The following is a 47,473-nucleotide window of genomic DNA, read 5'->3' on the forward strand; positions in this document are numbered from 1 at the left end:
GTGTACTTCGGATTCGTCGCCGACGGCGAGATCTGGACGATACCGGCATCGCTGTAGATCTGCGAAGCGGGAATCGACGTGCCCGACGTTTCGTGACCTACGACGGCAACGACCTTGTCGTCCACCAGCTTCTGCGCAACCTGCGTCGCCTGACGCGGATCGCCTGCGTCGTCTTGCGGGTCGAGCTGGAGCGTGACCTTCTGGCCGCCGATCACGAGGCCCTTCTTGTTGATCTCCTCGATTGCGAGGCGAGCCCCGTTTTCGTTGTCCTTGCCTTGGTGGGCCGAGCCGCCCGTGAGCGGTGCGACGTGACCGATCTTGACGATCGTGTCGGCCGATGCGGAATTGCACAGTGCGAAAGAAAGCGCGGCGGCGGCGGCCAGGCTGGTAAGAGGCAACTTGTACACTTCGTGAGTCCCTTATATTGGTTTAGGTGCGCAATGATACTACCGATACTGCCTGGGGCCGTGACGGCTGAATGACGGCGCCAGTACGCGAAGGACGACCGTTGCTTGCCCGGATGCGCGATCCAGACCGCTGGATCGTCGAGCATCCGCTTCGCGTCGTCCGACATCATGACCACGCCGGCGTTCGTCGCATAGGTGCGCTTGGCCGCATGCCGCACGACGCGGGTTCAGCCTGTGGGGACAAACCTTTTCGTACGCGCATGCGCGCAGTATCGGGACAGCGCCGGAAGTATGGGGGTAAACCGGGCGGAAATAATTTCTATTATTTCGGTTGCACGAGGAGAAACTTGGAATAAATATCCTCGTTAAAGAACATATAATTTTGCGTTCAGGAAACAGAAGCAGCAGAAGCACGACTATGGACGCACAAGTACTGATTCAGTGGTTAAGAAAAGAGGTGTCGCCGGCGCTCGGATGCACGGAGCCGGTCGCGATTGCATTTGCAGCAGCGGTCGCCGCGCAGCACCTGGGTGAACCTGTCATCGGGATTACGGGCACGGTGTCCGAGAATCTGTACAAGAACGCGATGGGGGTCACGATCCCGGGCACGGGTTCGAGCGGTGTGGCACTGGCGGCAGCCATCGGCTCGATCGGAGGCGATCCGGACGCGGGGCTGGAAGTTTTTCGCAAGGTCACGCTTGAGCATGTCGCTCAGGCCAATCTGATGGTGAGTGACGGCCGGATCACCATCGAACAGAAAGCAACCCACGAATTTCTCCACGTCGATCTCACGCTGAAAGGCGAGAACAATCAGTGCAGGGTGATTGTGAATGGCGGGCACACCAACGTCACGTACCTGGCGGTCGATCATCATGTCAGGATCGATCGTCCCGCCCGCTCCACGGGACGCGCCGACGATGCCCTTCCGGCGTTCACCCTTCGCGATGCTTTTGATTTCGTCAATTCGGTCGACTTCGACGACATCGCTTTCATTCTTGAGGCGGCGAAAATGAACAGTGCACTCTCTGCCGAAGGGCGGCGGGCGCGCTATGGCCTCAATGTAGGCGGAACACTGCGGGATGCCATCTCGCAGGGGCTCATGCAGGACGATCTGCTCAACAGGATCGTGATCAATGCGACCAGTGCGTCGGATGCACGGATGGGCGGCGCCACTTTACCTGCGATGACGAATTTTGGCTCCGGCAATCAGGGCATTGCCGCCACGATGCCTGTCGTCACCGTTGCGGAGCATCTGCAAGCCGGCGACGAAGCGTTGGCGCGCGCCCTTGCGCTCTCGCATCTGGTTGCGATCTCCATTCATGCCCGCTATACGCGCCTTTCGGCACTGTGCGCCGTGACGACTGCGGCCATGGGCGCAGCAGCGGGAATGAGCTGGCTGTTCTCAAAGGATTTCGGCGTGCTGGAATGCGCGGTGTCCAATATGGTTGGCGACATCAGCGGGATCATTTGCGATGGTGCGTCCAATACCTGCGCGATGAAGGTTTCGACGTCCGTCAACAGCGCCTTCCGTTCCGTCTTGCTGGCCGGGCAGAATATTCGCGCGAGTTCGGCGGACGGGATTGTCTGCGAGAACGTTGAGGACACAATCGATAACCTGTGCAGACTGGTGACGCAGCCGATGAAGCATACCGATCAGGCCATCATCCGGATCATGTCCGATAAGTCGTTGCGCGTGGCCTGAACCGGATTCATGGATGCCATTTCGCACGCGCGGATTACGCGTGCGAAATGGAAGGGCGCGTAATGAACGTGCCACCGCGTTGCGGCTGCGAATTCAGATACCCATTGAGCGTGGCGGCACACCGTGCCGCCGCCATGCTCACAGGGGATTGAATCCTTGCTTGCCTGCGAACATCACTGAACTGGCGAGGTCCTTTTGGGCCTGCAGTTCGGCGAGGCTGCGCGCATAGCTCGCTTCCAGCAACGCGTAGGCGTCTGCGCCGAGAACGGTACGCAACGGCGGCTCCTGCATTTGACTGACCGTATAAATAACGCCGGCCATTTTCACCGGATCGCCCGAAGCATATTCATCGCCGACTTCCTTGATCTGCTGGCGCAGTTTGCCGACGACGCCGTCTTTATAGGCGTCGATTTCCTGGGCCCAGCGAATATTGGCCACGAAGTCCGTTTTGATGGAACCCGGCTCGATGATGACGGTTTTGATGCCGAATTCGGCGATTTCCTGGCTTACCGCTTCGGCAAAACCTTCGAGACCGAACTTTGCGGCGTGGTACATCGAGCCGCTCGGAAAACCAGCGCGTCCGCCGACGCTGGTCACATGAATGAACGTGCCTTGTTTTCTCGCGCGCATTGCGCCGAGGAAAGCGCGCGTGACATGGATGGGTCCCAACAGATTCAGCGCGATCTGGTGCTGGATGTCCGCTTCGCTCAATTCCTCCATCGCGCCGATGACGGCGCCGCCCGCGTTGTTGACGACCACATCGACATCGGAATGGCGCGCCGCGACGGCCTGCACCTGCTCGGTACGGGTCACGTCCAGCGACTCCACTTCGAGCCGATCCGGCCAGGCTTGCTTGAGCGACTGCAACGCTTCGACGCGGCGCACGGCTGCGACCACATGATGCCCTTCGGCCAGCACTTTCTCGGTAAGCGCGAGCCCGAGACCGCCGGATGCGCCGGTAATAAACCATTTCTGGGTGGACATAATGACTTCTCCTTCAAGGTGAGCGCGTACGCACTCAATTAACAGACAAAATTTTATGGCGTGATTGCCCGCCATGCAGCGTGAAATCCCAACTGTCGGTAACGTTCGGCATCGGCGGGTTGCCTGTCGACGTATTCGATCGTGCTATCGGCAATGCGCTCGATAATCGAATAAAGAAACGCGATCGGTGCGTTCACCAGGACGCCGCTTTGCACGGCATCCTCGATCATCCCCGACACGGCCTGGAACGGCTCCATGCCTTGTGCCCGGGTTCCATCCAGCAACTGCGCCGAAGCCGAGAGTCTCGCGACGGCGAGTCGCGCGGCCGAATTGCTCAGACCCCAGCTCACATAACGCTGGAAGACATGCTCCAACCGATGCCGGTAGTTCGCCTGATGAGGATAGTCGGGCATGACGGCGTCGGCCAGTTCGTGCTTGAGGTGCAGATACAGTTCCTGGAACAGCAGCTCTTTGTTCTCGAAGTAGGTGAACAGCGTTCCTTCGGCGACGCCCGCGCGCCGGGCAATGCTTGCCGTGGTGGCCAGTACGCCCTGTTCGGCGACAGCATGCGTCGCGGCGAGCAATAAGGCATTGCGCTTTTCCGGGCTGAGGGGGCGGGCCATCGCGTCCTGAATCGATATAGAGTGAGTAAGCGCTCAATTATAGGCGCCAACCGGGTGATGTCAACCATCCGGCCTTTCACGGGGGCTGCGATATTTCTCCGTGAACCGGAGGGAAGTTACAGGTGGCGCAGCCCGGGCTGCGGGCTGCGCTGTGCGGCTGCGGTGTTCAGTAACCGCCGCTGGAGGAACTGCCTGACGTGCTTGACGCGCTGTCGCTGCCGCTTTTCATATCGCTGCTCGCGGCCGATGCGGAGCCGGTTACCGCGGCGATGGCCAGACAGACGAGACATGCAAGAACAACCCGAAACGGCTTCATGGTGATCTCCTGTTGGGGAAACTCGCCGGCAGTCCCGGGAATGAATGCCTGGCGAGATTGACCGCACAACCACCGACGATGCCGAACCGCCGGCGCATTGCGGACGCATCGCGCGCCACATCGCGAACGCAGGCGTCGACATAGTCCTAAACGCCGCGCACCGATGACTTATTCCTCGTGCGCAACGACCGTGCCGGTTTTGCTGAAAGTAAAGATAGCGCTGGAAATGCCGATATGCAGTGGAAAAACTCGCGTCAGGAGCACGGCGAATGGATCGGATCATCCAGATCACGCCAGATGTTGTTTTTGCGGCCGATGTGCTGAGGCCGGAATGGGCTGGAGAATTTCAATCGGGGCGCGCCGTGGCACAAACCGGGCATCGCGTCCCGGAGGCAGCGCACGAGGTGACAGTCGCGGGCTTTGACAGCGATAACGAGGTGCGTATAACGGATTCCGGCCAGATGACTTTATTGTAGAAACAAGGAAAACAGGCGCTGGATCGTTAGTTATCCAAGCGGATAACCGTGAATGGATTCGCAGGCCGATTCGATGCGGTCGACTGGCGCGACGCGCTCGACAGTCGATGATTCCGTCAAACGATATCCGGACGTCGACACAAAAATCCGACAGGCATATTGGCCTCAATCCCTGCCCGAATCTCCGCCTGAATCGCACGTTAAAAGAGTCGCCTATACGCTCATGGGAGCGTGTGGTACGCTTCGCGACTATTGCGCGCGGTCGACCAGCCGGGATGGACCGGACACCCGCCCGCCGCGATGCCTCAATTGGCAAAATAATCGTGCCGCCAACGGCGGCAACGATGAGCATGTTCCGGTGATTTATCCACGTGACTGCAAATACGTAGTCGTCAACACCAAGAAATAATGCGCTATTCCCAACCCGCGCTTCGGCGCCTTTTTAAGTCGCTCATATTCTCAGGTGTACTGACAGTCTGTACGGCAAACGCACAGGTCAATCTCAATTTCGCAAACGCGGATATCGATCTGGTCGCCAAGGCAATCGGCGCGGCAACGGGCAATACGATCCTGGTCGACCCGCGTGTGAAAGGGCAGATCAACCTGACGTCCGAAAACTCCGTGCCGATCGACCAGGCGCTCAAGACGCTGCAAGCGGCGCTGCGCATGCAAGGCTTCGCGCTGGTTCAAGACCACGGCGTATTGAAGGTCGTTCCGGAGGCGGATGCCAAGTTGCAGGGCGTGCCAACCTACGTCGGCGATACACCGACTGCGAAGGGTGATCAGGTCATCACGCAGGTATTCACGCTACGCAACGAATCGGCCAACGGCCTCTTGCCGGTCCTTCGCCCGCTGATCTCCCCGAACAACACCATCACGGCCTACCCGGCCAACAACACGCTCGTTGTCACGGACTATGCCGACAACGTGCGGCGCATCGCGTCGATCATCGCGGGCGTGGACACGGCCGCCGGGCAGCAACTGGAGATCGTGCCGTTGCACAACGCCAACGCACTGGACATCGCTGCGCAGCTTTCGAAGATGCTCGACCCGGGCGCGATCGGCGGCTCGGATCCGACGCTGAAAGTGTCGCTCAGCGCCGACGCGCGCACCAATTCGCTGATCTTGCGCGCCTCGACCCCGCAACGGCTTGCGACGGCGAGAAAACTGGCGAAACAGCTCGATGCGCCGACGGCTCAGCCGGGCAACATGCACGTCGTGCGGCTGCACAATGCCGACGCCGTGAAGCTCGCCAAAACCCTTCGCGGCATGTTGGGCAAGGGCGGCGGAGATTCGGGTTCGTCGGGCGGCTCTGCAAATTTCTTCAATGAGAACGCGGGCAACGATTCGTCGACCGGCACGTCCGGCCTGCCGCCGTTGCCCGGTTCCTTTGGCGGCGGCAACGGGAAGTCGAGCAATCCGATGTCGGGCGGCGGCTCGTCAGGCGGCGGCGCCGCTTCGTTTTCCGGAGGCAGCGAGGACAACGGCGGTGGCATGATCCAGGCCGACTCGGCGACCAACTCGCTCATCGTCACCGCACCGGAACCCGTCTATCGCAACCTGCGAAGCGTCATCGACCAGCTCGACGTGCGCCGTCCGCAGGTCTACATCGAGGCGCTGGTCGTCGAGCTATCCGCGAACTCGGGCGCCAACCTCGGCATCCAGTGGCAGGGCGCGCTGATGGGGGACAACGGGAATAACGGCGTCTACGGCGGCTCGAATTTCGGCTCGGGCAGTTCGAGCATTGTCGACCTGACCGCGCGCGGCGCGCTCATTGCCGCCAACCCGGAGGCGGCCCTCGCTGCAGGCGGGCAGGGTCTGTTGCCAAATGGATTGAACATCGGCCTGCTGCACCGCTTCGGCAATGTGTTCGGCCTTGGCGGCCTGCTTCAGGCGCTCTCGACGTCGTCCGACGCGAACGTGCTTTCCACGCCTAACCTCATTACGCTCGACAACCAGGAAGCGAAGATCGTGGTGGGCCAGAATGTGCCGGTCGTGACGGGCTCGTATGCAACGCCGACGGCCAACACGGCAACCTCGGTAACGGCGTTCAACACGTTCGAGCGCATCGACGTGGGCGTGACGCTGCACGTGCGGCCGCAAATCACCGAAGACGGAATCCTGAAGCTGCAGATCTACCAGGAAGCCTCGACCGTCGACAAAACGACCGTCAACCATCCCGGCGGCGTGACGATCAACAAGCGCTCGATCCAGTCGACGGTGCTCGCCGACGACGGCGAGATCATCGTGCTCGGCGGGCTGATGCAGGACCAGTATGCGGGCGGCACCAGCAAGGTGCCGTTGCTTGGCGACATTCCGTTGCTCGGTCAGTTGTTCCGGACGGAGAACAAGACGCGTTCGAAGAGCAATCTGATGGTGTTCCTGCGGCCTGTGATCGTGCGCGACGAGGCGACGAGCCGGGCGCTTTCGATGGGCCGCTACGACTACATGCGCGGACTGCAGAACGGTTATCAGACCGACAACCGTCTCATCCGGGACAAAGACGTGCCGATTTTGCCGCCGGCGCCGCCGGGTCCGAGCCTGGGCGCTGAGCCCGCGCAGAATCTCTTTGACCTGAGCCAGACGACGCGCCAGCCCGGCGAGCCCGATGACGGCCAGGGAGCGCAGCAGTGAACGCCCCTCAAGCGGCGGAATCGACCACGCACACGCGCGAGGCGCCGTCGCCGCTCGCCGCGCGCCTCGTGCCCTACGGCTTCGCGAAGAGCGGGCAGATCCTCATCGCCCAGCAACACGCGGACGGCCTCGAAGTGTGGATCGGCGAGCGCACGGCCAGTGCCGCAATCGCCGAGGTCGCGCGCAATTTCGGCGCGCTTCGCTTCGTGCGTCTGCCCGCCGACGACCTCACTCATGCGATCAATCAGGCCTACGCGCGCCAGGACGGCAGCGCGGCGCAGGTGGTCGGCGAGGTGGAAGGCGAAGTCGATCTGTCGCGTCTGATGCAGGACATTCCCGAGGTGGAGGATCTGCTGGAGTCGGAAGACGATGCGCCGATCATCCGCATGATCAACGCGCTGCTCACGCAGGCCGCGCGCGAGCAGGCGTCCGATATCCACATCGAACCATTCGAGCATGCGTGTGTGGTGCGCTTTCGCGTCGACGGCACGCTGCGCGACGTCGTACGCCCGAAGAAGGCACTGCATGGCGCGCTGATCTCGCGCATCAAGATCATGGCGCAACTCGATATTGCGGAAAAACGTCTGCCGCAGGACGGCCGCATTACGCTGCGTGTGGGCGGTCGGCCCGTGGACGTGCGTGTCTCGACGCTGCCAACCGGTCACGGCGAGCGTGCCGTGTTGCGTCTGCTCGAAAAAGACGCGCAACGGCTGAATCTCGAAACGCTCGGCATGGCAGGGGACACACTGAAGCAGTTCGACGAATTGATCGCGAAGCCGCACGGCATCGTGCTCGTTACGGGGCCGACCGGCTCGGGCAAAACGACCACGCTTTATGCGTCGATGTCGCGGCTCGAGACGGCGACCACGAACATCATGACCGTCGAGGATCCGATCGAGTACGACCTCGCGGGCATCGGCCAGACCCAGGTGAACGAGCGCATCGGCATGACGTTCGCGCGCGCGCTGCGCTCGATCCTCCGCCAGGATCCGGACATCATCATGATCGGCGAAATACGCGATCTGGAAACCGCGCAGATCGCCGTGCAGGCGTCGTTGACCGGCCACCTCGTGCTCGCGACGCTGCACACGAACGACGCCGCTTCCGCCGTTACGCGTCTCACCGACATGGGGGTCGAGCCGTATCTGCTCGCTTCGTCGCTGCTCGGCGTGCTGGCGCAGCGGCTCGTGCGGCAGCTCTGCCCCGCGTGCCGGCAAATGCGCGCCGAAGCGGATGATGGCGAGCGCTGGCATCCGGTGGGGTGCGAGCGTTGTCGTCAGTCGGGCTACGCGGGGCGGCGCGGCGTGTACGAACTGCTGCCCATCGATGAGCCGATCCGCGCGCTCATCCATCGCCAGGCCGCCGACTCGGAGATTCTCACAGCCGCTCGCGCACAAGGCATGCGCACGTTGCGCGAGGACGCTGGGCGCTTTCTCGACGCGGGCACGACTTCGCTCGAAGAAGTGCTGCGCGTCACGGGCGGTGCGTAGCCAAGGGCGCCAACCACGATGCCAGCATTCCGTTTTGAAGCAATCGACGCGGCGGGCAAGCCGCAAAAGGGCGTTCTCGAAGCCGACAGCGCACGCGGCGCACGCAGCCAATTGCGCGGCCAGGGTCTCACGCCGCTCGTCGTCGAACCGGCCGCAAGCCGCACGCGCGGCGCGCGTGAGGCGCGGCTCGCGCTCGGGCGGCGTCTGTCCCAGCGGGAACAGGCGATCCTCACGCGCCAGCTTGCGAGCCTGCTCGTTGCGGGTTTGCCGCTGGGCGAGGCGCTCGCGGTGCTGACCGAACAGGCGGAGCGCGACTACATTCGCGAGCTGATGGCGGCGATCCGCGCCGAGGTGCTCGGCGGTCATTCGTTTGCGAACGCGCTCGCGCAACATCCGCGCGATTTTCCGGACATCTATCGCGCGCTCGTCGCCGCAGGCGAGCACACCGGCAAGCTCGGCATCGTGCTCTCGCGACTTGCCGACTACATCGAGCAGCGCAACGCGCTCAAGCAGAAGATCGTGCTGGCGTTCACGTACCCGGCGATTGTCACGATCATCGCGTTCGCCATCGTCACATTCCTGCTGAGCTACGTGGTGCCGCAGGTCGTCAACGTGTTCGCGAGCACGAAGCAGGCGTTGCCGCTGCTCACCGTCGCGATGATGGCGCTCTCGGGGTTCGTGCGGCACTGGTGGTGGGTCGTGCTCATCGCTGTGGCGCTTGCCGCGTGGATCGTACAGGCGATCCTGCGGCAGCCGGCCGCGCGCCTCGCGTTCGACGGCTGGCTCCTTGGCGCGCCGCTCGCGGGCAAGCTCGTGCGTGGCTACAACACGGTGCGCTTCGCGAGCACGCTCGGCATTCTGAGCGCGGCGGGCGTGCCGATCCTGCGTGCATTGCAGGCGGCGGGGGAGACGCTGTCGAACAAGGCGATGCGCGCCAACGTCGACGAGGCGATCATGCGCGTGCGCGAAGGCACGTCGCTCTCGCGCGCATTGGGTAATACGAAGACGTTTCCGCCGGTGCTCGTCCACCTGATCCGTTCGGGCGAGGCAACCGGCGACGTGACGACGATGCTGGACCGCGCGGCCGAAGGCGAAGCGCGGGAGCTCGAGCGCCGCACGATGTTTCTCACGAGCCTGCTTGAACCCCTGTTGATTCTGGCGATGGGCGGCGTGGTGCTCGTGATCGTGCTGGCTGTGATGCTGCCGATCATCGAGTTGAACAACCTCGTGCGGTAGTGGTTGCGTTATCGGTAGCGGCGCGCGAGGAGTTAGCGCACGTAGATGGTGGGGCCAGCGCTGTTGGCGGGCAGAAAAATTTCGGAGTTCGTGCCGTCGCGGTCGATGACGATCGAGCGCGGGCGCACTTCGGCGAGCGTGGCGTCTTGACCGAGCGCGCCGCCCAGTGAGACGGCTTTCGCCGGTTCGCCGTCGGTGCTGACGATGGCGGCGGCGCCTTGCTCAAGTGCGAGGATGCCGAAGAGGTGGATGTTCTGCGCGACGCGCTTCTGTGGCGTGCCGCCGAACAGCCTGGCGGCTTCGTTGAGCGAAACCGGGGTCTCGGCGGCGGCAGCTTCGACCGGTCGGGCACGCGTGGTGGCGAGTGTGATGGCCCAGTGAGTCGAGGTGGCGCACAGGGCAGCGAAGGCGGCGAGTGTGAGCAGGTGGCGTGATGTCGGGGCCATAGGTCGATCGATAGTTAGCATGACCTGGAGTATAGCGCCGTAAATTGAGTCGCAATAACCGCAATGAAACAGTAAACATCAGTAGCTTTAGGAGTCCGATTCGATGAACGTTTTACATTCTGCACGTTTGCGTACAGCATCGCCGCGAGGTCGCAAGCGCCGCAGTCGAGGATTCACGCTGATCGAAATCATGGTCGTGATTACGATCCTGGGCATTCTTGCTGCGCTGATCGTGCCCAGGATCATGAGCCGGCCCGACGACGCGCGACGCGTCGCCGCGCGCCAGGACATCGGCACGATCATGCAGGCGCTCAAGCTCTACCGGCTCGACAACGGCCGCTATCCAACCGGGGAGCAGGGCCTTCAGGCGCTCGTGAAGAAGCCGTCCACCGACCCGGTGCCCAGCAACTGGAAAGACGGCGGTTATGTCGAACGCCTGCCGAACGATCCGTGGGGCAACGCGTACGCGTACCTCAATCCAGGCCTGCACAGCGAGGTTGACGTCTTCAGCTATGGCGCCGACGGCAAGCCCGGAGGCGAAGGCAACAACGCCGACGTCGGGTCCTGGCAATAAGGGCGATCCATGCGCACGCGTTCGACACGGCTCAGGCGCCCGGCGGGTTTTACGCTGCTCGAGATGCTGGTGGTGCTGTTCATTGCGGGTTTGCTGATATCGGTCGCGTCGCTGACGGTCTCGCGCAATCCGCGCAGCGAACTGCGTGAGGAGGCCGAACGCGTTGCGCTGCTGTTCGAATCGGCGGGCGACGAGGCCCAGGTGCGCGCAAGACCCATCGCGTGGCAGCCCGTTACGGGCGGATTTCGTTTCGACGTGCGCACGGAGGATGGCTGGCGTGCGCTGCGCGACGATCTTCTCGGCCCGCGTCAATGGGAAGGCGGCGTGAAGGGGGCTGCAATTGCGTATTCCGGCAGCGGTGACGCTACGCACGCGAGTCGCCTTGTATTCGGTACCGAAGCCGTGGATGCGCCTGTCGAAGTGACGCTCTTTTCCGCCGCCGGGCGCGTGACGATCGTCGGCACGGGCAGTGGCCGCTTCGAGGTGCGCTGAACATGTCGACCTCCCAACGTTCCTTCCGCGCAGCGCGCATTCAAAGCCACATTCAAGGCCACATGCAGGGCTTCACGTTGATCGAAATGCTCGTCGCGCTGTCGATCATCGCGATCGCGCTGGTCGCGTCGCTGCGCGCCGTGGGCAGTCTTGCCGCGAGCGAGGCGGATCTGCACGAGCGCCTGCTCGCGGGCTGGAGCGCCGACAACGCACTTGCCCAGTTGCGTCTCGATCACGCGTGGCCCGCGCTCGGCGAGCGGAGCTTCGACTGCTCCCAGGCCGCGCTGCCGCTCATTTGCACGCAAACGGTGAGCGAATCGCCCAATCCGGTATTTCGTCGCGTGGAGGTGTCGGTCACGACGCCCGGCCGAACAGGAAATCTTGCGCAACTCGTTACGGTGCTCGGCAATGAGACGAACCGTTCCCTGTAAGCGCGCACGCGTCGCACGCGTCACGCCTGGTAAGCGGGTGTGCGGCTTCACGCTCATCGAGCTGCTCGTTGCAATCGCCATTCTCGCCGTGGTGGCGATCCTCTCGTGGCGCGGGCTCGACCAGATCATCCGGGGGCGCGAGACGATCACGCGTTCGATGGCCGACGAACGCGTGTTCGCGCAGATGTTCGACCAGATGCAGATCGATTGCCGTCGCGCTGCCGACGACGATCAAGCGGGCGTGAGCGCGATCTCGCTCAACGAGGGTGCGTTGCAGATCGTGCGCACGTTTGCCGTGCCGCCCGGTGCGGCCCCGCGGCTCCAGGTGGTGCGTTATCGCCTGAACGAAGGGCGTGTGGTGCGCTATGCGTCGCCGCCGCTTGCGAATCGCGGAGAACTGGGGCGCGCGCTTCGCGGCGGCGAGAGCGACGCGTGGAGCGCGTTGCCCATGATGGGCGGCGTCGACTCGATTAACGCGCGGTTCTACGTGCCGAAGGTCGGCTGGATCTCGGACATGCAGGACGTGGGCGCGCAACTCGCCGCCAATATCGGCAATCTCAAGGTGCCGTCGCCAGCCCATGCGCCCCTGCCGCGCGCCGTGACGGGGCTGGAGGTGCGCGTGAGCGCCCAGTCGCTTCAGTGGCCCGTTACGCGTGTGTTTCTGGTGGGAGGATGACGATGCGTGCGCCGAATCTTCACGTCACGTGTCCCCCGCGGCGTCCCCTGCGGCGGCCCCGCCGTGCCTCGCAGCGCGGCGCCGGGATCATCACGGCCATGCTGGTCGTCTCCCTTTCGGCCATCCTCGTTGCGGGCCTGCTGTGGCGCCAGCAAGTGCAACTGCGCCGCATCGAGAATCAGCGGCTCATCGCACAGGCCCAGTGGATCTCGCGCGGCGCGCTCGATTGGACGCGGCTCGTGCTGCGCTCGCAAGCCGACACGGCGGCGGGCATCACCTGGCTAGGCGGCGCGTGGGCCGTGCCGGTCGCGAGAACGCGCTTGTCCGATCTGCTTGGCCAGATCGGCGACGTGCGTGCACAGCAAGGCGCTGCCACGTATCTCGCCGGTTCGGTTGAGGATGCCCAGGCGCGCCTGAACTTGCGCAACCTCGTGTCGAGTCCCGCGCCCGGTCTGCTCCAGCTCAATCTCACACAGATCGAGGCGTTCGCGCGCTTGCTGCAACTGCTCGGCATCAACGGGCAACTGGCGAAGAACACGGCCGTGCATGTGCGCTCGGGGCTCATGCATTCGGCGACACGCTTTCAGACGGACGTGACCTCCACCGCGCAGCCGCTTCAAGGCGGCGCGGGTGGTGCCGGTGGTGCCGGTGGTGCGGCGGGCGCCTCGACGTTTACCCGCAACCCGGGCCTCGACGATGCCGACAGCAACAGCGCGGTCGCGCCGCTCATGATGACGAGCGTCGATGCATTGCTCGACGTGCCGGGCTTCACGCCGGACGCCGTCGCGAAACTGCGTCCGTTCGTGACGATCCTGCCGTCCACAACGGCAGTGAACATGAACACGGCGAGCGCGGAAGTGATCGCGGCGACTGTGCCCGGCATGAACCTGTCGAGCGCGCAGGCGTTTGTCGCGCGACGCCAGCACGTGTTTTTCCGCAACGTGGCCGACGTGCAACTGGCGCTACAGGGCGCGGGCATACCGCAAACGTCGATTGACACGAAACAGTGGGACGTCAACACGAGCTATTTTCTCGTTCACTCGCGCGTGGACCACGAGCGCGCCGAGGTGGTCCGCACGACGCTCGTCTGGCGCGACCCGCTAACCCATATGACGCGCATCGTGCGCGTGGGCGACGAACCATGAATCCGACGCAATCCAATATCGAAGAGAGGTGCGTTTGAGCACGCTGATGATTTTGATGCCGCCGCGAGATCCGGCGGTGCACTCGCAGGAATGGCAGTTGCCGGAGCTGCCGTTCGTGCTGCTCGACAAGGCGGGCAACACGCAGCGCTCGGGCCGTGCGGCGCTTGCTCTGCTGCCGCGCGCGTCGTCGACTGTGCTGCTGATCGCCGCGCGCGACCTGCTGATGGTGCAGGTCGCCGTGCCGCCGCTTAAGGGACCGCGGCTGCGCCAGGCGCTGCCGAACGTCGTCGAGGATCAACTGATCCAGGATCCGCAGACTTGCCATCTGGCGCTCGATCCGCAGTCGATGGCCGATGGCCGGCACACGGTCGCGGCGATCGATCGCGGCTGGTTGCGCTTTCTGGTCGAGGGTTTTTCGGCGGCTGGACATCGCGCAGTGCGCGCCGTGCCCGTCGCGCGCTGTCTGCCACCGCCCGAAGCGCACGCGCCGGAAGCGGCCGTCGAGCCCGCAGTCGAGCCCGCAGTCGAGCCCGCCGTTGAGCCCGCAGTCGAGCCGGTGATCGCCTGCGTGTTCGGCCGGGTCATGTCCACCGCGCCCGCGCTGCTTGCGGGCGATGCGCCCGAACAGGCGCAGTCCGCGCCGGACGCGGCGCTCGAACTCGCGGTCGTGCGCGGCGCCTCGGAGCAAGGTTTTGCTGTACCGGCCGAGGGTGCGGTCGCCACCATCGCCGCGCTGGCCGGCGACGCGCCCGTCACGCTCTATTCGTTATCGGATCTGCCGGGCGAATCGTCTGCGACGGTACTGCCCGGCGCGCAACCGCTCACGCTCGAAGCGATCGCGCAGCGTGCGCTGGCATGCCGTTTCGATCTATGCCAGTTCGAATTCGCCGCGCAGCCGTGGCGTCTCGACCGCGCGACGCTGCGCCGTCTGCGCGTGCCGATTGCGCTCGTGGCGGCGTCGCTCGCGGTGGCGATCGTCGGCGCCAATCTTCAATGGCTGATGCTCGCGCGCCAGCGCGACGCCATCGAGGCGCAGATGACCGAAACGCTCCTCAACGCATTTCCGGACACCACCGTCGTTCTCGATGCGGCAGGGCAGATGACGCGCGGGTTGCAGCAGTTGCGCACGGCCGCGGGCGAGCCGTCGCCCGATGACTTCCTCGCGCTCGCCGACGGTCTCGCACGCTCGCTCGGTCCCGTACCCGCGAACGCGATTGCTGCACTCGATTATCGCGAGCGCCGCCTCGACGTGACGTTCCAGCCCGGCGTCGATGTCGATACCGGCCTCGCCGGACGGCTTGCGCGCAACGGCCTCGCGGGCACGGCGGACAGCAGCAGCGACAAATGGACGATCAGGAACGCATCGTGAAGACAACGGCGTTGAGCGGCGCGTGGGCCGGATTCTGGGAATCGCGCACGGCGCGCGAAAAGGTGGCGCTGACATGGGGCGGCGCGGTGCTCGCGGTGGCGATTGGCTGGTCGGTGCTGTGGGCGCCTGCCGCTGACGGCCGCACGCAGTTGCGCGAGCGTATGCCGCGCTTGCAGCGCGAGCTTGCGCAGATGGCTGCGCAGGCCAAAGAAGCACGCTCGCTCGCGGGCCAGACGGCGGGCGTAGCGCCGACGGGTGCGGCGCTCAAGAATGCGATGACCGCGTCGCTGGACGAGCACGGCCTCCAGGGCGCGCAGGTGCAACTGATCGGCACGACGGCGCAGGTGCAGCTTGAGAATGCGGCGTTTGCGGCCGTTTCGGCCTGGCTCAACGACGTACGCAAGCAATTCAAGGTGGAGGTGATCGAGGCGCACGTCATGGCGCAGAAGCCGGATGGCCAGGTCGACCTCAGCGTGTTACTGCAACCGGCGAACGTGCAGTGAGCGCGATAGTGCTCTGCATGGGACCAGAGTAAGCGCTAAAGCGCTAACTCTGGTCGACAGGAGATATCAACTATGACGTACTGGATGCAACGCGCGCGCGCGGCATTGCCGTGGCTGCTGGTGGGCGTGGTGTCGAGCGCCGCCGTGCTGCTCGCGCGCCTGCCCGCTGCCTGGATTGCACCGCGGTTCGCGCACATGAGCCACGGCCACGTGAACCTGGTCGATTCGGCAGGCTCGCTGTGGAACGGATCGGCGACGCTGATGCTCGCGGCGGGCGCGCAAGCGAATGGTTCGACGCTGCTGCCGGGCCGCGTCGAATGGCGGACCGCTTTCTGGCCGCTTTTCGCGGGGCGCGTGCGCATGCAGATGCACCAGACCGAAGCGATGCCCGAACCGGTGATCGTCGAGGCGACGCCGCGCGGCGCCACCTTGACGGCGGGCTCGATTGCCGTACCCGCTTCGTTGCTCGCGGGGCTCGGCGCGCCGTTCAATACGCTCGATTTCGATGGCAGGGTGCGGCTCGCGTGGGGCCCGTGGCGCACGTTCGGCACGGATGCATTCGGACGGCTCACCATCTCGCTAGCCGACATGAGCTCGCGCGTATCGCTTGTGAAGCCGCTCGGATCGTATGAGGTCGTGGTGCAGGCGAAGGGCGCGTCGTCGTCGCTCGATCTGTCGACTCAGAAGGGGGCGCTGGTGCTGAACGGGCACGGCACCCTATCGCGCACTTCGACGTCGTTCGAGGGAACCGCAAGCGCAACGCCCGATCAGCGTGAAAATCTGGCGGGTTTGCTGAATCTGCTGGGCCGCCCGGCCGGACCGGACACCGTTGCGCTGACCTTCATCCGCTGAGTGGAAACAGTTGCTATCACGGTGCTGGTTGCAACCACACGGCGCTCGCTCCGTAACGCTGCGTCTCAAAAGCCGCGAATGAGGAATTTGGCCAGCCGCCGGGCGGCGCGTAATGAATGCCTGTGTCAACATCACACGAGTTTCATGTTCAGGCCATAACCTCGACTTCCCAATTTCAAAGAAGTGAGGAAGTGCGTTGTGATCAATCACCGTTATTGTTCAATTCGTGTCGCAGTCCTGATCGTAGCCGGGTCGATGTTTCTCGGCGGATGCGGCAGCGATAGCGCAGTCAATACGATATCGTCGCCAGGACAAACTGCGCCCGAAACCTGGACGATGCCGTCTACGGAAGCACCGCTTGGCCCTGCGGGGACCCGGCAATCGATTACAAGCCGGCCAGTGACCGCTGGCGTCACTCACTACCAGATCCAGCGCGGCACGCTGAGTCCGAACGACTTCTGGACCGTCAATATCGGTTTCTATCCGACGCAAGCTGCGGCACAAAACGATGCCGAGGCGTTGAAGGCGTTGGGATTCGACACGCGCTTCGATCGGTCTGCCGGAACGGACATCAAGGGCGATGTGCTCGGGTATTACCTGTCGGTCGACAAGTTCGGCACCCGAGCCGAAGCGGCCACGTTCGCCAACCAGATCGCAAAAGCGACAGCCAACAAGTACGAGCCCGGCGTGCGGAACACCGCGTTGGCCCGCAACGGCGCCACCGGCCCATGGATCATTAATGTGCTGGCGATCAAGCCATCGCAGACCACCGCGCGGCTTTCGTTTGCATTGCCCGGGGGAGACAATCTGGGCGGCGCGGGCGAAACCGTGACGGCCGCGGTGTCACGGCTCGGTGCCGTGGCCGGCATCAACGCCGGATTCTTCTCGAATATCAAACCCCTTCAGCATGCCGCAGCGCCGCGATCGCCAGTGGGCACAACGGTAGTTGACGGAAAGCTGGTCGGCACGGCGGCGGGCGGTCGTCCCGGCGTCATGATCACAACAACTGGCGCAGGTCATCCGAAGGTGACGGTGCTGCCGAAGCTGACGTCGTCGATAACGGTGACCGACGCTCAGAATTCGGCCATCGACGTGAAAAGTGTCGACCGTCCCATACTCGGCACGGTCGTCAATTGCGGCACGCCCGCACAAGCGCCGCTCAAGACGCCGCAGCAGGATTACGTCTGCACCAACTTCGACGATCTCGTGATGTACGACGCGCTCTACCTGCAAGGCGAGTCTTCGAACACGCTCGTCAACGCGGATTACAAAGGGTCGACCTACGAGCTGGTGGTTGACGCAGCCGGTACGGTCGTCGCGAGTCATGCGACGCTCGGTTCGCCCGCGCCGAAGGGCGGATACGTACTACAAGGCCTGGGCAAGAGCGCGGCATGGCTCGAGCGTCACGCGGCGGTCGGCACGAAGCTCACCCGGGCGGAGCACGTCTATTCGAACGGTAACGAGATCGCGCTCGCACCGGGCATGGCGATCGTCGAGGCAGGACCGACCCTTTCGGGGGAGAATCCGCTGCAGAACGCCTGGACCGAGGGTTTCTCGCCGACCCTGAGCGGAATCGTCAGTAGTGACTCGGTAGACCCATCCAACATTCGCTGGTACGAAGGCTGGGTTGTGGCGCGCAACGGGCGCACGGCAATTGGTGTCAGCGGAGACGGCACGATCCTGCTGGTCGAAATCGACGGGCGGCAACCGATGGTCAGCCTGGGAACCTCGATTCAGGAAACGTCGGACGTGATGACATGGCTTGGTGCGACCTCGGCCATCAATCTCGATGGCGGCGGGTCGAGCAACATGGTTGTGAACGGAGCGACTGTGGGCCATCCGTCCGATGGCAGTGGCGAACGCGCAGTAGGCGGCACGTTGCTGATTGGCGCGAAGCAGTAAATCCGGACAGGCCTCGGCCATCTTCGTGAGGCCGAGGCTGATCGTGCAAGCGGCGCTTCGGAAATCGCCGCTTGCCGCACGTGGGCGAGGAGCGAACGTCCGTGCGGTGCGACAAAATGCTTGCGCCGACCCGTGGGCATTGTGCTTATCTCATAAAAGATGTATCGTTCGTAGATGTTAAGCGCAGGCCGGGCCAATTCCGGTACTACCTGACACGTTGGCGCGCCGATAACAAGGCGGCAGACGTGTAGCGATACGAGTACAAAATGACTTCTGATAGCCGCCTGTTCAAGCCAGCGCCCACTTTTGACGAACCCATCGAAATGCTGAAGGCGTGCCACGAGCGAATTGCCGCTCAGTGCGCGACGCTCGACAAGCTCACGGCGTACCTCCCCGAGCATGGTTCAGACGCGCAGGCGCAGCAGGCAGCCCGAAACATCATGCGCTATTTCGATGTGGCGGGCGCGCATCACCATGCTGACGAGGAACAGGATCTCTTTCCGATGCTGGTCGAAGTCGGCCGACGCCAGGGCCAGGCAGTGGACGAACTGATTGCATCCTTGCTTGGCGAGCATCGATCCATGGAGGCTGCGTGGGCGCAATTGCGCGCGGTGCTTGCCGACATTGCCGAAGGAAAAGCGCAATTGCTCGAGCGTGCCGGGGTGGATGACTTTATCAGCGCTTACGCCAGCCACATCGCCAGGGAAGAGCGCGACGTTCTGGCATTCGCCGAAGCGAATCTGGATCGGGAGCAACTGGCCAGCCTCAGCGCCGTCATGGTGGCGCGTCGCAGCGCTGCGCACCCGTGACGCGGTTTTACGCGTGTCGTACCAGGCCGAGTGCGTGACGTCGGTCGTATCACGCATTTTTGCCGCGTCTTTCCGATACGACACGCTTGCCGACAGCTATTTCGTCTTTGCCTCGCTTGCCTGTGCGCTTGGCCTGCTGGTGAGAATACGGGCAACGGTTGACGCCTCACTTGGGCTGCTGCAAGATGCTCGACATGAACTTCATTGCGCTCACCACCACTACCACCACGACCGCTTATGGCGGGTCGTGAGGTCGGTACGTGAGCTAGAGATATCGTATTCACCCCAAGGCCCCGCCAGTAATGGACGGGGCCTTGAAGTTTCTCCGTCCATCATTGGCATGACAGGAGAAACACCATGCACCGCGCTCGTCCGGGACGCCGCGCCCTCTTGATCGTCGACATGCAGCAGGGATTGTTTAACGGCCCCGCGAAACCGTATGAAGGGGACCGAGTCCTTGCGAATATCAACCAGCTCATCCATAGAGCCCGCGAGGCAGGTGCACCAATATTCGCTGCACGACATACTGGCCCTCACGGCTCGCCTATAGAACCGGGCAGCCCGCTTTCGCAGCTTTTGCCCGGCATCGCCGTAGATACGAAGATCGACACAGTGTTCGATAAAACCCGACCCAACTGCTTTTTCGGCACCGGATTGGCAGAATGGCTCGCCGATGCTGAGGTCGGCCAGTTGGTCATTGTCGGGATGAAGACGGAGTACTGCATCGATACGACCTGTCGTGCGGCTACAGATTTGGGCTTTCAACCCATACTGATTGCAGACGCTCATACCTGCACGGACACACCGGCGTTGCCAGCACAGGCAATCATCGAGCATCACAATCTGACCTTGAATGGCCCTTTCGTGCGGCTCATGAGCACGGCGAGCTGTCACTTCTAGCCAACACAGGGCGACCCGTCAATTCGGCTCGCCCGATAGCACCTTAGGTGCGTCGCGGGCGTTTAGAAAGCGTTCATGTTTTTGTACATCCTCTCACGCGGTGAAGATAATTTTCATCGCTGAGCAATACCGATCAATGGATCGGCCATAGATAAAGGATGTTTTAAACATGTCTTCCGCTACGCAGGCAAGTGCATGGACCCGATCGTCGAACGTCGACAGGTATGACCGGTTTTCCCGCGCACTGCACTGGGTATTCGCGGCCATCATTCTCTACACGATGGTTGCAGGCATCTCGCTTCATTTCATCACGAACCAGAAAATCTGGGCTGTTGTGTCGACGCTCAACATGTCGCTCGCGACGTGCCTGATCGCCCTGTTTCCGATGCGATATTTGTGGTCGTTCTTCCGCACGACGCCGCCGGAGATCGATTCGATTCCGGAAAAGCAGCGTGCAATTGCGCATCTGGTTCATTCGCTCATTTACACGCTTATCGCCGTGGTGCTTCTGAGCGGATTCATGATGGTGCCTGACGGGTACTGGCTGTTCTGGACGGTATTCGTCAAAACGCCGTTCTCCGCCGGTCCGGTCACGGAGCAGTGGTTTGCGGTGCACAAGGTTGCGTGCTACACGCTGGCCGCTCTGGTGGCGGTACATGCCGGCGCCGCACTGAAGCATCACTTCGTCGCGAAGAACAATGTTCTGAAGCGCATGCTTTGATGCTTGCCGATGCACACCCAGGCGGCGCGCGATGACTTCATCGCGCGTCGAGTAGCGACTTCCCATCGCTCACTTCTGCGAGTTGCACAGCTTGAGCGCAACGTCGAGCCTCGCAATCCAGCCGGATTCGTCCAGTTGCGCGCCGAGAATGCTCTCGATGCGCTCCAGTCTGTGGTTAAGCGTATTGGGATGTATGCCCAGTACGCTTGCCGTCACCTTTCGCCGCTGCAATTGATCGAAGTAGGTTCGGAGCGTTTCGAGCAAATCAGGCTCGCCAGCGAGTTGTTCGACGAGCGAAACCAGGTAGCTCAGTGCGCGATCCGTGCCGCGCACGCTTTCCTCGACTGCAATATCCGAATACAGGCGCACGCGATCCTTGTCGTCGCGGCCACGGCCGAAACGCAGTGCCTTGCTTGCTTCGTCGGCAGACATGGCCCATCCCGGTGCGCCTTCGCCGGGGAGGCCGATACCAATCGCATTGATATGCGCAAACGTGTCGGTGATTCTGGCGATTTGTGCGGCAAGCTGATGAACACTCGTTCCCATCAGATCGCCGACCCGGGCGGGAATCCACATGACGAGTTGGCCGCGAAACCAGATATCGAAGATCTCGTTCACGGACAGTTTGAGGCGCCGGGCAGCGGCTGCCACGACCTGATCAATTTCGCTCTTGAAGGTAGGCGATTCGCTATTGATCGAGTCGAGATCGAAGGCCAGTGCTACGCGCGGGGTCTTCGCGTCGAGATTGAGTGCCGTTGCAGTTCTGGAAAATTTCTCGGCGTCTTCCGGAAAATTAAAAATAATACTGTGCAGTTCATATCGAAGCGACTCTCGCCAGCGAGCGTGCTTGTATTGTTCTTCGAGGTAAATCTGGGCAATGACTTGTGCCAGCGTATCGAAGAACTCCATCAAATACGGCGAAACCTTGAATAAAAGCTCGTCGCGCAGATTTTCGTTCTTCCTGTCGAGTTCGATGTAGTGGCACCACAGATCGCGAGAGCCGAGTCGAAACGCGCGCAGCAGCGATTCGAGCGGAACACCCTGGTAGACGCGCCGGCGTCCAAAATCCCGGAATGCTTCAAGCGCGTCCTCCGTGGGCGGGCTCCCTGACAAAAGCGTATCGAGCCACAGCCGCAAGGACAAACCGATCGAATGGCGAATATCCAGCCTGGTAGGCGCATCGAGATCCGCGTAGGGCTTGATCGTGGATAGCGTCTTGTAGATCCGATCGATGATATCCGTATGATCTCCGGCGACCTTCTCGGTCCATTTGTGCAAGGCCGGAGATATTTCGGGGACTGGGCTAGTCACGCTTCTTTGCTCCTCGAGGAGTTTTCGCTCGATCCGAAGATGTTCTGTGGTTTATAGATGAGGCGTACGCGGTGGCCACGGCTGAAACAAATGCGGCCCGTTTCGTAAGACTTTAGTTACATCGATAGTTACATCGATTTGGGGCAACCGCGCGCAACCGGAAATGTTTCCGATTGTAGCGTGGCCGCGCGGGCCGGAAGCGGCGGCCAGCGCCGATCAGGCAGGCCATTTCTCATGCGCCCGGATCGCGAGGCGCATTCCGGTGATGTATGAATTCGTGCCGTCCGTTGTGACTATCCACATCCGGATTGTGCATTTGTACAATTTTCTCGCCCGCCATACGCGCTTAATATCGTGTCGCACAACGCGCATTCTTCGATCGTGTCTCCAGCACGGAGACAGTAAAGCCGTTCGACTGCTGCGGCAAGCATGCGGCAACCAGATCGGGCCTTCTTCCGCAGTGCTCGGTCAATTGTCGATTCAACTCGGCGGCATTCGGTCTTGCCGCATTTATTCCGCTGTGGTCACTTTGCAGATTCGCTCATCTACCGCTCTGAATCTTCTGTCGCTGGCGGCAAGCCTGTTGCTCGGAGGCTGTGCGCCAGCACCATCGATCGCCGTGTTCGGCGCCGCATTTCCGGATTGGTTCTTCTGCATCGTTTTTGGCGTGCTGGCTACCGTAGTCGTTCATGTGGTGCTGGGCAAGCGCGGCAAGCGTGCGTGTCTCGCGCCGGCGGCTCTCAGCTACCCAGCCCTGTGTGCGCTGCTGGCAATGGCTTTCTGGTTGCTGGTCTTTTCCCACTGATCTTGATTACCGTTCATGTCCGACGCTTCTGGCGCCTCGCGCAAAAAGTCCCTTCCCGCGTTAGTCATCGTTGTCGCCGCGCTCGTGCTGCTGGGTGTCGTGCTGTGGCGTGTCGATCACGCACCCAGTACCGATGACGCCTATGTCTATGCCGATACGATCAACGTGGTGCCGGAGGTGAGCGGACGCATCGTCGAGATGCCGGTACGCGACAACCAGGCGGTCAAGCGGGGCGATCTGCTGTTCCGCATCGATCCGCGACCGTACCAGGAAGCGCTCAATCAGGCGCGCGCACGACTCGCGACGCTCGACAGACAGATCGCGCTCACGCAGCGTACGGTGAATGCGCAGCAATATAACGCGCAATCCGTGAAGGCCGCGGTAGGGCGCTCGCGCGCGATGGCCAATCAGGCAACGGATACGCTGCATCGTATGGAGCCGCTTCTGGCGCAGGGCTACACCTCGGCGGAAGAGGTCGATCGCGCCCGCACCGCGCAACGATCGGCACAAGCCGAACTGAACGCGGCGATGCTGCAGGCTCAGCAGGCTGCAGCAGCCGTGAGCGGCGTGGATGCGCTGGTTGCACAACGCGCCGAAATCGAGGCGGCCATTTCTATCGCGGAGTTGAATCTCGAGTTCACCGAAGTGCGTGCGCCATTCGATGGACGGGTTGCGGCGTTGCGCACGACGGTCGGCCAGTTCGCTTCGGCACTCAAGCCCATTTTCACGCTGATCGATACGCGCCATTGGTACGTGATGGCGAATTTCCGCGAGACGGATCTGAAGAATATTCGTGCGGGGACGCCTGCTACCGTTTATCTGATGAGCGACACCGGAAAGCGCTTCGAAGGCACGGTCGATTCAATCAGCTACGGTGTGCTGCCCGACGATGGCGGCGTGGTACTGGAGGGTTTGCCACGCGTACAGCGCAGCATCAACTGGGTGCACGTTTCGCAGCGTTTCCCGGTGAAGATCGCAGTGCTGAGCCCGGACCCCGAATTGTTCCGGGTCGGCACGTCGGCCGTCGCGACGCTGCGTCGAGACGATTCCGCGCACGACGCGTCACGGTGAGAAGGGCATGAACGCCGGGGATTCCTCGTTGAATAGCTTCAAACGCTTCGTTCAGTTCGTTGGTGGCGAACTCCGTCCGTACCCGGGACGAATGAACGTGACGCTGCGCTGCGTTCTGGCCAGCGCGCTCGTCATCGTTATATCGATGTCGCTCGGTGTGCCGCTTCTGGCGCTGTCGCTGATTGTCGTGTTTTATGTCACGCAGTCGAATGTCGTGCTGACCCGCCTGGTCGGCATTCTGTTTGTTGTCGGATCGACGGTCGCGGTTGGCTCGGCAATTCTGGTGTTCAAGCTCACCTACGACTATCCACTGGCGAGAATTCTGCTGGCGGGGACACTGTTCTTTTTCAGCGTCTACATGATGCGCGTGGCGAAGATCGGCATCGTGTTCTTCATCATCGGCATTGTCGTCATCTATACGCAAACCTTCGTCGATCAGACCGACCAGGCCGAGCTGCTGGTGCGTGCGGTGTTGTGGGTATGGGTTGCGGTCAACTATGCGATCGCGCTGACACTCGTGATTAACACGCTGTTCCTGCCCGCCGAGCCGGTCCACCAACTCGAAGCCGCCATGTCCGCGCAGCTGGGCGCAGTCGATGAGAGATTGGCGAGCGTCGAACAACGCACAACGGCTGCACGTGGGCGCGGCGCGCGCGAAATTCAGGCGGGCGTACTGACACTCCAGAAACTGCTTCGTTTCGCGACGATGCGAGATGCGGCGTATCGCGCGAACCAGACGCTCCATCTGGCGAGAATCGCGACGGTTTCGCGCCTGTACGCCGCGAGCAGCAACCTGCCGGACCCGGGCGCGGGGATGGCTGACGATGCAGTGCTCGCGATGCGTGAAGCCTGCCGCAGGTTGAGCGAGTCGATCAAGACGGGAATGCCATTTGTTGCGCCTGGCTCGCTCGTCAATTCGACGGCAGACGGATTGCCTGGTGCGCTGGCGGAAATGCGTGACGCACTGCTGGAATTCTCGGATCGATCGGCTGCTCCGTCCGCGGTTGAATCGCCTGCAGAGAAGGAAAAACTGCTGGTGCCCGATGCTCTCACCAACCCGGTCTATATGCAGTTCGCGCTGAAGACACTGATGGCGGCCCTGTTCAGCTATGTCTTCTATATCGCAACCGATTGGCAGGGCATTCACACGATGATGCTGAGCTGTCTTATCGTCGCTCAACCAAGCCTTGGCGCGACGATGCAGCGTGCGGTGCTCCGGATCGGTGGCGCCGCAGTCGGCAGCGCACTGGCGCTCGCGACGGTCGTGTGGGTGGTGCCGCATCTCGACGGAATAGTCGGGCTGTTATTGATGGCATTGCCGGTCATCGCACTGGGCGCTTGGGTGTCCGCTGGCTCGGAGCGCATCAGCTACGCGGGCATCCAGATCATGTTCACGTTTGCGCTGGCACTGCTGGAGCAATTCGGCCCGACCACGAATCTCACCGAGATCCGCGACCGGATGCTAGGCATCTTGCTCGGCGTTGCCGTATCGACGGTCGTGCACGCGTGTTTGTAGCCCGAGGCTGAGGGCGAGGCGTTGCGTCAGCGTGCGGCGCGGTTGCTGCGCCGGATCGGCGAGCAACTTCGCTCGGGCATGAGTGGACCGGTGCCTGCCGGTTTCTGGAGCGAACTCGGCGATTCCGAGTCGATGGCCGCGCGCGTGGCGCTGGAACCGGGCTGGCAGATGGCCGAAGGCCAGCCGGAGGGATTTACCTTGCGTATGCAGGCGCTGCTTGCACGGATCCGCGAAATCCTGCTGGCAACCGATGCGTTCGGCGCACAGCGACGGTCGCTGAAATTGCCGGCCGGGACTGAAGCAGAAGTCACGACGTTTCAGACCGGGCTTGCTGCGTTGCTCGACGGTTACGCGCGCGAGTTGTCCGAGCACCCGCTGGCTGTCCGTGCGCCGCCGAACGTTTTGGCACAACGCTGCTGGTCCGACCTGAAGAGGCAGACCGCCGACGCACAGCAAACCACCTACGAGCCCTTGCTGGCCACGGCCCGGAATCTGGCCGATCAAATCTCCGGCCTGCCGGCCTGGAAGCCTGAGCAAGCCAACGCTGCATTCACCTCGCGAGCTTCTCAAGCATGACGGTTTTGTCGACTAGATTCTCACATTCGGCGCTGCGCGTAGCCGCCGTAGCTGTACTGCTGAGCGGTATGTCCGCATGTGCGTTGATTCGCCACGACAGCAAACCGCTCCCGACGCTGGATTCCGAACATCTCCGGGTGGCGGACGACATCCATCTGGCGCACGAAGACTGGCCGTCGGCTCGCTGGTGGACCCGTTATGACGATCCGCAGCTCGACGCGCTTGTCGAGCGTGCGCTCTCCGATTCGCCGACCATGGCGATTGCGCGAACGCGCGTATCGCAGGCCAGATCCGGTGTCGACCTTGCGAGAGCGGGAAGCAGTTTGCAGGTGAGCGCGCTTGCGGCGGTGGACCGCGAACGCGTGTCGAGTAACGGCTTCCTGGGTGCGTATTCCGGCAACCAGCCGGTATTGGGGGCGACGGGGCCCTGGTACACGGAAGGCATCGTCGGTCTCGGTGCGAGTCTTGATGTCGATATCTGGGGCAAGCAGCGCGCGCAGGTAGCGGCAGCGCTGGGAGTGCAGAATGCCCGGCGGGTCGAGACGTCGGCGGTCGAACTGGAAATCTCATCGGACGTCGCGCAGCTTTACTATGGCATTCAGACCACCTGGGCGCTCATCGCCTTGCTGGAGCAGTTGCAGGATGTGGCGGACTTCTCCCTGAATGCGCACACTGCGCGTGCGGCTCGCGGGCTCGAGCCGCAAACGGCAGCCGAGATTGCACGCGCACACAAGCTCGCGACGCAGCGACAAATCGTGGCTGCCCAAGGGCGCATCAGGCAAATGCGCGAATCGTTGCGTGCGCTGATTGGGGCAAGCTCCGATAATCTGGGCGAAATCAGGCCCGTGCCGCTACCGACGCCGCCGTCCGCATTACCGACGACGCTCTCATACGAGCTGCTGGCGAGACGCCCCGATCTGCAGGCGATGCGCTGGTATGTCGAGGCGTCGTTTGACAAGATCGATGCTGCAAAGGCCGCGTTCTATCCAGCTTTCGACATCAAGGCATTCTTCGGTGTCAATGCGCTGCATCTGAGCGATCTGTTCACACATGCAAGCCAGCAAATCAATCTGGTTCCTGGCCTGTATCTGCCGATTTTCGACGGTGGCCGGCTCAACGCCAATCTCAGTGGCGCGCGCACGGCGAGCAACCTGCTGATACTGCAATACAACCAGGCGGTGTTGAATGCCGTGCGCGACGTTGCGATGAGCGGCAGCCGACTGCAGGATCTCGATACTGAAGCGGAGCTGCAAACGCAGAAGATTCAGGCGGTGACGTTTGCGCAGCAAAGCGCCGATGCTCATTACCGGCGCGGGCTGGGGAGCCAGCTGTCTTCAGTCGAAGCGCAGCAGGCGGTGATTACCGAGCGGATTGCTTTGCTCGACATCGATGGACAACGAATCGGCCAGGATATTGCGCTAACCAAGGCATTGGGCGGCGGCTATCGGGAAGATGTTCCGGTTTCCCTGAATCCACGCTAGAGCAGCGCTGCGATGATTGCCGTGATTTGCGCTCGCCGTACGCGGCCCAATCACGCACAGCGAAGCTGAATGCAACCGGGACAAAGCACTCGATCTACTTTCTTCTAAAGTCCGTCGGGTTTCTTTTAGTCCAGCGCTTGAAGGCGTGCCGGAAACTCACTGCATCGCTGAATCCCAACGCGGAAGCGATGTCGTCGATGCCGAGTGTCGTCGTCGTCAGGTAGTCGATTGCGAGTGCCCTGCGCACGCTCGTCAGCAATTCGCTGTAGGCCGTTCCTGCGGCTTCCAGTTTGCGACGCAGCGTACGCGTGGTCATGCACAACGCTTCGGCAAGCGTATCGAGTTCCGGAAATCGTCCCGGCGTACGCGTAAGTTCGTGATAGACGCGCTCCGTAATCTCTGACCGGCTACGAAGATCTTCGAGAAGTTGTGCACATTGCCGCGAGACCTGCGCGGCAGTAATCGGATGGGCAAGTTGTGGAGCGCGCTGCAACCATGCCGCCGGATAGCTCAGCACATTCATGGGCTGGCCGAATGCCACCCGGCATCCAAGCGTTTCGGCAAGCAGTGATACGTGTGCAGGCTGCTCGCGCGTGAATTGCGCTTGTACCGGCACGCACCATGCTCCCATGACGTCCTTGATGACCGTGACGTGTAACGCAAACTGCATGTCGATCAAGAAGTCATACAACTGCGTGCCGGGCTCCGGAAGGACAACCTCTTCATAAGCCGGGAAGTGCCAGGACGCGGTGTCGCCCTGCTTGTCCCACCCAATACCGATGACACCGTTTGCGAGCCGGTGAAATTTGACCGCCGAATCGAACGCATGAGCCATCGTTTCTGCACACAGCGCCGCATACCCGAACATGCCGTAACTGGAGGCGTGCAGCATCCCGCCCACCCGTATCCCAAGATCGGAACCGGGGTATTGATGAATGGCGTTACGTGCTGCAGTCAGAAACTGCTGTGTCGACGTGAGCGTAAAGGGATTGGCGATCGCGGCAGGATCAAGCCCGGTGCCGCACAGGACGTCGTGCGGATCGAGTCCCGCGCCGGACGTAACCTCGATCAGGGCCACAAGCTTTGAGGGCGAGAAACGCTTTTCGCCTAGCGTGGCGCGCTGAACAGGACTGGATGCTCTGCTATTGGGGCGGCTTGGCCCGACCGGATCCGGTGCGCAATCTTCTTTCATGACTCAAGCCGGGAGAACGGTTCGATTCGCTTGTTCAACGCAAGCGTCTTGGGGGCAGAGCAAAAATCTCTCCGGTACTGTCTATTTGGCGAGTGCCGAGATTACGACAAACCGACAACGTCGTGTACTCCGCTTGTGGCCAATTTTAATGGCCGTCTCCGTCATTTCCAAAGTTTGTATCGCACGCCATAGTCGCTGAGAACAACCGTCCATACACGCGGCACTGGACGCGCCATTGCCTGTGTGCGGCCGAGGTCGAATGCGGGTAATGCCTGCACGCGAGTGCCGTGTTCGTACTTGCATTTTTCGGATACTAAATGACTAAGAGACACTGGATCGATTCCTATGGATCGATCCCTTCAGACATTGACCCCGATGGTTTCCACTCGCTGAATGTGATGCTGAATGAGGCGATGACCGGATTCGCCGACAAACCTGCGTTTCGATCCGGAGATCGCACCTTATCCTATGCAGACGTCGATCTTTTGTCCGCTTCTCTAGCGGCCTATCTGCAGAAGGCCGCCGGCGTTCGCAAAGGCGATCGCGTGGCGGTGATGCTGCCCAACGTAGTGGAATTTCCCGTCACCTTTATCGCCGCCACGAAAATCGGCGCCATTCAGGTTAATGTCAATCCGCTTTATACGGCGCCGGAGCTTGAGCACCAGCTCAACGACGCGGGCGTCGATGTGATCGTCACCTGCAGTGAGTCGATGCGAACACTAGCGGACGTCATCGACCGCACGCGGATTCACACCGTCATTTCGGTGATGCCCGATGAGCCAGGCGAAGCGTCGGATCCGTGCGCCGGACATCCGGCGTTGCGCGGCAAAGTGATCACGTTCATGACGGCTCTCGCTGAAGGCAAGCAACGCGTCTACGAGCCAGTCTGGCCGAACGGTGACGATCTGCTTTTGCTGCAATACACGGGGGGTACGACGGGATTATCGAAAGGCGCCGCGCTGTCGCATCGCAATCTGGTTGCGAATATTCTGCAGTTCCGTGCTTTTCTGCCGGACGCGCAAAGACCGGGTGTGGAGGTTGTGGTCACAGCGCTTCCGATGTATCACGTCTTCGCCTTCATGGCGAACTTCTTGTCGTATTTCGTGATCGGCGCGGAAAACTGGCTCGTGGCCAATCCACGGAAGATCGATACGCTCATCGATATTCTTGAAGCCGCGAGGCCAACCGTCTTCTTTGGCGTCAACACGCTTTACGCGGGGCTCGTCAATCACCCGCGCCTGAAAGAGGTGGACTGGTCGCGTCTTCGATTGTCCGGCGGCGGCGGGTCCGCGATGTTCGAGGCGGTGTCGGCGCAGTGGAAAAAGGCGACGGGAAATTTCATTCGGGAAGGCTATGGCCTTTCGGAAACCTCGCCCATCGTTTCGTTCAATCCGCAGTCCATCAACGATTTCGGCGGCACCGCGGGGCTGCCGGTTCCTTCCACCGATGTCATGCTGCTCGATGAGAACGGCTGCGAAGCCGGTATCGGGACAGCCGGTGAAATCTGCGTAAGAGGGCCTCAGGTGATGCGCGGCTACTGGAACGCGCCGGAGGCGAATAAGCAGGCCTTCACGCCGGATGGCTACTTCCGCACGGGCGATATCGGTGTCTTTAACGAAAAGGGCTTTCTGGCGATTGTGGATCGCAAGAAGGACATGGTCATCGTCTCCGGTTTCAACGTCTACCCGAACGAAGTGGAAGCGGTTGTCACGGCGCTTCCCGGTGTCAGGGAGTGTGCGTGCGTCGGCGTGCCGGACGAAAAAACCGGTGAGGCGGTAAAGCTGTTCGTCGTCCAGGCCAAAGAGGAGGGCGTGGATGAGGAGACGCTGATCGCCCACTGCCGTTCCAGATTAGCCGCTTACAAGGTGCCGAAAATCATCCGGTTTGTCGACGAACTTCCGAAAACTGCGGTCGGGAAAATTCTTCGCCGGGCGATGCACGAAGTCTCGTGACGGGCGCCCGCGCGGTCCGCCACGGAATAAGGAAAAGCGCACTCCGGTGAAAGCTCGCACCGGAATCGGATCAATCATGGTTTTCTAAAATAAAGACGGAGACAACGAGCAATGAAATTTCGCAATCTTGTGATTTCGGCAACGGTTTTATTCGCAAGTGTGAACGCACATGCGCAGACAGCCGGGAGTAATGTAATCGGCGCAGGTTGGTTGAGAATTGCCCCGCAGACGTCAAGCGACCCGCTGGTCGTCGGCGGTCAATCAATTGCCAATACCGGAGCGGATGTCGACAATGCCGACACGCTGGGAATCACATTCACGCATTTCTTTACCGATAGCATTGCGCTTGAAACGGTAGCGGGGATTCCGCCTAAATTCAAATTTTCAGGGACGGGAGTCCTTGCATCGCCATCGATTAACCCACTCGGAGATGTTCGGCAATGGAGTCCGGCGCTGTTGCTGAAGTACTATTTTCTGCAGCCTGAGGGGAGATGGCGCCCCTGGCTGGGCCTCGGCGTCAGCTACATCTGGTTCACCAATGCTCACGTGTCGGGCGCTTTTCAGCGGGCACTGAGTACGCAATTGACCCGCGGTGCAACAGCGGGACTGCCAACCAGCGCGCATGTCGATAGTGAATGGTCCCCCGTGTTCAACGGAGGTATTGCGTACCAATTCGACAAACACTGGTCGGCCGCCTTTTCGATCTCTTATCTTCCGTTTTCGACCAAGGCCAATCTGACCACCCGGATCCCGAATGGAGCGACAGTTAAAAGCGTAGCGAAGATCACGCTTGATCCTTTGGTAACGCTTGTCTCCGTAAATTATCGGTTCTGAGGGCTGAACAACCGATCAATAGACCATCCGTGGGCGGTAAGGCTGATGTTTTACCGCACGCATCCTCATTAGTGATCCCGGCGGGAAGTGCTGACTCCCGGCGATCAATGCGCGCGGCGACCATCGTTCTGATGGTCGCCGCTCGTCATTTCCGCCTCATCCAGCCGATGGCCGTGATCCGGCGTTCAACATCGGCAATCAGATCGCCGCCCACTGCATCTCGCGGAGTACTCAGCGACCGGCGGCGTGCGGCTGCTCCGTGCAGCGGTGTCCTGTTTGGTGACACGTGATACGGCGGGGTGTGACGAAATGCGACAGATGCAGTCATGTGAGGCGCTCGGGCAAACCCTGACGTGACGGTCGAAAAATCTTCAGATAGCTTGACCAGTATGACGTGCGGCATTCTGGCACGGAGTGTGCTTTAACGATGTCAGTTGAATCGGTGCCTACCTGGGTGTCCGGTTTATCTGCCTGTCGCGCCAATCCAAAATCTGGAGACGAAAATGAGAAAACGTGCTGTTTACGCACACCGAATGACGAAGCTGGCTATGGGAATCGCTGCGGTCGCAATGCTGGCCGGCGGCATGGCCCAGGCCGCTTCCGACTATAAGGACGTGACCTTCGAACGGCTGGAAAACGCGCAGAGCGATCCGGGCTGGTTGACCTACTACCGCACGTACAACGGTCAATCGCACTCCTCCCTCAATCAGATCACCGCGGCAAACGTGGGCGATCTCAAGGCGGCGTGGTCCTATAAGTTTCCCGAGGCATTGAAGCAGGGCTTCGAAGCGACGCCGATCGTCAACGGCAATTATCTGTTCCTCACCACGCCGAAGAACAACGTCTACGCATTCGACGCGAAAACCGGCGAAAAGCTCTGGAACTACGAACCGAAGCTGGGCGCGGAGTCGTTCAAGACGGCCTGCTGTGACGTGGTCAATCGCGGTGTCGCGCTGTACGGCAAGAACGTCTATATCGCGATGCTGAGCGGCGAAGTGGCTGCGCTCGACGCGAAAACCGGCGATCTGGTGTGGAAGAAGCAGATGTTCGATCCCGGCCTCGGCTACGCGTTCTCGCTCGCGCCGCTCGCGCTGAACGATTCGATTCTCGTGGGCACGTCGGGTGGCGAGTACGGGATTCGCGGCTATATCGCGGCGCTGAGCCCGAAGGATGGTTCGATCCAGTGGAAGCGGTACACGATCCCGGGCCAGGGCGAGAAGGGCAGCGAAACGTGGCCCGACGGCATGCAGGAGCACGGCGGCGGCGCCGCGTGGCTGACGGGTACGTACGACTCGAAATCGAAGACGTTGTATTGGGGCGTGGGCAACCCCGGCCCGTGGCTGGCGGCACTGCGCCCGGGCGACAACCTGTATTCGGATTCGCTGCTCGCGCTCAATCCGGCGAACGGCGATCTGAAGTGGCATTACCAGTACACGCAGAACGACACGTGGGACTACGACGGTGTGAACACGCCGATCCTCGCCAAAATCAACTATGAAGGTAAGGATCACAACGCGATCATCCACGCCGACCGCAACGGCTTTTTCATTGCCCTCGATCGCGACACCGGCAAGCTGATTTACGCCAAGCCGTTCGTCAAGGCGACCTCGGTCACCGGCTACACCGACGATGGCCGCCCGATTGCGGACGCAAGCAAGTATCCGAAGGCGGGTACGACGATCGACACCTGCCCGAGCTTTCTCGGTGGCAAGAACTGGTGGTCGATGTCGTACGACCCGGTTCGCCATATCGCCGTGGTGCCGACCCTGCATGCCTGCATGAGCTTGTCCGGCAAACGGGTCAGCTACATGGAAGGGCTGCCGTATCTGGGCGAAGGCTTCGAGATCAAGCCTGAACCGGGTAGCGAAGGCTTCGGCGAACTGCAGGCCATCGACGTGAATACGGGCAAGAAGCTCTGGAGCCACTGGACCAAGATGCCCTGGAATGGCGGCGTAGCGACGACGTCGAGTGGTCTGTCGTTCAGCGGTTCGCTCGACGGTCACCTGTACGCGTTCGATACCGCAACCGGCAAGATCCTCTGGACGAGCCCGCAACTCGCAAGCGGCGTCATCGCGCAGCCTTCGGTGTTCGCAGTCGACGGCAAGGAATATGTCGCGGTGGTGGCCGGCTACGGCGGCGCCAATCCGATCTGGGGTGGTCCGATGGCCGACGTTGCCAAGGACGTTCCGCGCGGCGGCACGCTGTACGTGTTCGCGCTCGGCCAGAACTGATCCCGGCGCCTGGTCACGTTGAGTGACGTTTAGTACGTTTAGTAAAGTTTTTGGTCTTGTTTGATCCGTGCCCTGCTGCACGCAGGGCACGGCTTGCCTGCCTCAATCGGAACGCATCATGAAGAATATTCGATCGACCTCCCTGATTCTTGCCACCCTGATCGCTGCAGGGGCGGCAAGCATGCCGTCAATTGCCTCCGCGCGGACCGTTCGGGTTTGCATGTTTCCTGGCAACCCCACGACAGCGCTGGACACGTCCGTGGCGCGCGAAGTGTTTCGTGTTGCGGGCATCGCAGCAACGATCGGCGAAAAGGGCATCAAGGACGGCGACGACGATGGCGTTTCGGCGCATGAACTCGCGAAATCGCTGGCGCACGATTGCGACGTGGTCGCCGGGTTCCCGGTGTCGTCGAACGCCGACCAGCACGGAACATCCATGTTGTACTCGCAACCCTATCTGCACTCCGGCTATGTGAGCATTGCGCCGCACGGCGCGGGCGCCGCGACGCCGGAACATGAAACAATTGCCGCAACTTATTCCAGTCCGTCCCAGCTGATCGCAGTCCAGCAGCGATATGCACACTACGATCTGGAGAATACCTCGGAGCAAACCGTCAACGCGGTTGCGACGAAGCGTGCTCAACGCGCCATCGTCTGGTATCCGGCGGTCGTGGCTTATGAGCACGCGCATCCGCAACAGCGCTTCGACGTGACACCGGTGACGTCGGAGTATTCGGACTGGACCCTCGTGTTCGCGCTCAACGCGGGCGGCGACGACCTGCGGCAACGCATCGATGCGGCGCTGACGAAATTGCGCGAGAGCGGCGCACTGGCCAGACTCACGCGTGACTGGGCGCTGCCGGACAACATGCGGGCGGCGGCAGTCAGCCGGCCGGTCCATGCGCGGCCTGCATCCGGTGGAATACGCCTCGCGGTCTATACGGCTTCTTCCGGCTCACCCTTTGGCGGCGGCTTTATCAAGGTGGCGGACAGTACGGCCACCGCCGGGGTGCCGTCGTTCGACAACGAGCAGGTGGCGCATGGAAAGGCGCTTTATACCAGTTCCTGCGCGAAATGCCACGGCGACAATCTGGAGGGTAACGTTGGGCCCGCGTTGAGCGGCCCGGCATTCGCTCCGGCCGAGCATTCCCATATCACGGTCAGCGGTATTTTCCAGTACATGTCCAACAACATGCCCGCCGATCATCCAGGCCAGTTGAAGGACGAGGATTATGCCGACCTGCTGGCGTTCCTGCTCCACCAGAACGGCTACGACGCCGGTAAGGGGCACCTGACGGCAGACATCGCAAATGTCTCCTCGGCACCGCTCAACGCCGGGCCGCGCAAGTAACTGAAGATTGGCCGTCCAGGGACTGAATTTCAAATCTGTTTATTGAGGATTACGAAAATGATTTCGAAAGCAAGACGTGTGTTCATGATTCAATCGATCGGCGTATGCGCGTCGCTCGCCATTGCGCAAGGTGCGAAAGCGGATACGCCGCTCGTCGACGAAAACGACGCGACGGCCAAGGGACTGGGTTACCACGCCCAGGCAGGCACGGTCGATGCCGCTCACGCCCCCAAATACCAGGCCGGCCTGAAGTGTGCGAACTGCCGCTTCTTTAAGGGGGCGTCGAACGATGCATCGGGGGCTTGCCCGATGTTTCCCGGCAAGAACGTGTCCGCCGAAGGCTGGTGCAACGTCTACGCGAAGCGCGTCTGATCGAATGCCGCTGCGGATATCGACTGTAGCTCGCTGATATTTGACATTGTCAATCAATATAACAATCAACGTGTTCGAGGAGGCGCGTATCGGAGATCCTGAAATGTGCGATCCCACATCCTGACTGGAGGGGATGGTGGGAAGTCAAGCGAAGTGAACCGAAATAAATCAAATAACTAGAGACACAATGAAAAAGCGACATTTTCGAAAGACCTTCTTGGTGGTGGTGCTGGGTGGAGCGTCGGGTGTGGCGTCGGCGCAATCGTCGGTGACCCTGTACGGTACGATCGATGCCGGTGTGCTGTATCAGAACCGTGCGGCAACGGGATCGGGCAGTCAGGTTCAACTCGCAACCGGCGGCATCGCCCCGAGCATCTGGGGTTTTAGAGGCGTTGAGGACCTCGGTGGCGGCATGAAGACCATCTTCAATCTCGAAGGGCATTTCAGCAGCAATAACGGCACGATGACCAGCGGTCCTGGATTCACGTCGGAGATATTCCGGCGCCAGGCCAATGTCGGACTCAGCACCAACTGGGGCACGGTCACACTCGGACGGATGTATAGCCCGTCACTGCTGGCCGCCATTACGACCGAGCCGAGAGGTTTTGCAGAGAACCTGTCGAACCTTTATACGTGGGCATACAACCAGTTGCCTGCGCCGGGCAACGCGGAAGGCGCGGGCACCAATCCCAGCAACGACGTTGGCGTGTTCATCGGCAACGCCGTGCAGTATTCGAATACGTTGGGCCCGGTCTGGGTGGGCGGCGCATGGTCGTTCGGCGGCGTGCCCGGCAGCCTCAAGAACGGCAGCGAACTGTCGTTGGGCGCGACTTATACCGGCCCGTTTACCGCGTCGGCGGCCTATCAGTCGATTGCCGACAGCGTGACGGGGGAAAACGTCAGCCGCCTGTGGAATTTCGGTGTGGCGATGTCGTACGGTCCGCTTACTGGCAAGCTCAACTATCTCGGCGTGATCGATCGTTCGATCTTTGGACCGGACATCTCGAACGTGCGCTCCATCAGCCCCGGCATCGATTACCGGTGGAATTTCGCCAATACGCTGACGCTGGCCGGCTATTACAACACCTATAGCGGCGCGCACAGAAGCACCACGCGATCGCTGGTGTTGAGCGACAATTACGCCTTGTCGAAACGCACCACGTTGTATGCGCAGGTCGCCTATGTCGACGCCGGCGTAGTCGGAACAGCCGATCCGCTCGAGGGACTCAAAACGTCCATCGTAGCCGGCGGCACTGCGGCGGGTGCGAAGACGGTCCTTGCGAACGTCGGCATCATGCATCACTTCTGATCGGCATCTGAATAGAAAAACGAAGCACCCGGGGGAGAGGAGCCTTGATGGGGAAGTATTGGCATCGTGGTTCGCGGCACGCTGGTATCCGTACCAGCGTGCCGCAACGTATCTGTGCGTTCGGCGCGCTGGGCGTATTGCTCGCATCGGCGCCCTCTGCGCGAGCGCAGGCATCGGTCACGCTTTACGGCCTGATGGATACGAGTATCGAGACCACCAATCCGGGCGGCGGGTGGGTGTCCCGAATGGATTCGGGCGCCTACCGCGGATCGCGCATCGGGCTGCGCGGCAGCGAGCCGGTCTTCGAGGGCACGAGTATTCTGTTCGCGCTCGAGAGCGGCTTTAGTACGACGGATGGGACGCTCACGACGCCAGGCACGCTGTTCAGCCGCCAGGCCTGGATTGGCGCGGGCGGCGGATGGGGCCAGGTGCGTGTCGGTCGACAGTACTCGCCGATTTATATCCCGTTCAAGGGCACGATCGACGCGTTCGGCGCCGGGACGATCGCATCGGGGCTGAACAATTTCTCGAAGATCACGCCTTATCTGAGCGACGCCATTACCTACCTGTCGCCGACGATCGCGGGTTTTAACGCGACGGTGATGGCGTCGCTGCGGGAAAGCAGCGATAACGACGGCAATGGACTCGCGGGTAATATCGAAACCGTCACCTATCGGCACGGTCCGGTTCTGCTCGCCTACGCGCACCAGCAGACGCACGGCAGCGGCGCGCTGCGCACGAATATCGCCGGTGCTTCATACGAAGTGAAAAAGGCGACTTTGTTTGCGGACTGGTTCAACGACGCAGGAGCCGGTAAACCCGCCTTTCACAACGACGGCTTTGCGGTGTCGCTGCGCTATGCATTCACGCCTGTTTTCGATGCTTCGCTCGGCTATGCGTACGTGCGTGACCGTTCGGGTAAAGCAAACAACGCCGACCAGTTCAGCGCGATGTGCGATTACAGTCTGTCGAAGCGCTTGCAGTTCTATGCCAGCGCCGGCTGGTTGCGTAACCGCAATAAGGCGACGTTTACAATGCGCGGCGTGAACGTTACGGGTCTGCCACCCACCTGGCCGGGCGCGCCGGTGCGCGGCGTGCAGATCGGCATGATCAACCGGTTCTAGCCGGATTGCGTGCAAATGGGACGGCTCACGGCCGTCCCTGTGGATCGGTCACAAAACCGATTTGCGTCATTCCTGCCGCTTGCGCTTGAGCCATCACGTCCGCGACACGCTCATAGCGCACGGCACGGTCCGCATGAAGGCGCAGCTCGGAACGCGGGTTCGCCGCGGCTGCCGCACTCAGTCGCGCGGAAAGCGCGCCGCTTTCGATACGCGTGCCATTCCAGAAGATCGATCCATCCGCCGCGATGCCCACGTCCACATGCTGCGCCGTCGTGGCCTCGGGTTGACTGACGACGCGCGGCAAGTCGATCTTCAGCGCATGCTGCAGCGCGGGTATCGTCACCATAAACACGATCAACAGTACGAGCATGACGTCGACGAGCGGCGTCATGTTGATCTCGTTCATCAGTGCATCGTCGTTGGCGTCGTCGCCGAAAGGTGCGTTCATTGCCATTCGAGTGCTCCGTTGTTGTCGTCGACGCGCTGCGTGCGCGCCACCGTAGCGCCACGCGAGGCAGGCCGCATGTCCGCCACGAGGTAGGCATGCAAGTCGTGCGCGAAGCGGTTGAGCTTGCGTACGACGGCGCGATTGGCGCGTGTCAGCGCGTTATAGCCGAGCACGGCCGGGATTGCGACGAAGAGCCCGAATGCGGTCATGATCAGCGACTCGCCGACCGGACCGGCTACATGGTCGATCGAGGCCGTCCCGCTCGCGCCGATGGCGACGAGGGCGTGATAAATCCCCCAGACGGTGCCGAAGAGGCCGACGAACGGCGCGGTGCTGCCGATCGAGGCGAGCATCGCAAGACCGCCTTGCAAGCGTGCGATCCACTCGTCGAGCGTGTCTTTGAGGCAGCGTGTGATCCACTCCGAGGCGTCGATGCGCAGGTGTATCTGCGGATTGGCATCGCGATGATGAGCCGCGGCGGTCTTGCCCGCGTGTGCGAGGGCAAGTAACGGATTGTGCTGCGGAGGCATTCCGGCGATGTCCAGGCCTTGTACACCGGCTTCGAATGAACCCGCATGCCAGAACGGCGTAACGGCACGATCGACGTAGCGTGCGAGCCGGACGATGCGCGCGAGCTTCACGACGATCACGACCCAGGAGAGCACCGACATCGTAAACAGCACGATGAGGATCGAGCGCGAGACGATATCGCCTTGCGACCAGACGTTTTCAAGTCCGTAATGTTGCATAACGCGTTCTCCGTGACCGCCGCTGCGGCGGGTTCTTTCTATCGGATCAGTTCTCGAGCCCGAATGTGAAGGGCTGCTCGAACGTTACCGCTATGGGCACGCCCGCTTCGAGATACGGGTGACATGTGCTGCCCTGCAACGCCCCAAGCGCGGCTTCGTCGAGGCGCGGTGAGCCGCTGCTGCGCTTTAATTGCGCGTGTTGAATGTGCCCATCCGTGTCCACGACAAAGCGCACCAGCGCCGTGCCGGTTTCGCCGCGTCGGCGCGCCGCTTCGGGGTAGTCGGGTTGCGTGATGCTGCAATCGATATGCGAAACCGGTTTCGGGGCGCGTACTTCCTGCGGCGGCGAATCCGGTCGTGCTGCTGGCGGCGTGGCCGGTTTCGACGTGGTCGGCGCGGTTGACGGTGGCGGCGCAATATCCGCTTCGCGCTGCGGTGTTGTTTCGATGCGCTGCGCCGGTTGCGGTTGCAACGGCGCGGCGCTATTCCGGGTTGCTTTCGGCAACGGGTGTGGCTGTGGCCGCGGCTGCGGCTGCGGGTGGTTGGGTGCGATTGCCGGTGCGCGTGCCGGTACGATCGAGCGCTGCGGCGCCGTCGCAGCGACGGTGGGCGGCGCAGTCAGCAGGCGTGCAACGATTGTGCGCGGTGCTTCGAGCGGCACCACGCGCACCGTTTGCGCGCGCATCAGCCACAACGCGAGTGCGGCATGGAGTGCGAGGACGGCGGCGAACACCACGACGACGTCATGCGCCGGGTATTTCATCGACACGCTTTGCGCGGCATTACTTCCAGGCATAGCGCAGCCCCGCCCACGCGCCGCGCGGTGCGCCCACGCCGACGAACTGTTCGCTCACGGGATTCGCCGGATCGAACGAGTGGCCCGGCCCGTTGAAGAAGTTTTCTCCCAGGACGCCAAAACTCGCGTATTGCCTGTTGAGCAGGTTCGTCACGGTTGCGAAGATCTGCAACTGCTTCGTCACGTTCCAGGTCGCGTCGAGATCGATCAGGAAATAGCTGGCGATTTTGCCATTCGCATCCTGGTTGTTTTCGTCGCCGCGCGCAAAGATGCTGCCGCGCCACGTGAGATTCGCACCGAAATTGACCTGCGAAACCGGCGTGTAATCGAGCCTCAGCTTCACTGAATTGGCCGGGATGCCCGGAATACGGTCGCCGGGTCGCACAACGATGTTGCCGTTCGCATCGGCGCTCGAATTGTTCCGGCTGCTCGAGACGAAAGTCGACTGATACGTTGCGTCGACATAGCTATAGTTCGCGCCGATGCCAACCGGCCCGATGCGCGTGCGTGCACCCGCTTCGAAGCCCTGGCGGCGCGTTTTGCCGACATTCTGGAAGTAACCCTGACTGCTTGCGCCGCTGCTGATGAATTGAATGTCGTCGGAGAGCGTCGTACGCCAGGCCGCCGCATTCCATGTGGTGACCGAGCCGATCCGCCCGCGTGCGCCGATCTCGAACGTCTTTGCGATCACGGGGCGCAGATCCGGATCGGCGAGGAAGTCGTTCGGCAGCGAGCAAGGCGCATTCGGGTCCGCGCAGGCGAGCTCGATCACCGTGGGCGAGCGCATTCCTTCGTTGTAGGTCACGTACGCAGTGAGCGCTGTCGAAGGATTCCAGTTCAGACCCACGGCGGGGTTGAAGCGCGAGAACGTGTGACGTCCATCGAGCGCGGGCTGCCGGCCGCTTTCGTCGCCGATGTCGGCGCGCGCCCAGTCGTAGCGGCCCGATACCGTGGCCGAGAGTTGCTGCGTGAGTGAAAGCGTGTCGCTGAAGTAGAAACCGTAGTTGGCGCTATGCGTCTTCGCGTTGGTCTGCAACTGAAAGTCGCCGACGCCGACTGCCGCGCGGGTTGCGGTGAAAGTGGCGTCCTGTACGGATTGCAGATATTGCGAATTCGCGAGGTCGGCGCTGGCGCCGAACACCAGATCGTTTTTCATGCCGAGCAGCTTGCCGAGCAGCGTCAATTGCAGGCTCGAACCGTAGCTGTCGGTTGTCACGTCGGAAAGCGCGTTGGTGCCTTCCGGCGAGTTGGGATCGGTCGGATCGAAATCGTTGTTGTTGTTGCTGCTGGTATTTCTGTTGTCGTAGTGGCGATAGTAGATATTGCCGCTCAATTCGACGTTGTCGTTGAAGTAATGATCGCCCGAGAGCGTGACCCATGCGGCGCTGTTCCGGTTCTGGTCCGGGTAGGTGTAGGCCTGACGCGGATTGTCGAGGAACGAGCGCGGGATCGTCTGCGAGCCCTGGAGATGGTTGTCGGCGCCACCCGCCGAGAGCGAGAGCGTCGTATCGGCGTCCGTGTAACGCAGTTTGCCGAAGCCCTGGCGCACCTTGCTCGCATTGTGGTCGGCCCAGCCGTTATCGTTCGCGACGTTGCCGGTCACGTAGTAGTCGAGGTTCGAGCCAATCGTGCCGCCCTGTTCGACTTGCGCGGTTTTTCTTCCCCACGAACCGCCGCTGATTTCGGCGCTGCCCCCGGGATGATTGCGGCCATTCTTCGTCGCCAAGGCGAGCGCGCCGCCCAGCGTGTTGAAACCGTAGGTCGGGTTCGAGCCGGGAATCAGTTGAATCGTGTCGATGGCGGCGAGCGGAATCAGATCCCAGTTGACCACGTCGCCGAATGGTTCGTTCACGCGCACCCCGTCGAGGAACACCGAAAGCCCTTGTGGCGTGCCGAGCAGCGGCGAGGCCGTGAAGCCGCGATAGTTGACGTCGGTTTGCCACGCGTTGCCCTGAGCCTCGTTGATATCGACGCTCTGGAGGTTCTTCTCGAAGTAGTCGGAAAGTGTTGCGCGGTGTTGCTGTTCGATGTCGCGCGCGCGTACCGTTTGCACGTTCGCGGGGACCTGCGTGAGCGGCGTGCCGATGCCGAGCAGCGGCGTCGTGCCGACCACGACGATGGGGGCGAGTTGCTTTGCGGCCGCGTCGTCGCCAACCGTGCCAGGCGGTGTGCTCTGTGCCTGGACGAGGTGCGGGACGCCTGCAAGCGTCGTGCCGAAGGTCAGCATGAGGCCCACGCGGCGCCCGATGTGCAGCCGGACAGGATGGCTCTGGAACAGGCGCATGATTTTTATGGGCACAACGGGAGTGAACGATGGCCCCCACGGGGCCATCGTGTTACCGGACCATCGGAATCAGAAGAAACCGAGTGCGTCGGCCTCGTAACTCACCAGCAGACACTTCGTTTGCTGATAGTTCGACAACGCCATCTTGTGCGTCTCGCGCCCGATGCCGGATTGCTTGTAGCCGCCGAACGCCGCGTGCGCCGGATACAGGTGATAGCAATTGGTCCACACGCGTCCAGCTTCGATCTCGCGGCCCATGCGATACGCGCGGGAGCCGTCGCGCGACCAGACGCCTGCACCCAGTCCGAAGTAGGTGTCGTTCGCGATTTCGATGGCTTCTTCTTCGTTCTTGAACGTCATCACCGATGCGACCGGGCCGAAGATTTCCTCCTGGAACACACGCATCTTGTTGTTGCCGAGCAGCATCGTCGGCTTGACATAGAAGCCTGCGTCCAGATCGGATGCGGGCGTGGCACGTGCGCCGCCGGTCAGGCATTGCGCGCCTTCATTGCGGCCGATGTCGATATACGACAGGATCTTGTCGAGCTGTTGCTTCGATGCCTGCGCACCGATCATCGTCTGCATGTCGAGCGGATTGCCGGCCTTGATGCGTTCGACGCGTGCCACCGCGCGTTCGATGAATTGCTCGTAGATCGATTCCTGAATCAGGATACGCGACGGGCAGGTGCAGACTTCACCCTGATTCAGTGCGAACATCGCAAGGCCTTCCAGTGCCTTGTCGAGGTACGCGTCGTCATGGTCGAGCACATCGGCGAAGAAGATGTTCGGGCTCTTGCCGCCCAGTTCGACGGTCGAGGGAATCAGGCTATCGGCTGCCGCGCGCAGAATGCGCTTGCCGACCGGCGTCGAACCCGTGAACGCGATCTTGGCGATACGCGTGCTGGTGGCCAGTGCTTCGCCCGCTTCCTTGCCGAAACCGTTGACGATATTGATCACGCCCGGCGGGAACAGATCGCCGATCAATTCCATCAGGACCAGAATCGATGCCGGCGTCTGCTCGGCGGGCTTCATCACGACGCAACAACCTGCCGCCAGTGCGGGCGCGAGTTTCCAGGCTGCCATCAGCAGCGGGAAATTCCAGGGGATGATCTGGCCGACCACGCCGAGCGGCTCGTGGAAGTGGTACGCGACGGTGTTGTCGTCGATTTCCGAAATGCCGCCTTCCTGCGCGCGGATGCAGCCCGCGAAGTAGCGGAAGTGATCGACGGCGAGCGGCAGGTCGGCTGCCATCGTCTCGCGCAGCGGCTTGCCATTGTCGATGGTCTCCGCCACGGCCAGAAGCTTCAGGTTCTGTTCCATCTTGTCGGCGGCTGCGAGCAGCAGGTTCGCGCGATTGGCGACCGACGTCTTGCCCCACTTGCGGCGGGCGGCGTGAGCGGCATCGAGAGCGGCGTCGACATCGGCCGCGTTCGAGCGCGGGATCTCACAGAACACGCGGCCGTTGATCGGCGAGATGTTCTCGAAATATTCCTGGCTGATCGGTGCGACCCATTTGCCGCCGATGTAGTTCTCGTACCGGTTGCGATAGGGGTATTCGATATCGATGCCAAGCTGTTTCAGATCGAAGGGATTCAATTGGTATCTCCGGTTCATTGTTTGGAGTAGAACAACGTGAGTGCCGCGCAGGCATCTCAAGCAATATGCGTACCATGATTAAAGAACACCGATCCGGCAGCGTTATCTGCGAATCCAGATCGTGATCGATCAGCAGGCACCTGTTGCATTTCGGTTCAGGTGGTGCATCTGGCTGGACAGTTATGGCGCAATTACGGACAGGTTTATATTTCGGATCGCTGATTTAGATCGCGTGGCCTGAATGCCTATTATCAAAAGCGATGCCGCTTCGAAATTCCATTCGCCGGCCGTCTCCAGCTGCATCGCCGCGAAATGGGGGAAGCCCACATACGAGAGAGGGATATATCGACCACAACAGATGTTCATTTATTGAACACCTGTTGTGAATTAGAGCGCCACGTGTGACAGATGCGCGCAGTGGCTGGCCGGTGATCGATGCGTCAGTGATCGGTCGGCTCGACCGACGGCATTCGCCGGTAGATGGTGGTGCGCGATACGCCGAGCGCGCGCGCCGCCGCGGATACGTTACCGCCATGGTGAGTCAGCGCGGAGGCGATCGCGGCCGTTGCGACGTCCTGCAAGCGTGTGTTAGCCGCGGCCAGGGCATCCGCATCGGGCGGCGTAACAGACGTCAGCGGTGAAAGCGGCGTAACAGACGTAAGCGGCGTGTCGCACTGCGCCGAAGGATTGCGGCCACTGACGTTGTCGAAGAAATCGTCGGGCAGATGTTCGCGCCGGATGACACCATCTTCGTCGACCATGGCCGCGGCCGTGCGCAGCAGGTTGCAAAGCTGCCGGAAATTGCCCGGCCAGCCACAGCTTTCGAATAGCGCCATCACCTCGGGCTCGATGCTCAGCGGCGGCTGGTGCGCGTTCTCGTGTGCGTTTCCGTGTGACTCGTGCTGCAGCATCTTCTGGACGACGATGGCGAGGTCGGTACGGTCGCGCAGGGGTGGCAGCCGCACCGTGAGGCCGTTGAGCCGGTAATAGAGATCCTCGCGGAAACGGTTCTGCGCGATCATGTCGCGCAAATCGCGGTGCGTCGCGCAGATGATCGAGAGGTTCACGGGAATGGCCTTCGTCGAGCCGAGCGGATTGACGACCCGCTCCTGCAGCACGCGCAGCAGCCGCGCCTGCAGCGAATGCGGCATGTCGCCGATTTCGTCGAGGAAGAGCGTGCCGCCGTCGGCCTGCAGCAATTTGCCGATGGCTCCTTTGCGCCGCGCGCCGGTGAACGCGCCTTCTTCATAGCCGAACAGTTCGGATTCGATCAGCGATTCCGGGATCGACGCGCAATTGACTGCCGTGAACGGTCCGTCACGCCGCGACGAATCGTTATGGATGGCCTGCGCGAGCAGTTCCTTGCCCGTGCCGGTTTCGCCGGTGATCAAGATCGGGATGTCCTTGTCGATGACCTTGCGCACCTTGGTGATCACCGACGCAACCTGCGGGTCCCCGGTATCGAGATATTTGAGCCGCGATAATCCCGCCGCCACGCCCGAGGCCTGAGCGCCGGTCGCGCGTGCGGACGGATTCGACGCGTCGTGAACCTCGGGCGGGCGGCTGCTGGGCATTTGCGTGGCGCGCCGGAACTGCACGCGTGCACACACCACCGCGCTATTGCCGAGGTTCAGCATCAGATGCTGGTCGGCGCTGGTCCGCATGCGTTCGATCAGTTGCGCGCACGTCACGTCGAACAGCGACGGCAACGTGTGGGCGCGCAACGCGGCCAGCGGCATGCCGAGCTGGAACTGCGCACTGCGGTTCGCGGACAGGAACCGGCCATCGGCCGTGAACGCGACGATCCCCTCCATCAACGTACCGAGGAACTCGGGCCGTCCATGGAACGACACGCGCAGTGCTTCCCGAAAGGTCGCCGTAAACAGATGGTTCTCGATCATCTGCACGGACATCCTGGCGAGCGCCATCGTGTGCTGGTGATAACTGCGGTGGTCGCCGGTTACGTCGAGCACGCCGGCCACATCGCCGTGCGGGTCGAAGATCGGCACGCTCGAACAGGTCATGAAGTGATTCGCGGCGAGGTAGTGCTGATCGCCGTGGACGACCATCGGGCGCAATTCGGCGAGCGCCGTACCGATCGCGTTGGTGCCCTGCTGGTCTTCAGCCCAGTTCGCACCGGCCAGCAGTGCGACCTTCGCGGCGCGGGGAAGAAAGTCGTCGTCGCCGATCGAGTGCAGGATCAGGCCTTGTGCGTCGGTGAGCACGATCATGCTGTGCGTGTTGGCGATCTGCTCGTGCAGCGTCTCCATCACCGGCATTGCTTGCATGCACAACACGTGGTTCTGCTCGCGCTTGAGTTCGAGCGCCGCGCTCGACAGGACGTCGTAGTCGGGTCGCGTGGCTACCCGCAGGCCGAATGTCTCGGATCGCTCGTGGGCCTTCTGGATTTCCGCTGGTGGCCAGTTAGCCGGCGTGCTGCCTGCCGCCGCCTGATGAACGTCTTCGCGCATTGTCTCCTCCGGGGAATGTAGCCGGTCGTTGGCCGGGCTGTTTGCAATCCATAAAGCAAGTACCGGGCCAAACAAGCACGCGGCATACGCGATTTGCCGGAGTGGGTGGCGAGCAGGGCGCCGATGAACGAGCCATGCAGTCATGGCGGCCGTCCGCGCGCAATACAAAACAGATCAAATCAAATCAATTGCGGCTCGCCGCGAAATGCCGGGCGCGACATCGTCGAAACCGAAAATCAGAAAATTAAGTTCATCCAGACCAGCGAATAACAGCGTCGTCAGCTCAGTCAGGCGCCTGGAAATGTGTCGAATGCAACGAGAGGGCCAACGTGCGATTCGGCCGGACTCGCGCCAAAGAATCGTTTTCGAGCGGTTGTATGGCGGAGCAACGGCTGGCGAAACCACGGGTAGGGCGTGCAACTGTCCAGAAAATGATCAGGGTGCGTCGTATTAGGGCAGTGGGGGAGCGCGTCTTCGCTCATCTCGCTTGAAATCAGGCGCTTTCAGGCTTTGGCACGGTTCGTGCTGTCGATTATTTGGGTTACTTCAAGCCGCAGAATCAATGGAGATTTTTCTAAACAATTTCACCATGTTCAGGCCGCGAACCGGTCGGAATATGCAGTGAAGGAGACAGGGAGAGAAGATGTCTACGATTGAATCAGTTCTTCAGGAACACCGCGTTTTCGCACCATCCGCGCAAATGGTGGCGAATGCGACGGTTTCCGGCATGGATGCTTACAACGCACTGTGCGCGGAAGCCGAGCGCGATTACGAGGGCTTCTGGGCGCGCCTGGCGCGCGAGACCCTGAGCTGGCACAAGCCGTTCTCGAAGGTGCTCGACGAATCGAACGCGCCGTTCTACACGTGGTTCGAGGACGGTGAGCTCAACGCTTCGTACAACAGCCTCGACCGTCACGTCGAAGCGGGCCTGGGCGAGCGTGTCGCGATCATCTTCGAAGCCGACGACGGCACCGTCACTCGTGTTACCTATCGCGATCTGCTCGCACGCGTCTCGCGCTTTGCGAACGCGCTGAAAAAGCGCGGCGTGAAGAAGGGCGACCGCGTCGTGATCTATATGCCGATGTCGGTTGAAGGCGTCGTCGCGATGCAGGCGTGCGCACGCATCGGTGCGACGCATTCGGTGGTGTTCGGCGGTTTCTCGTCGAAGTCGCTCAACGAGCGCGTAGTCGACGTGGGCGCGGTCGCGCTCATCACCGCCGACGAGCAGATGCGCGGCGGCAAGGCGCTGCCGCTGAAGAACATCGCTGACGAAGCGCTCGCGATGGGCGGCTGCGAAGCGGTGCACAGCGTGATCG

Annotated in this window: 43 protein-coding genes (1 of these 43 only partly in view); 31 read left to right on the forward strand and 12 right to left on the reverse strand. The window is 61.7% G+C overall.

From position 1 onward, the window contains the following. Window positions 1–398 carry the 5' end (the start) of a branched-chain amino acid ABC transporter substrate-binding protein gene (locus Q0L30_RS03325; RefSeq protein WP_296651124.1) on the reverse strand. It extends 733 nt beyond the left edge of the window, so only the first 398 of its 1,131 coding nucleotides appear in the window; its start codon is at window positions 396–398; the stop codon falls past the left edge of the window. 427 nt (window positions 399–825) lie between these two features. Here Q0L30_RS03325 and Q0L30_RS03330 point away from each other — a divergent pair, with 427 nt between their 5' ends. Next, on the forward strand, window positions 826–2,109 hold the full coding sequence (locus tag Q0L30_RS03330) for a serine dehydratase subunit alpha family protein (protein ID WP_296651127.1): 1,284 nt from the start codon (window positions 826–828) through the stop codon (window positions 2,107–2,109). A gap of 138 nt (window positions 2,110–2,247) precedes the next feature. On the opposite strand, the gene Q0L30_RS03335 is transcribed toward Q0L30_RS03330, so the two are convergent. After that, the gene (locus tag Q0L30_RS03335) at window positions 2,248–3,168 is read right to left on the reverse strand and encodes an SDR family NAD(P)-dependent oxidoreductase (protein WP_296651129.1); all 921 of its coding nucleotides are present in this window, start codon (window positions 3,166–3,168) and stop codon (window positions 2,248–2,250) included. Next, window positions 3,147–3,677: a TetR/AcrR family transcriptional regulator gene (locus Q0L30_RS03340; RefSeq protein WP_296651132.1), complete on the reverse strand. Its 531-nt coding sequence runs from the start codon at window positions 3,675–3,677 to the stop codon at window positions 3,147–3,149. The genes Q0L30_RS03335 and Q0L30_RS03340 overlap by 22 nt, the downstream gene beginning before the upstream one ends. 624 nt (window positions 3,678–4,301) lie before the next feature. Here Q0L30_RS03340 and Q0L30_RS03345 point away from each other — a divergent pair. From Q0L30_RS03345 to gspF, 5 genes are read left to right on the forward strand one after another with little or no spacing between them, the layout of a single operon-like run. Further along, complete coding sequence (locus Q0L30_RS03345) at window positions 4,302–4,508, forward strand: hypothetical protein (RefSeq protein WP_296651135.1); 207 nt, start codon at window positions 4,302–4,304, stop codon at window positions 4,506–4,508. Window positions 4,509–4,560: 52 nt separating this feature from the next. Then, a complete protein-coding gene (locus Q0L30_RS03350) occupies window positions 4,561–4,917 on the forward strand; it encodes a hypothetical protein (protein ID WP_296651138.1) in 357 nt (118 codons plus the stop codon). After that, window positions 4,917–7,142 (forward strand): type II secretion system secretin GspD, encoded by a 2,226-nt coding sequence (gene gspD, locus Q0L30_RS03355; RefSeq protein WP_296651140.1) that lies wholly within the window; start codon window positions 4,917–4,919, stop codon window positions 7,140–7,142. Before Q0L30_RS03350 ends, gspD begins: the two co-directional genes overlap by 1 nt. Further along, entirely contained in the window at window positions 7,139–8,632 is a 1,494-nt protein-coding gene (gspE, locus tag Q0L30_RS03360) for a type II secretion system ATPase GspE (RefSeq protein ID WP_296651143.1), read from the forward strand. Before gspD ends, gspE begins: the two co-directional genes overlap by 4 nt. 18 nt (window positions 8,633–8,650) lie before the next feature. Further along, window positions 8,651–9,868, forward strand: coding sequence for a type II secretion system inner membrane protein GspF (gene gspF, locus Q0L30_RS03365; protein ID WP_296651146.1), 1,218 nt, complete (start codon window positions 8,651–8,653; stop codon window positions 9,866–9,868). A gap of 32 nt (window positions 9,869–9,900) precedes the next feature. On the opposite strand, the gene Q0L30_RS03370 is transcribed toward gspF, so the two are convergent. Further along, the gene (locus Q0L30_RS03370; RefSeq protein ID WP_296651148.1) at window positions 9,901–10,314 is read right to left on the reverse strand and encodes a type II secretion system protein N; all 414 of its coding nucleotides are present in this window, start codon (window positions 10,312–10,314) and stop codon (window positions 9,901–9,903) included. A 103-nt stretch (window positions 10,315–10,417) separates the two neighbouring features. Here Q0L30_RS03370 and gspG point away from each other — a divergent pair, with 103 nt between their 5' ends. The 12 genes from gspG to Q0L30_RS03430 all read left to right on the forward strand — a co-directional run bounded on the left by gspG (window position 10,418) and on the right by Q0L30_RS03430 (window position 20,688). Beyond that, window positions 10,418–10,888, forward strand: coding sequence for a type II secretion system major pseudopilin GspG (gene gspG, locus Q0L30_RS03375; protein WP_296651151.1), 471 nt, complete (start codon window positions 10,418–10,420; stop codon window positions 10,886–10,888). A 9-nt stretch (window positions 10,889–10,897) separates the two neighbouring features. Further along, window positions 10,898–11,380, forward strand: a complete 483-nt coding sequence (locus Q0L30_RS03380) for a GspH/FimT family pseudopilin (protein WP_296651153.1) — start codon at window positions 10,898–10,900, stop codon at window positions 11,378–11,380. A 62-nt stretch (window positions 11,381–11,442) separates the two neighbouring features. Further along, a complete protein-coding gene (gene gspI, locus Q0L30_RS03385) occupies window positions 11,443–11,811 on the forward strand; it encodes a type II secretion system minor pseudopilin GspI (protein ID WP_293039016.1) in 369 nt (122 codons plus the stop codon). Next, on the forward strand, window positions 11,789–12,487 hold the full coding sequence (locus Q0L30_RS03390) for a prepilin-type N-terminal cleavage/methylation domain-containing protein (protein ID WP_296651156.1): 699 nt from the start codon (window positions 11,789–11,791) through the stop codon (window positions 12,485–12,487). The genes gspI and Q0L30_RS03390 overlap by 23 nt, the downstream gene beginning before the upstream one ends. After that, entirely contained in the window at window positions 12,484–13,632 is a 1,149-nt protein-coding gene (gene gspK / locus Q0L30_RS03395; RefSeq protein ID WP_296651159.1) for a type II secretion system minor pseudopilin GspK, read from the forward strand. The genes Q0L30_RS03390 and gspK overlap by 4 nt, the downstream gene beginning before the upstream one ends. A gap of 34 nt (window positions 13,633–13,666) precedes the next feature. Next, window positions 13,667–15,001 (forward strand): type II secretion system protein GspL, encoded by a 1,335-nt coding sequence (gspL, locus tag Q0L30_RS03400; protein WP_296651161.1) that lies wholly within the window; start codon window positions 13,667–13,669, stop codon window positions 14,999–15,001. Next, window positions 14,977–15,504: a type II secretion system protein M gene (locus tag Q0L30_RS03405; protein ID WP_296651163.1), complete on the forward strand. Its 528-nt coding sequence runs from the start codon at window positions 14,977–14,979 to the stop codon at window positions 15,502–15,504. The genes gspL and Q0L30_RS03405 overlap by 25 nt, the downstream gene beginning before the upstream one ends. A gap of 72 nt (window positions 15,505–15,576) precedes the next feature. Continuing rightward, window positions 15,577–16,356, forward strand: a complete 780-nt coding sequence (locus Q0L30_RS03410) for a type II secretion system protein N (RefSeq protein WP_296651164.1) — start codon at window positions 15,577–15,579, stop codon at window positions 16,354–16,356. A 255-nt stretch (window positions 16,357–16,611) separates the two neighbouring features. Then, window positions 16,612–18,258 (forward strand): phosphodiester glycosidase family protein, encoded by a 1,647-nt coding sequence (locus Q0L30_RS03415; RefSeq protein ID WP_367277765.1) that lies wholly within the window; start codon window positions 16,612–16,614, stop codon window positions 18,256–18,258. Between the two features lie 266 nt (window positions 18,259–18,524). Next, window positions 18,525–19,067, forward strand: a complete 543-nt coding sequence (locus tag Q0L30_RS03420; protein ID WP_296651170.1) for a hemerythrin domain-containing protein — start codon at window positions 18,525–18,527, stop codon at window positions 19,065–19,067. A gap of 357 nt (window positions 19,068–19,424) precedes the next feature. Beyond that, entirely contained in the window at window positions 19,425–19,967 is a 543-nt protein-coding gene (locus tag Q0L30_RS03425; protein ID WP_296651173.1) for a cysteine hydrolase family protein, read from the forward strand. Window positions 19,968–20,136: 169 nt separating this feature from the next. Beyond that, on the forward strand, window positions 20,137–20,688 hold the full coding sequence (locus Q0L30_RS03430) for a cytochrome b/b6 domain-containing protein (protein ID WP_296651175.1): 552 nt from the start codon (window positions 20,137–20,139) through the stop codon (window positions 20,686–20,688). Window positions 20,689–20,757: 69 nt separating this feature from the next. Here Q0L30_RS03430 and Q0L30_RS03435 read toward each other — a convergent pair whose 3' ends face one another. Next, window positions 20,758–21,597 carry a helix-turn-helix domain-containing protein gene (locus Q0L30_RS03435; RefSeq protein ID WP_296651179.1) on the reverse strand — a complete coding sequence of 280 codons (840 nt, stop codon included), beginning with the start codon at window positions 21,595–21,597 and terminating at the stop codon, window positions 20,758–20,760. A gap of 565 nt (window positions 21,598–22,162) precedes the next feature. On the opposite strand from Q0L30_RS03435, the gene Q0L30_RS03440 reads away from it, so the two are divergent. From Q0L30_RS03440 to Q0L30_RS03455, 5 genes are read left to right on the forward strand one after another with little or no spacing between them, the layout of a single operon-like run. Beyond that, the gene (locus tag Q0L30_RS03440) at window positions 22,163–22,804 is read left to right on the forward strand and encodes a YtcA family lipoprotein (RefSeq protein ID WP_296651181.1); all 642 of its coding nucleotides are present in this window, start codon (window positions 22,163–22,165) and stop codon (window positions 22,802–22,804) included. Between the two features lie 15 nt (window positions 22,805–22,819). Beyond that, a complete protein-coding gene (gene mdtN / locus Q0L30_RS03445; RefSeq protein WP_296651184.1) occupies window positions 22,820–23,875 on the forward strand; it encodes a multidrug transporter subunit MdtN in 1,056 nt (351 codons plus the stop codon). Between the two features lie 7 nt (window positions 23,876–23,882). Beyond that, window positions 23,883–25,391, forward strand: a complete 1,509-nt coding sequence (locus Q0L30_RS03450) for an FUSC family protein (protein ID WP_367277763.1) — start codon at window positions 23,883–23,885, stop codon at window positions 25,389–25,391. Between the two features lie 21 nt (window positions 25,392–25,412). After that, a complete protein-coding gene (locus tag Q0L30_RS25740) occupies window positions 25,413–25,967 on the forward strand; it encodes a hypothetical protein (protein ID WP_367277764.1) in 555 nt (184 codons plus the stop codon). Between the two features lie 5 nt (window positions 25,968–25,972). Next, the gene (locus Q0L30_RS03455) at window positions 25,973–27,448 is read left to right on the forward strand and encodes an MdtP family multidrug efflux transporter outer membrane subunit (RefSeq protein ID WP_296651188.1); all 1,476 of its coding nucleotides are present in this window, start codon (window positions 25,973–25,975) and stop codon (window positions 27,446–27,448) included. Between the two features lie 94 nt (window positions 27,449–27,542). Here Q0L30_RS03455 and Q0L30_RS03460 read toward each other — a convergent pair whose 3' ends face one another. Then, a complete protein-coding gene (locus tag Q0L30_RS03460) occupies window positions 27,543–28,640 on the reverse strand; it encodes an AraC family transcriptional regulator (RefSeq protein ID WP_296651191.1) in 1,098 nt (365 codons plus the stop codon). Window positions 28,641–28,957: 317 nt separating this feature from the next. On the opposite strand from Q0L30_RS03460, the gene Q0L30_RS03465 reads away from it, so the two are divergent. The 7 genes from Q0L30_RS03465 (at window position 28,958) to Q0L30_RS03495 (ending at window position 37,813) form a co-directional block, all read left to right on the forward strand. Next, the gene (locus Q0L30_RS03465) at window positions 28,958–30,592 is read left to right on the forward strand and encodes an AMP-binding protein (RefSeq protein WP_296651193.1); all 1,635 of its coding nucleotides are present in this window, start codon (window positions 28,958–28,960) and stop codon (window positions 30,590–30,592) included. 111 nt (window positions 30,593–30,703) lie between these two features. Next, window positions 30,704–31,426, forward strand: coding sequence for an OmpW family outer membrane protein (locus Q0L30_RS03470; protein WP_296651199.1), 723 nt, complete (start codon window positions 30,704–30,706; stop codon window positions 31,424–31,426). Between the two features lie 503 nt (window positions 31,427–31,929). Then, window positions 31,930–33,657 carry a PQQ-dependent dehydrogenase, methanol/ethanol family gene (locus Q0L30_RS03475; RefSeq protein ID WP_296651202.1) on the forward strand — a complete coding sequence of 576 codons (1,728 nt, stop codon included), beginning with the start codon at window positions 31,930–31,932 and terminating at the stop codon, window positions 33,655–33,657. A gap of 118 nt (window positions 33,658–33,775) precedes the next feature. Beyond that, the gene (locus Q0L30_RS03480; protein ID WP_296651205.1) at window positions 33,776–35,008 is read left to right on the forward strand and encodes a c-type cytochrome; all 1,233 of its coding nucleotides are present in this window, start codon (window positions 33,776–33,778) and stop codon (window positions 35,006–35,008) included. A gap of 57 nt (window positions 35,009–35,065) precedes the next feature. After that, window positions 35,066–35,380, forward strand: a complete 315-nt coding sequence (locus tag Q0L30_RS03485) for a high-potential iron-sulfur protein (protein WP_296651209.1) — start codon at window positions 35,066–35,068, stop codon at window positions 35,378–35,380. 187 nt (window positions 35,381–35,567) lie between these two features. Next, window positions 35,568–36,689 (forward strand): porin, encoded by a 1,122-nt coding sequence (locus Q0L30_RS03490; RefSeq protein WP_296651212.1) that lies wholly within the window; start codon window positions 35,568–35,570, stop codon window positions 36,687–36,689. A 47-nt stretch (window positions 36,690–36,736) separates the two neighbouring features. Next, a complete protein-coding gene (locus Q0L30_RS03495; RefSeq protein ID WP_296651216.1) occupies window positions 36,737–37,813 on the forward strand; it encodes a porin in 1,077 nt (358 codons plus the stop codon). 25 nt (window positions 37,814–37,838) lie between these two features. On the opposite strand, the gene Q0L30_RS03500 is transcribed toward Q0L30_RS03495, so the two are convergent. From Q0L30_RS03500 to Q0L30_RS03525, 6 genes are all read right to left on the reverse strand, one after another. Further along, the gene (locus Q0L30_RS03500; protein ID WP_296651218.1) at window positions 37,839–38,267 is read right to left on the reverse strand and encodes a biopolymer transporter ExbD; all 429 of its coding nucleotides are present in this window, start codon (window positions 38,265–38,267) and stop codon (window positions 37,839–37,841) included. Then, on the reverse strand, window positions 38,258–39,010 hold the full coding sequence (locus tag Q0L30_RS03505; protein WP_296651221.1) for a MotA/TolQ/ExbB proton channel family protein: 753 nt from the start codon (window positions 39,008–39,010) through the stop codon (window positions 38,258–38,260). Before Q0L30_RS03505 ends, Q0L30_RS03500 begins: the two co-directional genes overlap by 10 nt. A 46-nt stretch (window positions 39,011–39,056) precedes the next feature. After that, window positions 39,057–39,773: an energy transducer TonB gene (locus tag Q0L30_RS03510; protein ID WP_296651223.1), complete on the reverse strand. Its 717-nt coding sequence runs from the start codon at window positions 39,771–39,773 to the stop codon at window positions 39,057–39,059. Between the two features lie 19 nt (window positions 39,774–39,792). Continuing rightward, window positions 39,793–42,090, reverse strand: a complete 2,298-nt coding sequence (locus Q0L30_RS03515; protein WP_296651225.1) for a TonB-dependent receptor — start codon at window positions 42,088–42,090, stop codon at window positions 39,793–39,795. Between the two features lie 69 nt (window positions 42,091–42,159). Further along, window positions 42,160–43,686 (reverse strand): aldehyde dehydrogenase family protein, encoded by a 1,527-nt coding sequence (locus Q0L30_RS03520; RefSeq protein WP_296651227.1) that lies wholly within the window; start codon window positions 43,684–43,686, stop codon window positions 42,160–42,162. A 440-nt stretch (window positions 43,687–44,126) separates the two neighbouring features. Next, entirely contained in the window at window positions 44,127–46,157 is a 2,031-nt protein-coding gene (locus tag Q0L30_RS03525) for a sigma-54-dependent Fis family transcriptional regulator (protein WP_296651230.1), read from the reverse strand. A 643-nt stretch (window positions 46,158–46,800) separates the two neighbouring features. Between Q0L30_RS03525 and Q0L30_RS03530 the strand changes: the two genes are divergently transcribed. After that, a partial coding sequence (locus Q0L30_RS03530; protein WP_296651232.1) for an AMP-binding protein occupies window positions 46,801–47,473 on the forward strand: 673 nt, incomplete at its 3' end.

Origin of the sequence: Paraburkholderia sp., assembly GCF_024281035.1 — a bacterium.
Taxonomy (GTDB): domain Bacteria; phylum Pseudomonadota; class Gammaproteobacteria; order Burkholderiales; family Burkholderiaceae; genus Paraburkholderia.

Bases quoted from the DNA above. Each gene is read 5' to 3' on its own strand.
- Q0L30_RS03330 (WP_296651127.1), top strand. From the start codon at position 826: ATGGACGCACAAGTACTGATTCAGTGGTTAAGAAAAGAGGTGTCGCCG.
- Q0L30_RS03335 (WP_296651129.1), bottom strand. From the start codon at position 3,168: ATGGCGGGCAATCACGCCATAAAATTTTGTCTGTTAATTGAGTGCGTA.
- Q0L30_RS03345 (WP_296651135.1), top strand. From the start codon at position 4,302: ATGGATCGGATCATCCAGATCACGCCAGATGTTGTTTTTGCGGCCGAT.
- Q0L30_RS03350 (WP_296651138.1), top strand. From the start codon at position 4,561: ATGGATTCGCAGGCCGATTCGATGCGGTCGACTGGCGCGACGCGCTCG.
- gspD (WP_296651140.1), top strand. From the start codon at position 4,917: ATGCGCTATTCCCAACCCGCGCTTCGGCGCCTTTTTAAGTCGCTCATA.
- gspF (WP_296651146.1), top strand. From the start codon at position 8,651: ATGCCAGCATTCCGTTTTGAAGCAATCGACGCGGCGGGCAAGCCGCAA.
- Q0L30_RS03370 (WP_296651148.1), bottom strand. From the start codon at position 10,314: ATGGCCCCGACATCACGCCACCTGCTCACACTCGCCGCCTTCGCTGCC.
- gspG (WP_296651151.1), top strand. From the start codon at position 10,418: ATGAACGTTTTACATTCTGCACGTTTGCGTACAGCATCGCCGCGAGGT.
- Q0L30_RS03380 (WP_296651153.1), top strand. From the start codon at position 10,898: ATGCGCACGCGTTCGACACGGCTCAGGCGCCCGGCGGGTTTTACGCTG.
- gspI (WP_293039016.1), top strand. From the start codon at position 11,443: ATGCAGGGCTTCACGTTGATCGAAATGCTCGTCGCGCTGTCGATCATC.
- Q0L30_RS03390 (WP_296651156.1), top strand. From the start codon at position 11,789: ATGAGACGAACCGTTCCCTGTAAGCGCGCACGCGTCGCACGCGTCACG.
- gspK (WP_296651159.1), top strand. From the start codon at position 12,484: ATGACGATGCGTGCGCCGAATCTTCACGTCACGTGTCCCCCGCGGCGT.
- Q0L30_RS03405 (WP_296651163.1), top strand. From the start codon at position 14,977: ATGGACGATCAGGAACGCATCGTGAAGACAACGGCGTTGAGCGGCGCG.
- Q0L30_RS03410 (WP_296651164.1), top strand. From the start codon at position 15,577: ATGACGTACTGGATGCAACGCGCGCGCGCGGCATTGCCGTGGCTGCTG.
- Q0L30_RS03415 (WP_367277765.1), top strand. From the start codon at position 16,612: ATGTTTCTCGGCGGATGCGGCAGCGATAGCGCAGTCAATACGATATCG.
- Q0L30_RS03420 (WP_296651170.1), top strand. From the start codon at position 18,525: ATGACTTCTGATAGCCGCCTGTTCAAGCCAGCGCCCACTTTTGACGAA.
- Q0L30_RS03425 (WP_296651173.1), top strand. From the start codon at position 19,425: ATGCACCGCGCTCGTCCGGGACGCCGCGCCCTCTTGATCGTCGACATG.
- Q0L30_RS03430 (WP_296651175.1), top strand. From the start codon at position 20,137: ATGTCTTCCGCTACGCAGGCAAGTGCATGGACCCGATCGTCGAACGTC.
- Q0L30_RS03435 (WP_296651179.1), bottom strand. From the start codon at position 21,597: ATGGAGTTCTTCGATACGCTGGCACAAGTCATTGCCCAGATTTACCTC.
- Q0L30_RS03440 (WP_296651181.1), top strand. From the start codon at position 22,163: ATGTTTCCGATTGTAGCGTGGCCGCGCGGGCCGGAAGCGGCGGCCAGC.
- mdtN (WP_296651184.1), top strand. From the start codon at position 22,820: ATGTCCGACGCTTCTGGCGCCTCGCGCAAAAAGTCCCTTCCCGCGTTA.
- Q0L30_RS03450 (WP_367277763.1), top strand. From the start codon at position 23,883: ATGAACGCCGGGGATTCCTCGTTGAATAGCTTCAAACGCTTCGTTCAG.
- Q0L30_RS03460 (WP_296651191.1), bottom strand. From the start codon at position 28,640: ATGAAAGAAGATTGCGCACCGGATCCGGTCGGGCCAAGCCGCCCCAAT.
- Q0L30_RS03465 (WP_296651193.1), top strand. From the start codon at position 28,958: ATGACTAAGAGACACTGGATCGATTCCTATGGATCGATCCCTTCAGAC.
- Q0L30_RS03470 (WP_296651199.1), top strand. From the start codon at position 30,704: ATGAAATTTCGCAATCTTGTGATTTCGGCAACGGTTTTATTCGCAAGT.
- Q0L30_RS03475 (WP_296651202.1), top strand. From the start codon at position 31,930: ATGAGAAAACGTGCTGTTTACGCACACCGAATGACGAAGCTGGCTATG.
- Q0L30_RS03480 (WP_296651205.1), top strand. From the start codon at position 33,776: ATGAAGAATATTCGATCGACCTCCCTGATTCTTGCCACCCTGATCGCT.
- Q0L30_RS03485 (WP_296651209.1), top strand. From the start codon at position 35,066: ATGATTTCGAAAGCAAGACGTGTGTTCATGATTCAATCGATCGGCGTA.
- Q0L30_RS03490 (WP_296651212.1), top strand. From the start codon at position 35,568: ATGAAAAAGCGACATTTTCGAAAGACCTTCTTGGTGGTGGTGCTGGGT.
- Q0L30_RS03495 (WP_296651216.1), top strand. From the start codon at position 36,737: ATGGGGAAGTATTGGCATCGTGGTTCGCGGCACGCTGGTATCCGTACC.
- Q0L30_RS03500 (WP_296651218.1), bottom strand. From the start codon at position 38,267: ATGGCAATGAACGCACCTTTCGGCGACGACGCCAACGACGATGCACTG.
- Q0L30_RS03505 (WP_296651221.1), bottom strand. From the start codon at position 39,010: ATGCAACATTACGGACTTGAAAACGTCTGGTCGCAAGGCGATATCGTC.
- Q0L30_RS03510 (WP_296651223.1), bottom strand. From the start codon at position 39,773: ATGAAATACCCGGCGCATGACGTCGTCGTGGTGTTCGCCGCCGTCCTC.
- Q0L30_RS03515 (WP_296651225.1), bottom strand. From the start codon at position 42,090: ATGCGCCTGTTCCAGAGCCATCCTGTCCGGCTGCACATCGGGCGCCGC.
- Q0L30_RS03525 (WP_296651230.1), bottom strand. From the start codon at position 46,157: ATGCGCGAAGACGTTCATCAGGCGGCGGCAGGCAGCACGCCGGCTAAC.